Source organism: Marinomonas maritima (assembly GCF_024435075.2).
In the GTDB taxonomy this organism is placed as follows: domain Bacteria; phylum Pseudomonadota; class Gammaproteobacteria; order Pseudomonadales; family Marinomonadaceae; genus Marinomonas; species Marinomonas maritima.
The window spans coordinates 57128-114052 of sequence record NZ_JAMZEG020000001.1 but is presented as its reverse complement, the minus strand read 5'-3'; the positions used below and the strand labels follow the sequence as shown (position 1 = coordinate 114052).

Genomic DNA, 56925 nt, shown 5'->3' with positions numbered 1-56925 from the left:
CGGCGCTCTAATGTATGAAGCACGTTATACAAACGATGCTTTAAGGTGTTTGAATAAATCGTGTGATGTCTTGGTAAATGGCCTGATGCAACGTTTCCCGCGAACGACCATCGCCATCTTGACAAACAATGCCATCACCCGGCTCTTCCTCTTCGATCATGGCGATCGCGCCCGGTTTACAGAGTTGCATAAAGCTGAAATGCGCAGCGTCTGAATAGATGATGTAATCTCGTTTTTCATGAGGAATATATTGAGCAAGAAAGCCAGATTCTTCGGCTTGCGGTAAATCACCAATGTCCACACCTGCGGCGAGGATTAACGTTGGCGTGGTCAGATTTTGCAAACTCTGCCGAGAAAAGCTGCGCGCCAACCCCAAGTCTAATGAAACAACACGCTGGATTCGCTCGTCTTTTACACTGCCTATTGGCTCACCTTTCTGCTCTTTATCCAAACCTAACTCTGGCATCAAACCACACACACGAGGATTGTTTTTGAGAGCGCATTCTTGCTTTAACTGATCTCGGTCAAACTCTGCGCCCGCCAATGCCATTACAGTCCAGCCGCCCAAAGAATGCCCTATTGCAGTGATATTACTAGAATCGATAAAAGGCATTAAATCAGACTTATCCAATAACCAATCCAATAACCGTGACATGTCGTTAGGCCGTTGCCACCACTGGGCTGCAAGCGCTGGGGTATGATCAAAGCTCGTCGTACCGGGATGATCCAACGATGCAACGATATAGCCGTCTTGAGCCAATCGAGTCGCTAACCAGTTTTGATTACGCCAATTGCCTCGATAACCATGAGAGATAACCACCAGCGGAAACGTTCCTACTAACGGTGTACCGATTCGCACCACATCGGTGCCTAAAAAAGCAGGATTGTCTGCCACTCGCTCTGTTGGAAATGTGGTTTGAGACGGGTACCAAATACTGACTTTTAATGGTCGGTCGCTGTCTGAGTATAAGATGGTTTGATCGAACCCCACCGCCTGCGCCGAAGCATTCGAAGCCCAGCAAGCCAATAATAAGATGAAATAAGTAAATTGTTTCATGACGTCGTTTCTCTCTAAAGGTGAATTAAGAGAAACGACTATGAGTAGAAAAGGCCCATAAAGCGTCCTACAACAGGATTGAGGACGTGAAATAAAGCAATATATGTCATGTTTTAAACGAAAAAACCGTGTCTACTGTGTTTTCTCATGTCAGCTAAAACACGAAAAGGATTCTTAATGCTATTAACTCTTCATATATCAGCGGCGGTTTGGGCACTTATTATTGGCACTTATCAGCTGATGACTCACAAAGGCACTAAGCGACATAAGTTTGTTGGCTGGTCTTGGATGGTGGCAATGGTCGTCGTGGCCGTTTCGTCTTTTGGGTTAAGTGGCTTTACCCCCGTTATAGGTCAATACAGCCTTTTCCATCTGTTGTCTGTCTGGATATTAGTCTGCATCGTGGCGTCTATTTTTTTTGCTCGCAAAGGAAACATAAGGCGTCATAAAAGCTTTACTACAGGGGCTTTTTTCGGACTGATCGGCGCAGGCCTTGGCACATTAGCACCAGGGCGTTTAATCCATGAATGGCTGTTCGGCTTATTTTAGATTATAAATATTATCTAATAACTCTATTGTTACTTATCTGTCATATTAACTCTGTACTCTGATTCCATACGCACTTTAAAAGCTACTGGAGACGAAAACATGAAGATGAAAGGCCAATTAGACAGCGCTCAACCGATGAAGAAGCACAAAGCTAAATCAAAAAAAAATGAGCTTAAAAAGAAGAAACAAGCCAAGTTAGAAGCGAAGAAAAGCGCCAAAGAAAAGAAGGATATTCAACCCAAAGAACAGCCATTAGCGGAAGTAATTATCTCTCCACAAACGGTTAAACGTACGCCTAAAGCACCGGTAGACAGTAAACCGAAAGCGCCACTTGAGAGCTCCCCACAAAACACACCGATAAACACGACTAGCGTTATTGAAGCCGAGTCCACCGCGTCGCTCACTCAAACTAATAGACAACGGGCGTCAAAAAGCCTCACGCCGATGGCAAAAGAAGAACAGTTAGTGACTGTAAATCAGATCATCAAACGTCTGTTATTGAATGAAGTATCGCAAGGCGCTGCGCTTCGTGAGTTGCGAGTAAAAGTCTTAGGACTAAGACAAGAGGCCTTTACCGAGTTAACAGGGGTTTCTCGTAAGACGTTGTCTGAGGTTGAAAACAACAAAGGCAACTACACTCCAGAAGTCATTAATAAGGTATTTAAGCCATTCGACCTAAAAATTGGCTTAGTGCCAACATCCAGTCAACTTTTAGTGGCTATCCTCGCCAATTAGTCCGACTCAAATCACCAGAAGCTTACGCATCGTTATGGACTAAACCCGCGATGCAAAGGCTTCCATTTGCTTGGCAAGATCAAAGTCTTTATGGGAAATACCCGACACATCGTGAGTCGTTAATTGAATTTTGACCGTACTGTACACATTAAACCATTCTGGGTGATGATCTTTCTTTTCAGCGTAAATAGCACACATACTCATAAAACCAAAAGCGTGCTGAAAATCTTTGAATTTAAAGGTTCTTGTGAGTTTTTCGTCTTCGATTAACCACGCTTTTTGTGCGCTTGCGTTTAATTGACCGAGCGCTTCTTCTATCTCATGTTGAGCGAACTTTCGATGTGTCATGATCACCTCTTGTCGTTTAAGTAAGAAAAATTGAAATACTTGTATGAGAAAGACCAGTGTAGCCCTTTCATTGCCCATTCGAAAACACCACGACAAAAAACCTCCGATGGCGTTACATCGAAGGTTTTTAAAAAGTGCTACCGCAACAATTATTTGATAGTGAAGTTTACGTCGATATTGCCACGAGTCGCGTTTGAGTATGGGCAAACCTGATGTGCGGCTTCAACCAATTGCTCTACCACGCTGGCTTCTACACCCGGAATACTCACTTCCAAATCTGCACTAATGGTAAACCCTTCGCCTTTGGTGTTTGGACCAATACCGATGATCGCGGTGACATTTACGTCATTAGGCAGTTTGATTTTCTGTTGTGTCGCCACCAATTTCAACGCACCAATGAAACAAGCCGAGTAACCTGCGGCAAAAAGTTGCTCTGGATTTGTACCTTCACCACCCGCGCCGCCTAATTCTTTTGGCGTACTGAGGGAGAGGTCCAATTTGTTATCAGAAGAAACGGAACGACCATCGCGGCCGCCAGTAGAAGTTGCTGTTGCGCTATAAATTGCTTGCATGATTGATTCCTTAATTAAGAATGATTATTGAAAAATAGTTATCGCGATAACTGTAAAGCCAAATAAAAGCTCAGTTGTTCTGAGCTGTTGTAAGTATGTTATTGCAATAACTATTACTACGCAATCATTATTTTATTAATTTTGATCTCAGTTTGACCAATTGCTCACGCAATGCCACCACTTCGTCCATATCAATCCCGCAGGCTTCAGCAACGCAGCGGTTTACTTCCAACCCTTGCTCGCGAAGCTGCTTTCCTTTTTCTGTTAACGCAATGCTTAAGCTTCTATCGTCTTCTACACCACGTAAACGCTGTACTAAACCATCTGCTTCCATGCGTTTAATCACCGGCGTAAGAGCGCCCGACTTTTGCCCAAGAGCATCGCTAATGTGTTTCAAACTAACGCCGTCTTGCTCCCATAGAATCAACATTACCGTGTATTGCGGATACGTCAGGCCAATCTGCGACAGCGGTTCTTTGTAAAACTGCGTCATCGCCAACGAAGTGGAATACAAAGCAAAACAAAGTTGGCTGTCGAGTCGTAAAGGGTTATGTGATTTCATAGGTTCTCATAAATGGTTGCGCGAACAGTTATAGCGATAATAGTTAAGCATTTTACACATTACTGCGCGTCACGACAGTAAATCAACCACCAACACGTTACTGGCGCCGCTGTCACAATCGCTATATTGATAGTGATTTCCCAGCTCAAGTCTCTATAATGCGCCTTAATCAAATACAAAACACGTCATCGAAAGGTACTCCCATGGATCAAGATACTCTTACCATTTTAAAAAAACTGATCCATAGCGATGATTTTCTAAAGGCGACGGCTCTTCCTATTGATGAAGCGCATTTTATTCAGTCCGAACACGCCAAAAAAGAGTGGGATAAAAGCAATAAATCTCGTGGGTTAGGGAAGTTTTTTCTAATTATCCTATTAGCCTGCACGATCATCCGCTTGCTTATGTTCAACCCAAAACCCCTGTTTGATCTGGTTCCGATGTATGTTTATCTGTCGGCTGTCGTCTTCATGATACTTTTATATGTCGCCATTTTATTCTTCGCCTTGGTTTTCGGGTTTAAAGTACGAAAAGCCACTCGAGTTAAAGCGTTAAAAAAACACCTCGAAGATCAAAGTCTTATTTTTCTCGACAACCTTGATCACTTTTCAGTGACCGTCATCCGAAAAACCAAAGACGATATTCAACAGGCAAAAGAAGGCAATGCAGAATCACTTTTTAATTTGTCTGAGTTCTTATTGAATGGAAAAATATTGGACGTTAATTACAAAATGGCCATTGCAATCGCTTCTGTCGCTGCGAAGTTAGGAAACAGTCGAGCCGCGCTTACTGTCGCAAAAGCTTTCAACAAGGAGCGCCATTCTGACTTTGATGACAAAGACGATATTGATAACTACCTTGATTTCAAAGAAGATCAAAACAACTATCTATTATGGCTTCAGAAAGCCGCTAGTCTGGGTTCCTACGAAGCAACAAGCAAATTGCAAACGCTCGGAAAAGAAGGGTCAGATTATATTGGAGAATGTTCCGCTGCCAGTGTGATCAAGAAAGCATTAGGGCCGATTGTTTAATAGCCACTTACACTAACAGCCGGCGCTTCACTGGGGTGGATTTCACAATCGCCGTATTGGTGTCCGCCAGTTCAGATATACTGTCTAAGATAGGATCAAGTTCGCTGATGTCCTTTAGATAAAGGCGAGCAATATAACAGTCGTCTCCCGTGACTTTGTCACATTCCACTATTTCAGCAATCGAATTAATTTGCGCTTCCAGCTCTTTCATTTTACCCGGTAATTGGCGCATACGAACAATAGCCATTAAACCGTAACCTAATGCAGCTGGATTCACTTCGACACAATAATGCGCAATCACACCACTTTCTTCGAGCCGCCTTAATCGCTCATTCACACTCGGCGCCGTCATTCCAACCGCACGAGCGAGTTCGGTAACAGGGGTTCTAGCATTATCGTAAAGTAGTTCGATTAAGCGCGTATCAATACCATCCAAATGGACGTCTTCTTTTTTAAGGTTATTTCGCATTTTTCCCTCCAATACATACAGCTATTCGCTGTATTTATCTATTTTTATACCTGCCAAAAGGCCTTATTTCGCTTTATTCTATAAACCATAAAACACTCGCCTTACAAAGAAAACATCTTTGATGAATAAAGTAAGTTAGTAAACAATCTTACAAGGAGCACATTTATGAAACAGTCGAATAGTACGATAGGCAGCATTGAGTTAACTCTCGCAATGATATTGTCTGGCACCATTGGTTACTTTGTTATCAGTTCTGAGCAATCTGTGTGGAATGTCATTTTCTTTCGCTGTGTTATTGGTGCAGTTTTTCTAGGTGGTTACGCCTATTATGCAGGATTAATCCGTCGTGAGTTTTTCCAACAAAACGCGATCTTACTGATCCTCTTAGGTGGCATTACCTTAGTTGCAAACTGGATTTTTTTGTTTGCCTCGTTTGACTACATTCCGTTTTCTATCGCCACAGTGGCGTATCACATGCAGCCATTATTTTTGGTATTGGCTGGCACGTTATTCACCAAGGACAAACTGTCTGGAAGTTTGCTGTTTTGGTTAGCTCTTGCGTTTACAGGACTTTTCTTGATCGTCGAATTAGACTTAAGCGAAATTCGGACGCTCTTCTCTACGGATTCCAACCTTGTTTCCCAAGACAGTGAACCTTCCGCACTTATTGGTTTATTACTCGCATTAGGTGCCGCCCTGCTTTATACGGTCACCACCTTAATCACAAAAAAAGTCAGCCAAATACCTTCTACTTTTGTGGCCTTGGTTCAGGTCATTGTGGGTATTATTATGCTGTTACCCTTTGTCGATTTTAAAAGCTTACCGACACAAACCAGCCAATGGATAGATCTCTTAATTCTTGGTGCTGTGTTAACCAGTTTTATGTATATCATTATGTATGACAGCTTCCAGAAACTACCTACTAACCTTATTGCCTTATTGTCCTTTATTTACCCTGTTACCGCCCTGTTTGTCGATTACTTCGCTTTTTCGAATACTATTAGCGGCTTACAAGGCGTTGGCGTATTGTTGGTTCTACTCGCTGTTTGTGCCGTAAAATTCAACTGGTCTCTGCTATCTATAAAAGCATATAAGGAAAAAGCATGAGACAAATAATAGAAGTGTTTTCAGATCAATCCGATGTTCTTGCGAGCCTCATCCGTGAAGCCAACCGTCCAGTTGCTAATAGCTTTGGCATCAACCAAAAAAACGGCGCAAAGCACCCATCCTTTTGCGAAACAGACTGGGTAAAAAAAGATTTTGAACGCGGCGAGCGCTATTTTGTTTTAACGGAAAATCAACAGCCCATTGCCTGTGTGGCGTACGAAGTTCCTACAAAGAACAATGTTGTTCGCAAGGCCTACTTGAACCGATTATCCGTTTTACCTGAACAACAAAGCAAAGGCATCGGATCCTGAGGTATCCCCACAAATTTACTCATGAATAGGCTCCTTGTTTTAGCTGCTGGACTAGTTGCCTGATGCCGTCCTGCCATTCCTTTTTTGATATCTGGAAACGAGTCATAATGGCTCGTTTCCCAAGGTAAAAGTGTGACAGAACTCTTCGCTTACGTAGAGTGTTCACTTGGAAGCGTTTTGCATAGCCTGCCAGCTCTATGACTTTACCGACTAAAACAAGCAGAAGCGCAGTGACAGTTGTAAGCAGGATTAAGTTGCTTAGCCGTTCTATCTTTGATGTATAACTCAACTCAAATCCCAAGCCGAATCGGCTGCTTTTCATATCGCGAAAACCTTCTTCAATTTGCATTCTCGTTTCATATGCTTTGACGCAACGTTTCGCAAAAAGACGGTTCACGGGAAGAGAAGACACTAATAACCAAGGTTCTTTTGCACCTCTGGCTGCGGTAAGCGAAGATAAAGAAGCACGTCTTTTACCTTTTTGATTGATGGAGTGACGCCCTTTAGGTGGGCTCTTGTAAAGAACAAACTGATTGGTGATCGGACTAGATTGACGATGTTTAAGCTATAGATGCTTAGGTTTTTGATTAGCACTAGAGAACAAAGTGGATATGCAGCGCCAAGCTTGAAGCGAGTCATCATAGTACTTACGCGGCCTTCTGACTCGTCCGACATAATCCCAGCCCTGTTTCACAACTTCATCTAACCAAGGTGTCTTAAATCCAGCATCCGTTACAATGATGGGCTTTACTTTACTTGGAAGCAGTGCTTTTAAAACGCTTAAAAATTGTCGATGTGTTTTAGGCTTTTCTTTTGTGAGCTTGTCATGCACTTCTTCATAAAGCGTAATGGATCGCCCCTCAAAAGCCGTACTGGCACGAATGAGAAAGTGTTGTCCACGAGCATCTAAATCAGACCAGTCCACGCTAATGATTGGACGCGTTTGAATCACAAAGAGTCGGCAGATATAAGCGTAAATCGATAATGCTTCGCGGTGTAAATTCGGGTTGGAGAGCAATCGGTCTGAGCGTTTAATGCGATGCTTTTCGTACGCTTTTGATTGGATGCCTCGACCAATACTAGTCACGGTGCAAAGATTGCCTTGCGCTAAGCTGAGTACACAAGCTGATAGCGCCTTGCGTCGAGTTTTATGCATATTTGGGCTGACAAATGGAAGGATTTTGTTCAGAATAGATGTCGCGTTCATGGCTCTCGTGTTTGATTGTTTTTGGCGAAATTATTGATCACCAAGGGCCATGAACGTTCCCTTATTATGTTAACTAATTGTTATTTATATCAAATTCGTGGGGATACCTCAGCATCGGATCCCAACTCGTAGCACATATTGTTACACAGGCTAAAGCCGACCAGCTCAAATTCATCAGCATTGGCGTGATCGGCGAACACACTAAATTGCAGGATTGGTACGAACAACTTGGCTTCATAAAAGGCGATACCAAACACTTTGAGCATCTGCCTTTTTCCGTCACTTATATGGTGTATGATCTTGATTAAACCTTGAATAAATAGAGCACTTTTAGCATGTCAAAAGTCACCTTAAACGGACACATTGAAGTACCAGCGGAAGATCTAGAAACCGTATTACGTGAACTACCAAATCACATCATCCTAACTCATCAAGAGTCAGGATGTTTGGTCTTCACAGTAACAAGAGATGCCAAAAACCGGCATCGATTTGATGTGTACGAGGAATTTGCCGACAAAACCGCCTTTGAGAAACACCAAGCAAGAGTTCAGGCGTCTCAATGGGGCAAAGTAACTAAGAACGTAGAGCGATTTTATACGGTTACAGGTGACTAAACTAGGATTTAGTCCAATCGAAATCCATTTGGCGAGCCGTTTTCTCTGCGAGATCTAGACTATGAAGCTTACTAACAATATGTAAGCTCATATCAATTCCTGCAGAAATACCAGCAGAAGTAATTATGTCGCCTGCATCGACCCAGCGTACATTTTCTATTACATCTAGTGTTGTAAACATTGCTTTCAGATCAGCGATATCTTCCCAGTGTGTGGTCACTCTTTGTGACTGTAGTACTTCCGCTTTCGCCAATAGAAAAGCGCCTGTGCAGACAGAAGCAACCAAGCTCGCTTTTTTAGCCTGCTGATGGATCCAATCTATTACATGCACTTTATTTATCTCTTCAGTGTGGTCACCACCTACAACGACCAACACATCAATATTCGGATGATTGTCGAAACCGTAGTCAGGAACCACTTTATAGCCAGCTCTAGCGATAATCGTTTCACCTGATTCACCAATCAAAAACACATTAAAAGGTTCATCGTTTTGGCAAACACGAGACGCCGTAGAAAACACCTCAAATGGACCAGAAAAATCCAGCACCTCTGCGTTATGGTAAAGATAAATTCCAATATTCATGAGTTTCATTCTCTCGAAAAAAATAATTATCAGTAAAGCACATAAAGTATCAGATACTCCAAAAATTTAGCAGCGAAAATATCTATACATTTTGTCCAGCTAGAGGAACCGTCAGAGCCAGTTCACGGCGACAGCCAATATCGATTTTTCGGCGATGAACTGCCCTGCAATCAGCGTTCTAATAGCCCTGTATATTTTTTCGTTTTTCTATCCATCAGGAAACCTTGTGTGTGCCATCAATTAATTTGGCTTTTTTATCAGGGCGGATTGAGGGAAGATCATCAAGCACGTTTATTCCACAAGATCACAAGGAGCTGATGATGATTTTGCACGATTTTTTACCTTCCGGTAACGGTTATAAAATTCGTTTGTTATGTGCTTTTTTAGGCTTAAAAGTCACATTAAAGGAATACGACATCACGAAGGGCGAAACACACACCGACGCTTTTTTGGCGATGAATCCAAACGGTAAAATTCCTGTTTTAGAACTGGATGATGGACAATGTTTGAGCGAAAGCAACGCGGTGCTTTTGTACTTGGCAGAAGCACATCAATCTCCGCTATTACCAAGTGATCTAATCCAAAAAGCCAAGGTGCATCAATGGTTATTTTGGGAGCAATACAGCCACGAACCAAACATTGCGTCGCCACGTTTTTGGCTGACACACAACGCCATGACAGATCTAAAAACACAAATGCTGCCAGATCGAATTCAGCAAGGTAATGTCGCGCTGCAACTCATGGATGACACCTTGTCTACACAGGATTTTTTGACTGGTAACACCCTCACGCTAGCAGACATTTGTTTGTTTCCTTACACCCATGTGGCGGAAGAAGGCGGTGCTTATGATTTATTAAATTATCCTCATGTTCAACGCTGGATTAACACCATCAAAGCACTCAATTGGTACCTTCCTATAACGCACTCTACGCTTTAATTTTTTCATGTGAAAACAATCACATGCTGTGTATTACTTCGTATATCGACGTTATCCCTATCGACTACTTTTAAAGGTGGATTTGAAGCCACCTCGTACTCTTTATCAAAGCGATTTAACTGATTTAAACAATTAACCACTTGATCAATTAACCTTTATAGGCTTACTTGCGGATTAGTAAGTCTGGTGCCATTTTATATAAAGTCGCTATTGCCTTATCCATATTTTTCGACGAAAGGCGGTTGTATAGCAAAGGAAGGCAAGTCATTTCAATATACAAGAACCGTTTAAATCAGGATTATATTATGGGTATATTTCATACGATAAGAGGACGCTACACCATTGCTTTTGGCGGGTTAGCGTTGATTTTTTTGGTCGTGGTGATCGCTGCAGAAGCACTAGTGGGTTATCTCCAAAACAGCATAGGTAAGTACGCTCACGGCACGGCCTTGGTACAAAATGCAGACAGAGACCTGTACCAATCTCGGCTGGCATTGGCCACATTTGTATTTGCAAAAGAAGTATTATCAGATTCTTCTCTTGAAGGCACTATTTTATCCAATGCTCAACACGCCCATGACCGGATGCAGCAGTTTCGCAAGCTGACTACTGACATTCCAGAGATTACGAACTTTCTCACAGATTTTGATAGCAGTTATAGCAGCTGGCATTCGCGCAGCTTAGAAATTATAGATATGGTAAAACAAGGCAACACTAATACCGCTATGATCAGTTTTGTGGGTGCCAACCAAACAGACTTTATTAATCTGAGATCCTTATATGAACATTCAGAAGAGTTAATCGCTGAACATGCTGCACATGAAAAAGAACGAATTGATCTTTTTGCCAACGAATTTAAAATTATCGTCGCCATTTTGGCGGTCATTGTACTCATCGCCAGCATATCTCTGGCGTGGTTTGCGCCTCGTAACATATCCAGAGCCATTAAACGTGTCACCCTTGGTGTACATGAGATCAGCGCGGGCGATGGTGACCTTACCCGCCGAATCAATAGCACAAAAAGAGATGAAACCGGCGAGCTAAGCCGAGAGCTAGATGGCTTTGTTGCCAAACTTGGGCGTTTAATAGGCGAAGTGAGAGTGGGTTGTGAGCACATCCGACAAGAAATGCATGGCTTAGGTGAATCTGCAACAACATCTGCTAAGTTAAGTGAGCGCCAACACCAATCTCTCGACTTTATTGTGACCGCCGTTGAAGAAATGGGAGGGGCAACTCGAGAAGTCGCACACAATGCAGCCAGCACGGTGGAAGAAGTCGAATCCCTTAGCCGCTGCGCAGACGATGGCGTCGAACAACTCAACAATTCAATTCAACAACTGGACAGCCTTGCAAATCAGATTAACAACGCAGCGTCTGTCATCAGTCAGCTATCAGAACGGTCTGATAAAATCGCCTCTGTATTGGATGTGATTCTTGGCATTTCTGAACAAACCAATTTGCTCGCGCTAAACGCAGCTATTGAGGCAGCAAGAGCGGGCGAACAAGGCCGAGGTTTTGCCGTTGTTGCTGACGAAGTTCGCGAACTAGCCAGTAAAACTCAGGCGTCTACCGAAGACATTCAAAAGATGATCAACGACCTTCAGTCCGGTGTGAGTAATGCGGTATCTGCCATCACAGATAGCGTCAACATGGCAGGTTCCAGTGTTTCTTTGTCGCAAAAAACCAAGGAATCCATTACTTTTGTTAAACAATCGGCTGGTCGTATTTACGACTTCACCGCGCAAACAGCCAGTGCGACAGAAGAACAGAGTAAGGTAACCGACCAGATTAATGAGAATCTGTCGAGTTTGTCCTCAATGTCAAAAGAAGTGCTAGAAATATCTAGACGTATCAGTCATTCAGTTCAAGAAACGTTAACCAATTCGGATGAGCTGGCCGATCAAGTAAAACGCTTTACGGTGTAACTTGGTCAAGTATTAGTTAAGCAATTAAAACCATCCGTCTATTTCTGCTAAAAACCACAATAGACCGATGTTTTTTGGGGTTTTAAGTGAAAGATTAAACGATCTAAATAGTGTGGTATCTTGCGGACTTTCCATGAATTTCGTATCCGCCAGACAATTTAAAAAAACAGTCTGCTAGCTATTTTTCCCCCAATCTTTTATTTCAAATATAAAGTCGCTTCGATAGTAAGCGTCCCAGACTATATAAAATCACAACAACAGGGATATTCAATAACAACACTAGCAAACAATTCATCGTCACGGCCAAAAAAAAAGCAAATACGGCATCCAGATAGAGACAGGTATTTCCCAACAATAAGAGGAAAAAAGAATTTTTTATCTGCATTTACCAACCCTCCTTATTTGCACAGATTAAAGATTAGTCCCTAATTTTTGAGAACTCGCGGTCTAGATCAAATTTTTTGGAAGTGACATGACGTTCCATCTCAGTAACTCGTCTCGCCGCATCATCCAATTTTTCTTTAGCGCGACGTAATCTTGAGTTCGCACTATCAGCGTACTTGAACATTTTCTTTGGTCGATAACTTTGTTGACGCTCATCGTATTCGTATTCGTACCCATCTTCTCCTTTTGGGCGAACATCCAAAAACCACCAAAGCGCGATATAAGCAATCACTACAAAACCACCAAGAAATAAAAAGCCACCAAAGGTGAAAAGCCTTACTACCCATGCATCGACATCAAAATGGTCTGCTAAGCCAGCACATACTCCACCCAAGTAATCTTTTTTCTTATTACGATATAAGTTCAAATCCCACCCATGAGACTTTTTGGCTTTGATACTTTCTTTTATTTTATCTTTCATCATTTTATTCCTCTTAACTGACTAATCTCCTGTTGCTCAACTACCCAAAGGTCATCGGTACTCATCATTGTCTCTACTACGCCAATCAGGGCTTTCCACATCTAAAATTTTTTCTAATGCTTGTACGCGATCGGTCAATTTATCAGCCTGCATTAATAAAGACTCTAATTCACGTTTATCACCTTCATCCAACCCCTTTACAGCCCGGTTCTTACTTCGGTAATGCAGCAACAACCAAATAGGCGCCACTACCGACATAAAAATGATGGTAGGGACAAACAAAAATACAGCCATACTCATAGTGCAATTCCTTTTCCTATCAACGGATACAGATTCAGCTTAGTTGGTCTTAGTCATTTGTTCTTTCAAACGAGCCAACTCATCATTGATACCGTCATCTTCCGCCAAAGCGTCAATTTGTGACTTCAAATCTGCTTTTGGTTGCATGCCGATATCCATAGATTCAAGTTGACCTTCTAAGCTATCAACACGACGCTCAAAACGTTCAAATTTATCAAAAGCATCGTCTAATGCTTCTTTATGATTCTGACGCTTCACACGCATACGACTTTCTACGCTGGATTGACGTAACAACATGCCTTTTTGCTTGGCTTTGGCATCATTTAATTTAATTTGTAACTGCCCGACTTCTTCATTCAAATGCTCAAGGTGTTCATCCAAAGCAGACAATTCTTTATCTATGGCTTCTATTTCTTTTTCTATCTGCTGCTTTTCCGACAACGCTGCTCGGGCTAGGTCTTCACGTCCTTTATTGATCGCCAGCATAGCTTTACTTTCCCACTCTTTTGCTTCGCTGCGCATACGCTCCAAACGACGTCCTGTGGTTTTACGATCAGCAATCACACGAGCAGAGCTAGAGCGCACTTCGACTAATGTCTCTTCCATTTCTTGAATCATCATTCGAATCATTTTTTTGGGGTCTTCGGCTTTATCCAGCAACGAGGTTAAGTTGCTATTAATAATGTCCGTCATTCTTGAAAAAATACCCATGGTTTTATTTCCTTTTCATATGCAATTGATGAGCTTCTACTCTTGCTATTACAGTATTCATGCCAAATTCGATAACCTTATGATTATTATGACTTTATTGTTTTATTAGCGCTATCCGATTAATTTTTAATGGTTAAACTAACCATTACTTAGTATTTTTAACCGTATAAATTTGGCAAAATAAACCAACCATATAAAGAACAAGCGACAATCTTATGAAAAACAACCAAAGAGTCATTGGTAGCTCTCAAGCTCTGGCTGATGCACTTGATCATGCCTCGATTCTGGCAGAAATTAATCGACCTATCTTGATCTGTGGTGAACGAGGCAGCGGCAAAGAGCTCATCGCAGAGCGGTTGCATTATTTATCGCCTCGTTGGGATCAGCCTTTTATTAGCATCAACTGCGCAGCCATTAGTGACAGCTTGATGGAGAGTGAATTGTTTGGTCATGACGCAGGCGCTTTTACTGGCGCCACCAAAGGATATCAAGGTCGATTCGAACGTGCAGATGGCGGCACCTTATTCCTCGATGAACTTGGCACCATGTCATTACGAGTACAAGAAAAGCTGTTACGACTCATTGAATATGGTGAGTTCGAACGCCTCGGCAGCGCTAAAACTCAACGAGTTGACGTTCGAATTGTCGCGGCAACTAACGCAAATTTACCGACCCTGAGCGAACAAGGCGAATTTCGTACAGACCTACTCGACCGTCTTACGTTTGATGTCATTCAAGTTCCGCCATTACGAGATAGAAAAGAAGACATAGAAGAATTAGCTAATTTCTTTGCCGTGAAGCTTAGCACTGAGCTGGGCTGGGAATACTTCCAAGGATTTAGCCCTAAAGCCCTAACGTCATTAAAAAATTATGATTGGCCAGGCAACATCCGAGAGCTAAAAAATGTTACTGAACGCTCGGTTTATCGCTGCGGCTTCCAAGTCGATCCCGTTGAGAAAATCGTAATCAATCCTTTTACTCGTGTAAATGAAGAAGCAAGCGACAGCCTCGCCTATAAACAAGCCCCACAGGCAAACACAATAGAATCAAAACCGTCTGGCTTTTCCCTTAATTCCTCTTTAAGCCTGAAAGAGCAGACCTTTCAACTGCAACAACACTTAATTCAGCAAGCTCTTAATGAAAATCAACACAACCAACGACTAGCCGCTCAATCACTAGGACTCACTTATGATCAATTTAGAGGTTTGCTCAAGAAGCTCAAATAACCTCTTAGTTATTTGAGCAAACCTTCTTACTCCGCTGTATTCAATTCTCACATGTGAAGGTGAAAATTCCCCCACTAACACACCTTGTTCATACCCACCCTGTTCCGTATAGTTTGCGGCGTATTTAAGTGCTTTTTTCATGCCATTCTAGTCAATAAAATAAAGAAGGATGGCACTTAATGATCGAAATGTTATATTATAACATTTACTAATCAGCGGAACCTGTTTTACCTTGAAGAGCAACGTACTTCCCCCATCCAATAGCCATCCTCACGATGACGCTGCCTACTTTTCCAGTTGCCAGCCCGCCAGCATGCAGCTGAATAACGTGGCGTGGTCGCCTTACCGTGACAAGCCTTTGCTAGAACCTGTTGATGTCATCGTCAAGGCAGGAGAGTTTGTCGCAGTGGTCGGGCCAAATGGTTCAGGAAAAACCAGTTTACTGCGCTGTCTTTATCGAGTGAACAAACCGTCGTCGGGGCAAGTATTGCTTGATGGGCAGGATATTTGGTCGCTTTCAGCGCGCCAGTGTGCACAACGTATTGCCACTGTATTGCAAGACACTGGTGCAGAATTCGGCTTAAGCGTGTTTGAAATGGCTGAAATTGGCCTAACGCCAATGTCGACCAGCTGGAAACGTTCCGCGGATGACATTCAGATTATCGAAAATGCCTTAGCACTTTTAGACGTGGGTCATCTTGCTGACCGTGCTTTTGACTCGCTATCAGGTGGTGAACGCCAGCGCGTGATGATTGCGCGCGCATTAGTGCAATGTCCGGATGTGCTGATTTTAGACGAGCCAACTAACCACCTCGATATTCGTCATCAACTCGAAGTCTTAGAGCTGCTCGCCAGCCTGCCTTGTACCGTGATTGTCTCTTTGCACGATTTATCCCTTGCTGCGGCTTACGCTGATCGTGTGCTGGTGATGAAAGCAGGTAAAATGCAGGATTTCGCGCCGCCAAGTCACGTGTTTACCGAACAACAAATTAAACAAGTTTTTGACGTGGAAACCGTCATTGACGAACACCCGATGACCCAACGACCACGATTTTCTTTTTATATCCATAAAACAAAGGATTGATTCATGCCGACTCGCGCTCACCAACACGTTCTCCCGCACAGAAAAATCGCAACACGCCTTACCTTATTATTAGGCACTGTGATGGCTGGTGCACTTCAAGCCAGTTCAACGACGGATCAGCATTATCCGATTGAAGTGCAAAGTTGTGACCGCGTTGTGACCTTTGATCATGCGCCAAAAGCCGCGGTGTCGAACGATGTAAACCTCACTGAAATGATGTTGGCGCTTAAGTTACAAGACAGCATGGTGGGGTTCACTGGTGTGTCTGGTTGGAAAACGTTAGACCCAACACTACGTAACGGCATTGGTGAACTGCCTGAATTGTCGCCTAAATACCCAAGCAAAGAAGTCTTATTAGGCGCAGACGCGGATTTCTATTTTGCAGGCTGGAATTACGGCATGCGGGTTGGCGGTGGCGTTACACCTGACACACTTGATCCTTTGGGAATCAAAGTCTACGAGCTAACTGAAAGCTGCATCCATATTATGGATAAACCTAAAGTGTCGATGAACGACCTCTATAATGATCTGCTGAATCTCGGTCGTATTTTTAATGTTGAGTCTCGTGCAAACACCTTGGTGACGGGTTATAAAAAAGAACTGGCGGACTTCCAAGCACACCTAGCCCCATTACCAACACCGACCAAGGTATTTGTCTACGATTCGGGCGAAGAGCAACCGTTTACGTCAGGCCGTTACGGCATGCCAACGGCACTGATCGAAGCCGCAGGTGGTAAAAACGTGGTGGATGACGTGAAAAAGAGCTGGACTCAAATTGGCTGGGAATCGGTGATCGACCGCGCCCCTGACGTGATTGTCATCGTCAACTACGGCGACGTGACAGCACAACAGAAAATAGATTTTTTACGCAGTAATCCAGCGTTTAGTGACATTCCAGCGGTGAAGAACAATCAATTCACCGTACTAGAATACGTCGAAGCCACGCCTGGACCACGTAACATCGAGGCAATCAAACACCTAGCTAAGGCATTTAGAGCCGCGCTATGAAATCAGTCAAAAAAGTCTCTCTGATCGCCCATGTGCCTTTACGGTTTTTATTACCGACTTTAGCGATCTTACTAATTCTGTTAATGGGCGTTGCGATTGGGGTTGGGTCTGTTTCTATTAGTCAGTCAACGGTCTGGGGGGTAATCGCACATAAGTTGTCATTGACCAATGGGTTGCCGAACTGGTCGATGGGTCGTGAAAACATCATTTGGGCCGTTCGCCTACCCAGAGTCATTCTTGCAGCGATTGTTGGCGCTGCACTGGCGATAGTCGGTGCTGCACTGCAATCAGTCACTCGCAATCCATTAGCCGACCCACATTTATTGGGCATTTCCTCTGGTGCCGCATTAGGGGCCATTATTGCCTTATTGCATACCGGCATGGTGCTGGGTGTGGTGACCGTACCTGTGTTTGCTTTTCTCGGAGCGCTGTTGGCGATGTTTTTGGTATTGGCGGTGGCAAATTTCTCCATGGCACACAATGCCGGACGTTTAATATTGGCCGGTGTCGCGGTGGCGTTTATTCTGACGGCGTTAGGCAATTTGTTTATTTTTATGGGCGATCATCGCGCATCGCACACGGTTATTTTCTGGATGCTCGGCGGATTAGGGCTCGCACAATGGGGACAGCTTTGGTTTCCTTTTTTCACCTTGTTATTCGGCGCGAGTTATCTGATCCACAAAGCCCGTTATTTAAACGCCATGACATTAGGCGATGAAACGGCCAGCACGTTAGGTGTGCCGGTACGGCGCTTTCGTCTCATCGTAATTGTGGTATGTGCATTGCTCACGGGGGCGGCGGTGGCGTTTTCGGGGGTAATTGGTTTTGTCGGTTTAATGGTGCCGCACATTGTGCGCTTGCTAGTGGGTGGCGATTACCGAAAAGTCTTACCCTTGTCCGCGTTACTTGGCGCGTTATTTTTGGTCGCAGCCGATATTATCGCTCGAATCATCATGCCACCGGAAGACATGCCAATTGGTATTTTAACGGGACTGGCTGGCGGCATCGCTTTCGTCTTTCTGATGAGACAACGCCGTAATGTCTCGTTGTGAGTAGTTTGTCGATGAAGCCACGGTGATTGTCGATGAAAGGCTCAGCCTCATTAACTGTCGTCTGTTTAAAGCCTACCCAATGAAATTGACTACATGACTTAACCGAAAGGTCTTTGCTAAAGACCTTTTTGCTTAACAATTCATTCTATAGTGTCTCACCTTTTAAAGTAGGCGCATTCAATCTCATCCAATAAAACGACAAAATACAAACAACAACAGCCCCCAATATTAACCATAAATACATACCTGAGTAGCCTGTTTTATCGAGAATTATACCGGCCGAAATAGGCACTAGTATGCGTGTAAAAGAAAACAAACTGGATTGCAAACCATAATCGCTGGCTGAAAACGCCGTACGGCTGTAGTTCATAATTAAACCAAACAAAACACCGGAAGATAACCCAAGTACAATCGAGACCCCCATTACTGCAACGATCAAACGCCAATCAGACCACGCCATAGAAACGACGATATACATTCCAAATAACGCTAAGACATTCAAAATTGAAAATAAAAACAGCACCCGATAAGGTGAAAATTGATACATAAAAAGGCTGTAAGTAAAGCTCGCCAAGGCTGCTAAAACTCCGCATAAACTGGCAATCCACGCGACATTTTCCAACCCTATTCCCATATCTAACATAACAGGTTTCAGGTACAACCAAGCAGTGCCAATAAAAGGAAAATACACCATTAAAAGAACATTCCACATACCCATATTAGGTCTCTGAAAATAGCCTTTCCACATGGTGAAAAATGACAGTGTTTTTCCAGACCGCTCATTCGCTTTCTCATCCTTAATAGGTGGAAAAACATGTCCGACGGTAACTAATAATATACCTGCTAATAGCGCCATAAAAACGAATAGATAGAAAGGCCAAGACCAACCAAGGCTCGCATACACTAACAACATCAAACCACCACCAATCACAGCAGAAAACGCTGTCACAGAAGAACGAATCACTCCAGTTTTGGATCGCTCAAGTTCAGGTAAACGTTCAATAGCTAATGCATTCACTGGAACGTCCAACCAAGAAACCACAAAAGACGTAAATAAAGCGATAATAAACAATGTTTTGAAAGTCATGGTTTCTACCTTTAATGAAGATAAAACAAACAAGCACAATAAAAAAACACAGCCCAATACAAAACTCCACTTAACATAATTGGAATACTTAAAACGAAAACGATCTATAGGTGACGCGAATAAAAATTTCAATACCACAGGTAAACCCGACATTTGAAATAATCCAATTTCCGTACCACTCCAACCTTGCTCTCGCATGATGAGAGGCAAACCGAGATACAGATAAATCGATGTAGAAGTGAGTACAAAATTGCACCACCCAATCGTGCAATGTAGGCGAAAATACGACAATTTCGTCATGCTAATTTTCTCCCAAAATGCAACCAAACAGGCGCCATTGGAAAACAAACAATCTCCTCTGTCATTATCAAATTGATGCCATGACGGTTAAGCATTTCCGGTATTTCTCCTTGCCTTGGAAGGTAGTTTCCTTTCATAACCATAGGAAGGTAAAACGGCAGCACACGTGCACAATGGTTCTTTTCAAAAGTCTGTTCAGCATGAAGGATCAATAAGATTCCGTTCGTCTTTAATAGTCTTGCTATACGCGCTATCGTGGCATCTGCATTGTCTAAAAAATGCAAAACAGAGGAACACCAAATTAAATCGAATACACCTTCTGGTTGTGTAATATTTAAATCGCCAGACTGAACTGACACGCGGCTTTGAACTCCTGCCGCAAGAATATTATCACCAGCCACTTCGACTGTTTCAGGAAAATCAAACACCACTCCCGTCGCATCAGGAAAACGTTTCGCTAATGCCAAGCTTGCCAAGCCCGGACCACCTCCTAAGTCTAAAAAATGCATTTTTTCAAGATCACTTTCAGCACACAACAAACCATCCGTTATGGAAATTACTAGATCTATAATTTTATTGAGCGCAGGAACCATTACACTTCGCTGCTCTTGAAAAATTTGAGCTTTGGCTGCATTTGCCCACAAAGGTGCCATATTAGAAGAAGGGTCAACCCCTCTATCTTGATCTGACCAATCAAGTATCTGTTCAAACTGATCAGCAAAACCCTTTAATGTTTGAAAGCGAAAAGTAATAGCCTGAGAACAGTCCAGTAATGACGATTTAACAAGATAACGTTTTGCCATTTCACTCGTCGAATATTGAGCCTTTTCTTCGACCGTTTTTTCTAAGCACCCCATGCTCCATAACAAATCCAACCAAATTTCAGTGTTTTTTGCATTCAAAGACGAAACAAAAGATTCATGATATGCAACCCCTTCCACTGTAGAAGGGGATAGCAATAAGTCGAATAATGATTTTGAAAGTGCAATTTCGAGCGCTTTAATTTTTACCTGTGCACCAGCAAGGTCCCAAAATGGCTGTAATTCATGATGTTGTAATAAAGTCATGTTGATGCTTCCTTAAAGGTCCAAGGTGAATTTCACACCGTATTCTCTTGGTGGGCTGTAAACCGTGACATAACCATTTTGATAACCTACTGCATCATATTCACGGTTATTCACATTATTCACGTAAGCGGATATTTTTGTTTTCTCTGTTATTGCGTAGTTGGTTGATAAGTTAACAACTTCGTAGCCTTTTTGTTCATACGTATTAGCAGCATCGAGATACACAGAGCGACTAGCAACAAAACTCGCCGCTGCTGAAAAACCATTTACTCCGTCATAGCGAAATGTTAAATGCCCATTCATCTCTGGCGCGAATAAATTTTGATTGCCTGAATAGTCATTACTGCCATCCACAAATTCATCAAAACGTGTTTTGTTCCATGCTACGCTTGTTTCCATGCTCCAATTTTCATTGAAGTTATAAGCAACAGAGGCTTCAACCCCCTCTGAAGTAGCTTTGGCAGCATTGGTTAAATAAATAACGCCAACACCTGGCATTGCCATGACTTGCATCTTTTTCATGTCCATATGGTAAACTGCAAGGCTATAGTTCAATTGCTTATTTAACAGCTTGCCTTTCCATCCCAACTCAACACTTTGGTTTTTTTCAGGATCATAAGACGAGTAATTTGCTGCTGCTGAAACAGTATTAAATCCGCCTGCTCGCATGCCTTCCGCATAGGTTGCGTACATCATGTGGTCGATATTGATCGAGTATTGGAGTGTTAATTGAGGCGTTAAAGCAGTCCACATTTCTGACTTTGCATCCGAGTTTGTTGGCGCAATCTTCACTTCATCATGCGATGCACGTATCCCTGTAATGAATCGAATATCAGAGCGTAATGGGACGCTCCAGTTTGTAAATAGAGCATATGAACGGCTTGTCTGTTCAGCCTTTAGTGCCGCCAATCCGAAATAATTTTTTGATGTAGTGGTTAGGTCATGATCTTGACCTTCAAGATACGCTCCAACTAACCATTCGGAGTCACCTATATTGCCTTCTAAACGAAACTCCTGTGACAAAGTTCGTAAGCGATGGTCTCGGCCAATATACAAAGCCTCAGCAGCACTAAAGTCTGTATCTTGTTGAACGTCATCTTTAAAATCGTTATACGCCGTGACTGAATTGAACAACAAGCCTGATAAAGTATTATGGGTCGCATTAACCGAAATGGTTTGACCTACGGAAGCATTGTAGCTATCGGTACCCGAGGCAACGGTTGCGCGTTCAGAAGCGCGAGCACTATTCCATAACATAGCGCCGTCATCATAGCCTTGACGACGATAGCGCAATTCAAAGTCTGTGTTTTCTGGCGCTAGCCAACGCAGACCAGCGCTAAAATTTTGATGCTCTTTATCATCTGCCTTTTCGCCTGTTGTTATATTGTCTATAAAGCCATCTTGTTCAACAAACTCACCCGATAAACTCGCATATAAGGTGTCTTCTATTAATGTCTGGCTGGTAGCGGCTTGCACAATTTTTTTATTACGACTGCCAACGCCTAGACCTAGGCGGGTTTTGTCTTCGCCATCTAAGTCTTTACTGAAAATCGAAATCACACCTACTTCAGCATTACGGCCATACACGGTTGATTGAGGTCCTCGTAATATTTCTATTCTATCCACATCAACAAATGTACTTTCAAAACCTTGCGCTGTTAACGTAGGAACACCATCGACAATCAATAATGTTGAGCTAGAAAGGGCATTGAAGTTAGCCGTTAGCCCCCTTAATACCGGAGAATTAACACCAGATTGTCCAAAAGGCTGAAAACTCAAACCTGCAAACTTACCTTCTAATTTGCTTAGACCATCAACCCCTTCGTCTTGTAATTGTTCTGCATCGTACACACTCGCGTGCACTGGCACGATAGACAAAATCTGTTCTTTCTTATTTGCTGTAACAGTCAACTCTGGTAATAAAGTTACCTCGTCTGCGGTACTCTCTTCGGCAAAAACTGAGGGAATCGTTAGGGTAAGAGCACTGGCGATAAGCGTGGTGAGAAATAATAATCGTCGTTTCATTCGTCTTTTCCTCTGTGTGATTTTTCTTTGTGACATGGAAAAAGATGATAGAATTTATTGAGATTGATTATCATTTGAATTCATATTGATTCCGTCTAAAAACGTATTCAATACGGTTATTAATATGGATCTCAGCAATAAACAAAAAAATAAAGAGAGGCGACGGAAAAAGAATGGCGTATCGAGTCAACAAAAACGTTTTATTTTCTGATGACAGTATTAATGAAGGTTGGCAGAGATCATCTATTTCAAAAAAAATAGGTGAATGCTATGTCGATCGTTTCATCCTTGAACCTGGCTTATCCATTGCTTACTCAAGCTACACACCAAACTGTGATTTAGTCGAAGAAAGCATTATCGAAAGAGGCGCTTCTACATTCAGCTTAACCTATGGATTAGAGGGTCGCTCTTGTTACCGATCAAAAAACAATGCCAGTGAAGAACTGGTATTTTCTTCTAATCACACCGCCTTGGCGACTTTCGGAAACAGTGCCGGAGAACGAATTTATAAAGCGGATCAAAAAGTTAACCAGTTACGTATTTTAATCGATGGAAGTGCTTTTGGGCGCTACAACATTCCTTTTAATTTTGATGCCGAAAAAATACCTACGCCACAACAACATTGGCATGCTAGAACTTCTAACCACACTCAACATTATATAAAACGCCTAATGCAGTTAGCGATGAGTAATCATACAGAACGCCCGTTAGAGAAGAATATTTTAGTGTTCACTTTACTCAGTGAACAACTGTCCTTATTAGAAAGAAAATCAAACGAGCAGCCACACAGCCAAACTGTCAGTGATCAAGGCGAACACAAAGTTATGCTAGCAAAACAATTTATGATTCAAAATATGAGTCAACCACTAACACTGACATACATTGGGCAGCAGGTAGGATTAAGTGAAAGTAAACTCAAATCGGGGTTCAGAACCATCTACCAAACCAGCCCTTATAAAATGTTGCTAGAAATTCGTATGAACAAGGCATGGGAGCTACTTGAGTCGGGTTATCAGGTTGCCCAAACAGCCTACGCTGTCGGTTATGAATACCCCTCAAATTTTAGCGCTGCATTCAGCCGATTTTATGGACGAATGCCTAAATCTTTATTTTCACTACAATATTAAATAGATCATTTTCTATTATCGTACGCGTTATCTGAAATTTTTTTTCAAAATGCAAAAAAACATTATGTAAATCAGACGAATCGATTTATAACCAGCATTTGTCTCTTATTTATTGTTGAAACCTATTCACATGCCTAGTGATGACTTTATCGATCTACTCAAACAGCTCACTCGTGCCCTAGTGTTGCTGGTACGGAACATTCATTTTTCCGTGTATTGCGGCGCAAACTGGAAGAGCGAGCAGCAAAAATCACTTGGTACGAAGGTTGGTTAGCGGTGATTATCACTCGGATCATCATGCCACCGGAAGACATACCAATTGGTATTTTAACGGGACTGGCCGGCAGCATCGCTTTTGTCTTTCTAATGAGATAACGCCGTAACGTGTCGTTGTGATGAATCAATAATTAGATATTTTCAATATCATCTGTTTTATACGTTTTCGATAGAATCGTATAAAACATTACATATTCATTTTAAAGAATAGATCGCCAAAGCCCCATATAAAAGTACCTGTCATCAACAATGACACTTCGAGCACGCCAAGCTGAAATCTGACATTAATGGTGAGTTCATCCATTTTTTCTTCAAATTTTCCTTTTATCGAATCGATTTCTTTGTCTATGTATTCTTGCGGTGCTTTAAATTTTCTCAGTTTTATTTTTGCACGAGACAGTTCAATTTTATGCTGAATATTCAATCTATCAATCAACACTCTTTCTTGTATGATGCCACTGATACTTGACCAAACACCGATCAAAACGATCAAACAACCACTTCGCGTTAGCCATTCAAGCTGTAAAAAATTTTCTTCGGTCAAATAAAATCCTACATAAATTAAAATAAAGGAGATTGACCAAGAAAATAAAACCTGTCTTATTCTTATTTTACTGATGTCTTTTTTATATGGGGCTTGCTCTTCTTCCATAATAATATTCTTTCTAAAAACGTATTAATAAATAATCACTTCAAATTATTCATACTGAAGCAATAAAAATGACAGTAAAAACACCCAACCAAAAAAATAAAACGCTAAGGGCCATAGGTTTTACTACAAACAGAGATAAGGTCGAAAACAGCATAATAGCGGCCATTGAGACACGTTTTTTTCACTCTCTAAAAATCGCCTTCATCATAAGACCTCATGTAAAGAGAGAGGGTAACGTAAACAGTGTCAAAGTAAACTGGTTTGTTGTAAAGATATCTGGGAAGATAATCTTTATTAACATTTAACAAAAAACGTTCAAAGACGGCCTCAAAGCCGCACTATTAGGCCATTACATGACAACAGAAATTATTACTTGGTGTGCCATCGCGCTTTGCATCTCACAGTCTGCTATTTTTTCGGGACTGAATCTTGCGTTTTTTTCCATCAGTAGACTGCATTTAGATGTTGAGGCGAAGAAGGGAAATAAAGCAGCCAAAATAGTATTAAAACTAAGGAACGATTCTAATTTTTTATTGGCCACCATTTTATGGGGTAATGTGGGCATCAATGTCTTATTGACCATGCTATCAGACTCAGTACTGACGGGGTTAGGTGCTTTCTTATTTTCAACTATTGCGATTACGGTTATCGGTGAGATTACACCTCAGGCCTATTTTTCACGTAATGCATTGAAAATGGGCAGCCTTTTATCTCCTGTTATTCGTTTTTATCAAATTCTATTTTATCCTGTTGCAAAACCAACCGCACTAATCCTTGACGCTTGGTTAGGAAAGGAAGGTATTACATATCTTGAAGAAAGTGAACTCCGCAATATTATTCGTCAACATATTACGGCGGAAGAAGCAGATTTAAACCAAGTAGAAGGCATTGGGGCATTAAATTTTTTCGCACTTGATGAAATTCATGTCATACAAGAAGGTGAAATAATCGACCCTGATTCCATTATTGCTTTACCGACAAAATTGGATCTCCCTATTATTCCAGAGTTAACACAAAGCTCTGATGATCCTTTTCTTAGATTAATCAATAAAACCGATTATCGCTGGATTATATTAACGAACATTGAAGGAGACCCTCTGTTAGCATTAGACGCGGATGGCTTTTCTAGAGCCGCTATATACCAAAAAGAAAATTTTGATCCATACCGTTTTTGCCATCGTCCTGTGGTTATTACCGACGAATCCACTCCCTTAAATGATGCAATGCTCAAGATGAAATTGAATGCGTCAACCGATAAAAATTTCGATGGCGACATTGAACACGATGTTTTATTAATTTGGGGGGATGAGAAACGTATCATTACCGGTGCCGATATCTTTGGTTTATTACTGAAAGGTATGTCATCTGTAGAGAAATAATCAAAAAAAACATTATGTAAATCAGACAAATCGGTTTATAACCACAACTTGCCTCTTATCTATTTTTGGAACCTTTTTACATGCCTAGTGATGACTTTATCGATCTACTCAAATTACTTGTTCGCCAACCCAGTGTTGTCGGAGCAGAACACTCGTTTTTCCGTGTTTTGCAACGCGAACTAGAAGAGCGAGGGGCGAAAGTCACTTGGTACGAAGGTTTGTTGGTTGCCCAAGGCAGCGATCCGTTCAGCACCATGTTTTCAGCTCATATAGATCGTCACGGTTTAGTATGCACCGGCCCGAACGAATTCCAATACGCGGCGTTTGTTTCGGCTAATCGTACCGACTTACTCAATAACTCGGTATCAGAAGAGTTGATGTCTAAAGTAACAGGACGCTTCAACCATGAAGAAGTGTACGCCTACGAGCCTTGGTCTGGCGTTTATCGTGGTAAAGGCGTGATCAAAAAGTCTTACGTTTGCGAATTTAGAAACAACCTGATTTTTGAAATCGACGGTTTAGAAGGCGTTGTCGCGGGGACGCCAATCGCGTTTAAAGATCAACTTCATCTGGTCAACAACCGTTTGGAAGGCCAGCTCGATAACGTGATTTCAGCAGCCGCCTTGGTTCATTTATTCGATCACGGTTTTAAGGGCACCGCCTTTTTCACCGCTCAAGAAGAAGCAGGTAAAAGCTGGCGTTATTTATTGGAATGGTTCCGCCGTTTTGGTGGTTCAACAAACCGTTTGTTTGTGGTCGACACCAGCCCATTTCCGAACATTGAAGCCGCCAATAAACAACGCCTTGTGTTACGTGAAAAAGACGCTAACGCAACGTTCAACCATGACAGCACCAAGCTACTAGAAGCACTGTGTGAGAAAAATAATATCAGCTATTTGTACAAGAACCGTTATGTAGAAGAGGAAAATACCAAGCGAGCAGAGCAAGGCTTGTCGCCAAGCTCATTGGGCAGTACGGAATTGGGTCGTATTATTGCAGCGTCCAATGGCTTAGTGGATGGCACCACCATACAGATACCAACCATCGGCTATCACACCATGCACGAATCAGCGTCAGTAGAATCGGTCGACGCGTTTATCGATATGCTCAAAGTGGTGTCCAATATTTGATCTAAGTCTCTAAGCACCCAACGCAAAAGGAATAACAGGGCAATTGAGCACAATATCGGTTCGTTCGATGGTGACCAAACCCTGATCTTCTGCAACAAATATGGCTTCTTCGGAGGTCAGCTCTTGTGCTTTACTCGGATCTTTCCAAACCACGACATACATCAGCCAAAGTGGCGAGTAATGCGTGTCTTTACTCAAATGCCCCAATGGTTGAGGCACGGAAGCAAACACACTCCATGCTTGCTCTTTATTCGGAAAAGCGTACACCCGCTCTAACACCGTTTTGACTTGCGGAGGCTTTGGGTAGTTCGGTACGGCGTCACGTAAGCGAGGCGCATAATTGGCTTGTTTTGCTTTTGCCAGAGCTTGATCAGACACGTCCGTGGTAATGTATAAAATTTCTTGATCATCATGCCAACCATGTAACAAAGGCAAACTCACTGTGCTGCCTTTAACCTGCGGATTTTGTATAGAGTGGCTACTACAAGCGGCCAAAAAAAAGACGGTTGCTAACCCTAATAAACATCGACGTAACATGCATTCCACTCCAAAGCGTTCAAATAAACTGACTATTGAAATCTAACATTTAGCGACTATTAATCATACCTATTACCACTGAGAGCCAATTGCCAACGGGGAAAGCATGATAGATAAGCTTGAAATTAACCATCTCAGAACATTGGATGCGTTATATCAACTCGGCAATATATCAGCCGCGGCCGAACACCTTAGTGTGTCTCAGCAGGCAATTAGCCTTCAGCTTAAAAGAATAAGGGACATTCTTGGAGACTCTCTCTTTGTCAGAACCGGCCACGGCATGATTCCAACACCTTACGCCAAAGAGATTTATCCTCATATTCAGCGGGTATTAATTCACCTCAATAATATTCCTTTACCAGACGCCATTGAGCCTGCTGAAATAGAAAGAACATTGGTGATTTGCGCCACAGACTACACACAAGAAGTGATCGTCTCAGATCTTATCAAGGCGCTCAGGCTCTACGCGCCAAAAGTTAAAGTCATCGTAACCAATATTGAAAGCGCCAACCTAACCAAAAAAATTCACCAAGGTTCAATAGACGTCGTATTCACCACCAGCGCCTATGTTCCTGAAGGTTTAATCGCCACACCGTTATTCACCGAAAAATACCTCTGCGTATCGGCCAATAAGGCCATTCAATATGACAAATTTTTACCATTAAAAAATTTAGTAGAGCACGACTTTGTCATTGTTTCACCCGGCACAGGAAGCTTGAGCGGTTCAGCGGACGCATGGTTTGAGATGCAAGGTTGTCCACGTCGAATTGCACTATCTGCGCCGTCTTTCGCCATCGCCAAGCACTATTTAAAACACTCAGATATGGTGGGCTTTCTTCCAACCAGACTGTTGCCCTGCGAAGGGTTATTTGAGATTCCATTAGAAAAATATCCACCTGGCTATCAAGTCGTTGCGGCTTATCACCCAAGCACAAAGCATGATCCATTAGTCAACTGGCTGCTCGATACTGTGACAACACGATTTTCTTGAGAGCGAGGCAATAATAAGCTGACTTGTATCTGTAACAAGGTCAGCTTGATCGTGAAGAACCGTCAATAACTCTATTCTAACGTCACTTAACCAAACTATTTTAGATTAGAGGCAACACCATGACGATTAAACGTATTAATCCGACATCCATATACGACGGCAGTGCATCGGGTATGTCACAAGCGACTGTCGATACTGACACAGGATTGATTTTTATTTCTGGGCAGGTGGATTGGGATGCAAACTTCCAGACAAACGGCAACGATATCAGTACGCAGACAAAGAATGCGGCGAAGCACCTCATCACCGTATTAGAAGCGGCCAATTCTTCAGTGAATAACATTCTTCAACTTAGGGTGTATGTGCGAGGCGAAATCGCTGACCATATGGAAACCATAGTACCGATCATCGCCTCTACATTAGGCATATCGCGACCAGCTCTAACCGGTATTGGCGTCGCTTCTTTGGCTACGCCAGACACCTTGATCGAAATTGAAGCCGTGGCTAAGGTCATTAAATAAGTAAGCAGAGACTATAAAATGCAAAAAAAATGCCCGAATCATTTAACATGGTTCGGGCATTTTTTTATAATAAACACCACACTACTTTGCCATCAATCCACGTTTTTTTAACCATATAGTCTTCACTAAGCGCCACTAGGCTTGCTCGATAGTCTGGCTTAATTCGACCGAACTGATCGTCTATGTCTAAAAACTCAGCAGGTCTTAAAGACGCCATTTGCAAAGCTTCTGCTGGAGTTCGACCTGTCTGAAAAATAGTATTTCGAACCGCCGTTGCCATGTCCAAATCAGACCCAGCTAAGGTGCCATCTTCAGTGGTGACTTTACCTTCACTGCGACGAACTTTTTTGCCTAAAAAAGCCATTTCGGTTTCAGTTGAACCGACACTTTGAATTGCATCCGTCACCAGCATAATGTGCTCACAACCTTTTGCCGCAATCGCCACTCGCATGGAGGCGGGATGAACATGATGACCATCAGCAATCAAACCACACCATGTTGGTTTGTCTGTTTGTAACGCGGCACCAACCACGCCGGGCTCGCGGCTTGTTAGTGGTGTCATGGCATTAAACAAATGCGTAAAACCACGTGCGCCACTGTCAACCGCGGCCATTGCTTGTTCATAGGTTGCCGCAGAATGGCCAATGCAAACAATGGCTTTTTCTGATATTAACCATTCAATAAAACCTTCTCTTACCTGTTCAGGCGCTAAGGTCACCATCAGTTTGCCACGTTCACTAACATCTAATAACGTTGCTAATATGTCTTCATTTGGCTGACGAAGTTGAGACTCATTATGCACCCCTTTACGAATCGGGTTTAAATAAGGTCCTTCATAATGCAAACCTAATACGCCGCCCATGTTTTGAGCGAGAGCCTCATTCACCGCGTCATGCGCCTGAGACATGATAGTATAGTCATCAGAAATCAGTGTCGGCATCATAGCAACCGTGCCGAACTGTGAATGACTCTGAACAATTTTTTCCAAAGCCGATAACGTCGGTGTATGGTTAAACAAGGTGCCGCCACCGCCATTAACATGCACATCAATAAAGCCTGGGGCCAGAATATCCACAACGTCGACATCTGCATTACTTGGCGTTTTCATGGCGATGACTGACGCGATTTGGTTACCACTGAAGGTTACTTCTTGATTATTCAACCACTGCTCGCCATCAAATAAGCGTTTCGCAAATATCGTCGTCATATTGCCATCCTTCCAATCTGTTCTTTGGCCATCAATATTGCCCCTGCCATCGCATCACCTTTGGATTCACATAGATAAGCAAGATAGTGTTCTGGTAAGTAAGGCTGAATGACGTCTGATACACCACCAGCGAGCACGATTTTCTTTGCGCCTTTTGCAATCAAACAATCTAAATATTGACGAATCCAAACCACTTGTTCATGAACTATCTTCAACGCGATAGGATCTTTTTGCTGAGCAAATTCAAAAACTTGAATAGCAAAGGCTCCGTATTCTTTTGGTAACGGCTGACGATTTTGGAACAATACATATTCTTCCGGCGATAAAGAAAACTCGGCATTAATACTGTCTGTCATTGGCGATGTAGGCGTGATTCCATCAAGCGCTGCCAAGGAATGCTCTAAAGCAGACAGCCCAATACGAGCACCACTGCCTTGATCCGATAACGGAAACCCCCAGCCACCAACAATATGAAACCGTTCATTCTGATAAAAAACGCCACAGCTGCCCGTACCTAAAATAAGTAAAGCGCCATCTTGCCCATCAAATGCACCAAGACAAGCAGAATGCGCATCGGTCAATAAATAACGACGCCCAAACGGGGATGACTGAGCAATAACCAGTTCCTGCTCAAGCGGTTGATTTGCCCCAGCAAGCCCCAATCCAAGCGTGATTTTAGAATAATCATTAGGGTCAATATTCCCTTGTCGACACGCTTCTAAACAGGCATTAGTTATATTTTGCCACGCGGCTTCAATACCAATACGTGGATTACCGGAACCCGCGACGGCTTCGCCTAACACCGTCCCCTCACCGTTAACGAGGCGTGCACGGCAAAAGGTTCCACCGCCATCGACTCCAATATACAGGCCTGTCATAACAAATTTCCTTCATGTAACTGCTGGCGCTTTTCTTCACACCATACATAATATTCTTTTAACGACAGCAAACTGGCCGCGTCTTCGTCTAATATCACGATCGATTTTTTATGCTGTTGCAAAACGGACGCTGGGCACATGGACGTCAGTGGCCCTTCTATCATATCTTTCACCGCTTGCGCTTTGCCTTTTCCTGTCGCCATCAGCAAAATAGCGCGGCTCTCTAGAATAGTACCAATACCCATGGTAATGGCTAGGTGAGGCTGGAATTCACCTTCAGCAAAAAATCGTTTATTGGCTTCTACCGTCGATTTAGACAAGGTTTTAATCCGCGTTCTTGATGCAAAACTGGAAGTAGGTTCGTTAAAGCCAATATGCCCATTCACGCCAATACCCAATATTTGTAGATCTATGCCGCCTGACCTCTCTATTCCTGACTCATACGCCTCCGCATTGCGAGCAAGTACCTCTGGATCCAAACTGTCCGCCAAAGGAACATGCGTATTGGCAGGGTTAATATCGACAAGATTAAATAAGTGCCTATTCATAAAGGCGCGGTAGCTTTGCTCATGACAATCAGAAATACCAATGTATTCATCTAGATTGAAGGTTTTCGTATTTTTAAAAGAAAGCAAACCCGCTCGGCAGCGGCTGACTAATTCATCATAAAGCGCAATCGGTGTAGACCCCGTCGCTAGCCCAAGTATCGAGTTGGCATTCTCTGTAACCACATCCATCACACTGTTAGCAGCGTACTGAGCCACATCATTAGGCGTCGGAAGAATAATAACTTGCATAAATATTTACCCTAAAAACAACAATACCAATATAGAACCTTTGTCATGCAAAGGTCAAAATATTTTCTATTTTTTGGTATATTTATTTGCTTGAGTGCAACATTGGTGCTAATTTCTAAAAACAAACAATACCTAAAAAATACCAATTGAAGGTATTTAATAATAAAAAACCAAGAAAAATCACCAACACAATCGGAGAACAACCATGCTAAACGCTCATTCAATCTTGTCCGTATCCAAGTGTGCCCTCGCCACTGCTGTTGTTTTAAGCAGTGCAGGCATGGTAAATGCGGCAGGAACCTTAAGCATCGAAAGCTGGCGTAGTGATGACGCAAACATCTGGTCAGACGTCATCATTCCTGCTTTCAATAAAAGTCACCCCGATACAAAAGTCTTCTTCTCACCAACGCCACCAACGCAATACAACTCTGCTCTACAAGCAAAACTTCAAGCAGGTACGGCTGGCGATCTAATTACTTGTCGCCCTTTTGATACATCATTAACCCTTTATCAAAATGGCTATTTGGACAATCTGAATGACTTAAAAGGCTTGAGCGAATTCTCTGGCGTAGCAAAAAGCGCTTGGGTCACTGACGATGGACAGGATCAATTCTGTTTACCGATGGCGTCTGTTATTCACGGCTTCATTTATAACAAAGAAATTTTTAAAGAATTAAACCTTTCTGCACCAAAAACACGCGATGAATTTTTTAAAGTACTCGACACCATCAAATCCGAAAGCCGCTACGCACCTCTTGCTATGGGCACAGCGGATCAGTGGGAAACCGCCACCATGGGCTTTCAGAACATCGGTCCAAACTATTGGAAAGGTGAAACTGGTCGTAAAGCACTTCTAGATGGCAAAGCCAAGCTGACGGACAAACCGTACGTGGATACATGGAAAGAGTTAGCGAAATGGAAACCGTATCTTGGCCATGGTTTTGAAGCACAGAAATACTCTGATTCTCAAAACCTATTCACGTTGGGTCGTAGTGCCATTTACCCAGCTGGCTCTTGGGACATTCAAACATTCAATAATCAAGCCGATTTTGAATTTGGGGCTTTCCCACCACCAGTCGCAAAAGCAGGTGACGCGTGCTACATCAGTGATCACACAGACATTGGTATTGGTATCAATGCTAATTCAAAAAACAAAGCGGCCGCTCGTGAGTTACTAAACTGGATGGCTAGCCAAGAGTTTGCAGAATTGTTCGCCAATGCGGTACCAGGCTTCTTCCCACTGTCGAATCATAAAATTGCGATCAAAGACCCTGTTGCTCAGGAATTCATTAGCTGGCGTGACAATTGCGAATCAACGATTCGTAACTCTTACCAGATTCTTTCTCGTGGTACGCCAAACTTAGAAAACCAACTTTGGAATGTGAGCGCTCAAGTTATCAACGGTACGATGACACCAGAAGCCGCCGCGCAAGAAACACAAAAAGGATTAGAGCAATGGTACGCTCCTCAACAGTAAGCTAAGAAAACCCTGGGAGGGCAAATGCGCCCTCCCTCATTTCATGATTCGAGACAGAGCTATGACTCAACAAAACCAACAAGACGAAAAAAAGCCCTTTCCATGGCACCTCGTCATTTTTTTGGCGCCAGCGCTGCTGATTTACGTCACGTTCAGCGTTTACCCTTTACTCGATACACTTTTTTTAAGCTTGTTCAACACTCAACAGGGTGAAAGCACCTTTGTTGGATTGCAAAACTTCATCACCTTAGTCACAGACGACAATTGGTCCGATGCTTTTTGGAATGCACTGCTGAACAACTTTAAGTTTTTTGCCATCCATATGCTGCTACAAAACCCAATAGGATTGTTACTTGCCGTACTGTTAAGTTCGCCAAAACTACGTTTGTCTGGGACCTATCGCACGCTTATTTTTATGCCGACCATGCTTTCCGTTGTGATCATTGGTTTTGTTTGGCAACTACTTCTCAGCCCTATTTGGGGAATTTCTGAAAACTTCCTATATAGCATTGGTCTGGGTCAGTATTTTGATGCTTGGTTGGGCAAAGAAGGCAGCGCCTTAATTACCCTTAGCTTTATTTCTGTTTGGCAGTTTGTTGGTATTCCTATGATGCTGATTTACGCCACCTTGCTGAACATTCCTGACGACATCGTCGATGCCAGTGTGGTCGACGGTGCAAACCCATTGCAGACTTTTTGGTACATCAAATTACCATTGATTTTACCGACCATTGCTATGGTATCGATTCTAACGTTTGTTGCGAATTTCAATGCATTCGAATTGATCTACGCCGTGAAAGGCGCTTTAGCAGGGCCTAACTTCTCCACCGATTTGATGGGGACTTTCTTCTATCGAACTTTCTTTGGCTTCCAGCTTCAACAAGGCAGTGCCAGCATGGGTGCCGCGGTGGCCACACTGATGTTCTTAATCATTTTAGTGGGTGTCATGCTGTTTCTTTTCTTTGTCCAACGTCGCATTCAGCGATTCCAATTTTAGGAGGCAGTAATGAAAATTTTCAATGATCTTTTGTCTTCCTCATCGCGCAACGTATCAAAAAGCGTGACGGTTCACGCCATTTTATTGGCCTATACCGTGATCGCTTTATTCCCGATTATTGTCGTTATCATCAATGCGTTTAAAACACGTAAAGCCATTTTTAAGGACCCATTAGGGTTACCCGACAGTAGCTCTTTTACCCTAGCGGGTTTTGAAGAAGTGCTATTGCGATCAAACTTTGGCTTGTACTCATGGAACAGCTTGGTGGTCACGCTGATTGCCGTTAGTTTGGTTTTATTACTTGGCGCTATGGCGGCTTGGGCATTAACTGAATATAAGTTTCGCGGCAATTTTATTGTCACCTTCTTATTCGCCATGGGCATCATGATTCCGATTCGACTCGGCACAGTGAGTATTCTGAGTCTGATGGTCGAGCTGAATCTTGCCAATACACTCACGGCTCTGGTGCTGGTGTACATCGCACAAGGCCTGCCTCTCGCGGTGTATATATTGTCTGAATTTGTGCGCACGATTCCGAAGGAACTTACAGAAGCAGCGCGATGCGATGCAGTCAGCGAATATAAGATTTTCTTCTGTATTATTTTGCCACTGCTTAAGCCTGCGATGGCAACAGTGGCGGTGTTTACCATGATCCCGATTTGGAACGATTTATGGTTTCCGCTCATTCTGGCACCGGGAGAAGAAACGCGCACTATTACCCTAGGTGTTCAACAATTTGTTGGCCAATACGTAACCAACTGGAACTCAGTACTGTCTGCTCTTACCTTAGCGATTGTTCCTGTACTGATTCTATACACTATTTTTTCAAGACAACTGATCCGCGGCTTAACCAGCGGAGCGGTCAAATAAACTCATCATATTGACCGTTGGAGACTCATTTTATGGCAAGTGTAAAACTCAATAATATTAAAAAACGTTTTGGCGATGTGGACGTATTGCATGGCATCGACCTAGACATAAAGGACGGCGAATTTGTCGTGTTGATCGGCGAATCAGGGTGCGGTAAATCCACTTTATTGCGCTTATTATCAGGACTTGAAGACATCACGGAAGGCGATCTATACATCGATGGCGAACGCGTCAATGGTCGTTCACCGGCAAAACGTGGCATCGCCATGGTGTTTCAATCTTACGCTTTGTACCCACACATGAATGTGTTTAAAAACATGGCGTTTGGTCTGAAAATTGCCGGTAAAGACAAAGCATTTGTGGACAACAAAGTACTCGAAGCGGCGAAAAAGCTGAAGATAGATCATCTATTAGATCGCTTGCCTCGTGAACTGTCTGGCGGCCAACGTCAGCGTGTAGCGATTGGTCGTGCCATTGTTCGTGACCCTAAAGTCTTCTTGTTTGACGAACCACTGTCTAATCTTGATGCGTCGCTTCGTGTGCAAACGCGTGTTGAGCTTGGCAAACTTCACCAAGAACTAAAAGCCACCGTAGTTTATGTTACCCATGATCAAGTTGAAGCCATGACATTAGGCGACAAAATCGTCGTTATGAACAAGGGTCGAGTAGAGCAAGTCGGCTCGCCTTTGCATTTGTATCATCACCCACAAACGCAGTTTGTCGCGGGCTTTATTGGCTCACCAAAGATGAATTTCTTATCCGCCAGAGTAATGGAAGTAGGCTCCGAGAGTACGCAAATCATGTTAGAATCCGGCCGCATGATTTCGGCTGCTGTTGACAGCTCAAGTTTGGAAAAAGGCGCTCACGTGCAATTAGGCCTTCGTCCTGAACACATGTCTGTCACCTGCGACGAGAATACGCTAGAAGGCAAAATTACGTTGGTAGAACACCTTGGCGAGCAATCTTACTTATATGTAGACATACAACAAGAAGGCGAGTTTGTGCTAAAGGTAGATGGCGATAACCAGTACCAAGCGGGCGATAACGTTACGTTTGGTATAAAACCAAACAGTCTGTATCTGTTTAATCATCAAGGTAATGCGTTACCTCGAGTAAATTCCAACTTAGAAACAAAGCCGCTTCCCTAATGAGAGAAGCGTACGTTGACAATATGGGGCACGCCCCTTTGGAAAATAGAATGAGTCAAAATCGGGTTAATTCGCTGTTTGGTGCGCCTGATACCTTACGAGAGAAAGGCATCCCGCTCTACATTCAAGTTAAAAAAGCCATTCAGGCTGCCATAACTGCAGAGCGCGTTTCAGGCGGGGATACTCTACCGCCTGAACGAGATCTTGCTAAGCATCTGGATGTCTCTCGTGTGACCATTCGACGGGCCATTGACGAGCTGATCAAAGACGAAGTCTTAACTCAGCGTCAAGGCGCGGGAACTTTTGTCAGTGAACGGGTTGAACAGCCTTTAAACCATTTGCGTAGCTTTACTGAAGTCATGGAAGCACGCGGTAAAACCACCACCTCAAAGTGGCTAGACCGTTCTTTAGGCATGCCTCACGAAGACGAGTGCAAAGCGCTTAAGCTGGCGCCAGATCAAGAAGTGGTGCGTTTTTATCGCTTACGTTATGCGGACGGCAAACCCATGGCATTAGAATTAGCCACCATTCCTAGTCGTTATATTCTCAATCCATTCGCCATGGAGGGGTCACTCTACGACTTGTTAGAACTACAAGGCTGCCGACCCGTACGCGCTTTGCAACGACTTCGAGCCGTTAGTATTGATGAGCAACGCGCTAACTTGCTGGATATTCCTGAGCTCAGCGCGGCTTTATACATTGAACGAACTGGCATCAACCACGAAGGCACCCACGTCGAATTTACTCGCTCATGGTTCCCTGGTGACTCATACGATTTTGTGGCGGAGATTCGTGACACGCTTTAAAACTTGAAAAGGGCGTTGCTCGCTGAACTAATAAACTAAAGCTGTACAGTATAGGCCGTGATTTTTTCAGCACTCACGGGACGACCGTGATACCAGCCTTGATGAAGGTGGATACCAATTTGGTTGATTTTTTCGTTGTCGTCTTTGGTTTCAATACCCTCTGCAATGCAGTCGATATCAAGTTCATTACAAAACGCGATGATGGATTTTAGAATCGCGGTATTTTGATCTTTATCGTCAATGAAGATCTTATCCGTTTTTACAATATCAAAATCAAACTCAGAGATATAAGACAAGCCGGAATACTCGATTCCAAAATCGTCAATAGCAAAGCGACAGCCCTTTTCTTTTAGTCGTGCCATGTGTTCTTTGACAATGTTTTTTTGCAGCATTAAATTGTCGTCTTCTGTCATTTCAAGAATCAAGCTGGTGCAGGTTAGCGCTTTTAATTGCAATATATGCTCGACAAAAAAAGCACTCTGAAGATGATGGCTTGAGATATTCACTTGGAAATTATTTTGTAAGATGAACCCTTTTGAAAAACTCTGTTCAATCTGACGTATTTGAAAAATGGTGTGATCAATACTTAAATCCAAGCTTTTCATTTTTGCTATCGTATCTTTTGCATTTGCCTCGTCTTGGCCTCTCAAAAATACTTCAATCGAAAATAAACGGCCGTTTTTAGTATCAACAATAGGTTGGTATTCGTTGTAGTAATAGTGGTTTTCGATTTTTCGCTTTAAGAGAATTCTATCGATCGTTCTGACCCACTTAGGCGTCACTAGAAAATAGACAAGAATGAACAAAAACAACGCGATAGGAATGAAGTATAGGTTATGTTCTTTTTTTGAAAAAGAAGAAGAAACAGAATATATCAGGTTATTTATGACATCTGAGCGTCGATAGTTTTCATCCAATACGCCTTCACCCGTTATGTTCCCACCATTAGAAATAATCATATCCGAGCCATTATTAAAGAATGCATCTATGCTGTTCTTTTTAATAATGACGTTATATTCAAAGTTGCCCACTGTCTTTTTGATGACAAATACAGGCATTTTTAAAGAGTTAATTGTATGGGGACCAGTCATTAAAAAACCATCATGAGGGACAGGTTCTCTCACCTTGATCCTATCTTTATCACCCCATGAGTTACATACGACAACGCCATGATCACCCTCCTTCTGTATAACGCCAAACTCAATGGCGCCGGGGATATTAAAAAGCTCTTTGCGCATGTGTAACACAACGCTGCGTGAACAGTCGCCTGTATATAGATCTGAAATAGAAGCAATAAAAGACACAACGCCGTTAAGGTGACTTTCCACTTTGACAAAGTAGAACTGCCTCTCCTTCTCTGTCGCCTCAGACGTTCTTTTTTGCTGCCAAGTATTTCCCATGATAAATACAGAGACAGTAAATACTATCAACACAGAAAAATTAATAAAAAACGTTAACAGCATCCTTGTTTTTTGGGTCATGAAACATCCAATCCAATATCACCTGCTCTTGTGTTCTATATTTATAGCAAGTTACTAGAAAAAAAGTACATGATATTTGTAATTAAAACTGTGGACGATTCAGAGAGTAGCAAAAAAAATCTCTTAACGCACTGAAAAATAAAGCATTTATAAAATTCAGCGTATTAAAATACAGATGTAGTAAATTACAATTTACTACATAGAACCTATTTTTTTTGCTTTTATATACCGTCTAATTATTTTCATTTCGATAGTGATTTATAATATTATTCCAATTAAATGATCACTTATTTTACGGTAACGCAATATTGTTTTTTTCGATACAGCCCATAATCTTTATGGACGAACACAGAACCTATTCACGCCACTCTTTACTATCCAGATCGCATGAGAGTTTTCAGTATGAGGCACTTAGATGTATTGATAGAAATACACCTGAGTGACAACATTCTTTCCTCAACAAAATAAGAGTTAGTACCTATTATTTGTCACTTCAAATCTAAAAATGATTTTCAACAAGCACGTCTGATAATGGAAGCTGACCCGCCCTAGGATACGCCGCCTTCTCTGCATGACCGATTGCAATCATCATGGCAATAACGTGACCTTTTGGAAGTTGTATTAATTCGGCCACTTTTTCTCGATCAAAACCTACCATAGGACAAGAGTCATAACCCAGACCCTTCGCGGCTAACATCATAGTTTGCGCAGCAATACCACATGAACGCATGGCTTCATCTCGTTGAATTTGCTCTTTCTTATTATAAAAACCGTACATCATTGGCAAAAGCATATCCTGAGTTTCTTTAGGACTATTTGCAACATAGCGTTCAGGACGATCATTCCAAGCGTCAACATCAGCACACAATACAAATAGTTCTGCAGCCTCAGACACTTGAGCCTGCCCCCAAGCCGCCGCTTTTAAATTTTCTCTTTGCTCAACCTCCGTGACTCTTACAAAACGCCAATGCTGAATGTTGTAAGAAGTAGGAGAAAGTAATACAGCGCTCATCAAAGCCTGATAATCTGCTTCAGGCATTTTAGTATTCGCTTGATAATGCTTAACCGCTCGTCGTTGTTCAATTGCTTGAAAGATATCCATGTGACTTCTTACCCTTTTATTATTGAATAGTGATCACGTCGAAGACGGGTGATCCGTTAAGAAGTACTTTATATTGTTTTCAATTGACAAATAAATGGGGTAATAAGAAAATGATTGTTGCGTTTAACTCAACAATAGTGATTTTATGGAAACGTTTTCAGCCATACCTGTTTTTGTCGCTGTCGTAGAGAAAGGCAGTTTTTCAAAGGCAGCAGAAAGCTTAGGTACAAGTAAATCAGCGGTTAGCAAACGCATTAGCTTGTTAGAAAATACGTTAGGAGTGAAGCTACTCCATAGAACGACAAGGACACTAAGCCTTACAGAAGCGGGTGAGCAGTACTTCCATCATGCTGTTAAAGCTCTTGCTGCTGCATCAGAAGGCATTGACTCCGTCACTCAATTACAAGGAAAACCTAAAGGCACCTTAAAAATCAGCACGCCGATGTCATTTGGTCGTTTGCATTTGGCCCCATTAGTAACAGAGTTTTTAACGCACTATCCAGATATAAAGCTCAATATGATCATGGATGATAAAAAAGTGGATTTGGTGGGAAGTGGTTTTGATGTTGCTATTAGAGCCGGAGAAATGAAGGACTCTACATTAATCGCCCGCCCTCTCGCCTCTTGCCGAAGTGTCGTTTGTGCTTCTCCGGATTATTTAAAAAAATACGGTATACCAAATTCTCCTGAAGAGTTAATAAACCATAATTGCATACGCTTTATTTATGATTACAACGGAAATGACTGGGTATTTCATCACGATAAAAAAATACAAAAGGTCAAAGTTGATGGCAACTACCAAGTCAACAATAGCGAGGCGCTACAAGCGGCGGCATTAGCAGGCTTAGGCATTGCTAAAATTCCCACCTTTGTCATCGGCCAAGATATTATCAGTGGACGACTTATTCCTCTTTTTGAAAACCACTCACTTCCAACACACACTTTTTATGCCGTTTTTCCTGAGCGTCGTCATTTACCAGCAAAAGTGCGTGTGTTTCTAGACTTTATTACAGATAAGCTTAAAGGTGATCACCCTTACTGGGAGGTTGACTACATAAAATAAAATGATCGTCATTCTGATCCATCTTTCAATTTCCCATACTTGTACACCGTATTTCGGCTCACTCCCGCCGTTTTTGCGGTTTGTGAAACGTTACCTTTAAATTCACTTAACAGCCGAGGTATTAATCTTTCTAGCGGCTCATTTTGTCCTGTCGCTGAATCAAGCTCAGGTGCGTCGGACTCCCCCATCGCGTCTAAATCATCAAAGAAGTCATCCGGCAAATGCCAATCTTCCAGTACTTCCTCATCAGCCATCGCCATTCCCACTTTTAAAACATGGGCAAGTTGTCGCATATTACCGGGCCAAGGATGTTTCACCAAAAGATTCACCATGGCTTGTGATAAAGCAGGGCCAGGCTCTTCTTTGCGTAGGCGATTATGAAGGTACTGAATCAATTCCGCTTTATCAGATCGTTTGCGCAAGGCTGGTAATTCTATGTTTAAACCGGAAATTCGATAATATAAATCTTGGCGGAAACGCCCTTCTTTGACTTCTTCTTTCAGTGTGCGGTTAGTGGCAGAGATAAGCTTAATATCAACCGGAAACACATCAGTCGAACCAAGTGGTGTGACCACTCTTTCTTGTAAAACACGCAATAGTCGCGACTGAACGGCCATTGGCATTTCACCAATTTCATCTAAAAATAAAGTGCCGCGATGAGCGCGACGAATGAGGCCTATCGAGCCTCTATTTTGAGCACCGGTAAACGCGCCTTTTTCATAACCAAAGAGTTCAGACTCTACTAACTCAGCAGGGATGGCGGCACAGTTTACTGCCACCAGCATTTCTTTGGCGCGAGAGCTGTGGTAATGCAAACTGCGGACGAAAATTTCCTTTCCCGCGCCCGTTTCACCGTGGATCAAGATGGGAATGTCTTTCTCCATGATCTTGTGGGCTTGGCGTACCAAACGCTCTACACGTTCATCGCCATGTTGTAATTCCGCCAATGGAATGACGTTATCGGGTATTTCTATTGACACACTATTTTCTTGTTTCTTCACCTTATCCGTGGCCGGCTTTTTTTCATTCATAACAATAGCTTCTGCCTGTGGAGGGGCGACATAATCGGTGCGCACACGAAAGTCTGGAACACGCATAATTTGTTGTACGGGGGGGATAACTTTGACATAAAACTGGTAACGCCCCATGGCGATCAATTTCATTGGCAAACTAAAGGGATGATGCTTAATTTCACGCATCTCAATATCAAATATTTGATTAATATTGAGTAGAGCCAAATCCCGCGCGAGCACGACTTCTGCACGACGATTAGCCGATACAATAGTGCCGCTTTCATCCAGAACCAAAATACCCGACCAATGACTGTCTAAACTGACGACATTGGTATTAAAACTCAAAATAAAATGCTCTTGCTGAAATGCCGAAAAAATCAACCGATTCTCAACACTTAAGGACATGAGCTTTACCATTCCAAAAGTATGATCTTGCGGCAGATAAGCATCCGATGAAATATCCAATACACCGACTAAATCGTTTTGGGTGTTATAGATAGGCGACGCTGACCCCACCATAAAACGGTTGGCGCGTAAAAAGTGTTCGTCACGCCCCACTTGAATCGCTTCACCTGTAATCAGCGCAGTGCCAATGGCATTGGTTCCAACGCCCATTTCAGTCCATTGATTTCCACCAATTAAACCGTGCTCCTCAGCGCTGCCAAAGCGCGGCTGTCCCCACGTATTCAAGACGTGTCCCTGACGATCTGCTAAAACGATCATACAGGCGGAATTACTGAGGATATTTTCGTAGTACGGTAGTACCTCGTTTTCCGTGGTTTCAAGCAGGCTGCGGTGATGATCCATCAAGTCGCTCAAAGTACCTTTCGGCAAGGTCGCAAAATCTGGACGACTGCTATGATCCAGTCCAAATTGCTCACAACGATACCAAGACGCTTGAATTCGTTCTTTGTGTGTCTGAGCAAGACTCATATCAGACGCAAGGTCTATGTCTACAGATGCGCTCGCTGCTTGTTGTTTGTTCTGCTCTTCGTTTTGCATTTCCAACTCCAACTCAGTAAATCAAACGCCTTCTACTGTGCACGAAATGTTCACTATAATAGGAGAACTGTAAACACTTTGAACAGCTATGAACAGTCCTTTTTCGAAAAGGAAAGCCATGAAAAAAAGCATGAAATTAACAAAATATTCTTATATATCAATATATTGAATAAAAATAATTAGTGATATTTTTTTTTGGCACGGCTTCTGCAATGTATTTACACAATCAGAGTGTGTTCACTTTTGAGCTTTGCAAAGGCCAACAGTATGATCACACATAAAAAAACAATAACAACAAAAAGGTACTGACAATGTCTCTGACGCTGCAGAATGTATCGCGCGTTGTTGATGGTGAGACTTGGATCGACAACGTTAATATGACGCTCGAACCTGGCTCTTTCAACGTTTTACTTGGACGCACACTGTCTGGTAAAACCACGCTCATGCGACTCATGGCTGGCCTTGATAAGCCAACCAAAGGAAAAATCCTCATGAATGGGGTGGACGTGACCGGTGTAGCCGTTCGCGAACGCAACATTTCCATGGTGTATCAACAATTCATCAACTACCCCAACCTCACCGTATACGAAAACATCGCATCGCCGCTTCGTTTAGCAAAGATGGATGAAAAAGAAGTGGATCGTCGCGTACGAGAAACCGCAGAGATGCTTCGTATCGATCCTTTTCTTGATCGCTTGCCTCTACAACTATCTGGTGGACAGCAACAACGTACTGCCATGGCAAGAGCCCTAGTGAAAGATTCTCAAATTATTTTATTCGATGAACCTCTGGTTAACCTCGATTACAAATTGCGAGAAGAATTACGTCAAGAGTTACGCGCTCTCTTTAAAGTGCGTAACTGTATCGCCATTTACGCGACCACAGAACCCAACGAAGCATTGGCTTTGGGCGGCAACACGGCCGTGTTAAACGAAGGTCGTTTACTGCAAATGGGGCCAACGGCTAAAGTTTATCATCAGCCAAAAGACATCATCACCGCGGAGATGTTTTCTGAGCCACCGATCAACATCGTACAAGGTCGAGTCAGCGAAGAAGAAGTAACCTTCGACGATACCGTGCACTTTCGCTTAAACAGTGATCTGCGCAGCCTTTCTCCTGGCGAATATCAATTTGGTGTACGAGCGTCACATATCGGCTTAGTACCTCATGCCGATGATGATTTAGAACTGCCTGTTCGCGTTGACTTAGCAGAGATCAGCGGCTCAGAAACTTTCTTGCACGTACACAATCCGCATTTTGATTTGGTGCTGCATTTATCTGGTGTTCACGCCTATCAAGTGGATCAAGAAATTAAGGTCTATTTTCCGACGCACAAACTTTATGTCTTTGATACACAAGGCAAAATGGTGCACTCCCCAGCACGAATGAGGGATCTATAATATGGCTTCTATTACCTTAAATGCATTAGCACACAGTTATGTAGAAAACCCAACCAAACCTGAAGATTACGCCATTCGTGAAATGACCCACGTTTGGGAACAAGGCGGAGCATTTGCGTTGCTTGGACCTTCTGGTTGCGGTAAATCCACGCTACTTAACATAATCTCTGGTCTATTGAAGCCCTCTAATGGTGAGATTTTGTTTGATGGTAAACGCGTCAACGAATTAAAACCCGAAGAGCGTAATATCGCACAAGTTTTTCAGTTTCCCGTTATTTACGACACTATGACGGTGTTTGATAACCTTGCATTCCCTTTGCGTAATATTGGTGTTCCAGAACATAAAATAAAATCAAAAGTACATGAAGTGGCTGAGATTTTAGAACTGTCTGATCAGCTAAAACGCAAAGCTAAAGGCCTTTCCGCCGACCAGAAGCAGAAAGTGTCGATGGGACGCGGTCTTGTTCGCGATAACGTGTCAGCCATTCTTTTTGATGAACCTCTTACGGTTATTGACCCACAGCTTAAATGGAAATTGCGCCGTAAACTCAAGCAGATCCATGAACAGTTCAACATCACCATGGTGTATGTGACTCATGATCAGCTCGAAGCCTCTACCTTTGCCGATAAAATCGCAGTGATGTACAACGGGCAAATCGTCCAGTTCGGTACACCACGTGAGTTGTTTGAAAACCCGGCCCATACCTTTGTTGGTTACTTTATTGGTAGCCCGGGCATGAACTTTTTTGACGTTGAGCTAAAAGACACACTTACTTTTGGCAGCCATGAAATTGCCACCAGCGATGCCATGCTTACCCGTTTAAAAGCCATGGGCGCCAGCAATATCAAAGTGGGCATTCGACCAGAGTTCGTTCATGTTTGGGATGGCAAAAATGATGATGCTTTTCCAGTCGAAGTGGACTTCGTTGAAGATCTAGGCACTTATAAAATTCTTTCTTTCTCGTTCAATGGCCAAATAATGAAAGCGCGCCTTAGCGAAGACCAGAAAGTGCCATCAGGGCAAATCTATGTGAGTTTTCCAGAGCAATGGACTAAGGTTTATGTGGACGAGTATCTCGTTGACTTAGCCGCTCACGCTATCAATAACGACAAGGATAAGGATAAGGAGACCGACCATGCAAACTAAAGTCGAAAACAACAAGGCTTGGTTCCTTGTTATGCCTGTTTTCCTTATCGTTGCCTTCTCTGCCATCATTCCTTTAATGACGGTAGTGAACTATTCGGTACAGGACATATTTGATCCTTATACACGCTACTTCGTTGGCACAGAATGGTTCAAACAAGTCATGTTAGACAGCCGCTTACACGAAGCATTACTTCGTCAGTTTGTCTATTCCATCACCATTCTTGCTATAGAAGTCCCATTGGGTATTTGTGTTGCTTTGATGATGCCAACCAAAGGACGAGGCGCTTCTTTGGCTTTGATCCTAGTCGCTATTCCTCTACTAATTCCTTGGAACGTAGTAGGTACAATCTGGCAAATCTTCGGGCGTGCAGACATTGGGTTATTCGGTGCCTTTATGAGCAGTCTTGGCGTTGATTACAACTATTCATCTAACCCAACCGATGCTTGGCTAACCGTTGTATTGATGGACGTATGGCATTGGACTCCCTTAATCGCTCTTTTGTGCTACTCCGGCTTACGTGCCATTCCAGAAGTGTATTACCAAGCAGCTCGCATTGACCAAGCCTCTCGCTGGGCCGTGTTCCGCTATATCCAATTGCCTAAACTAGCGAATGTGTTGGTTATCGGTATGTTATTGCGCTTTATGGACTCTTTCATGATCTACACCGAACCGTTTGTATTAACCGGTGGCGGTCCTGGTAGTTCAACGACATTCTTGAGTCAAGCCCTTGTGCAACAAGCCATTGGACAATTTGACCTTGGTCCTGCCGCGGCATTCTCATTGGTGTACTTCTTAATCATCTTGCTCGTGTGTTGGGTGTTCTACACCACCATCATGAACATGCAAAAAGACAAGTAGGAGCGGATCATGACTCAATCATCAACACCTATGTCAAATAAAAACTCTTCACAAGAGTACAAAGTCACTAAAGAACAAGCCCCAGTGTACAGCCGCGCGGAGCGTAAAGCCCGCAATGCGAATACTCGTGGACGCTTTGGTCTGGTGCTTTATGTGATTCTGTTGCTGTTGCCTATTTATTGGCTCGTCAACATGTCATTTAAAACCAATACAGAAATTCTCAGCGGCTTGTCTTTCTTCCCTGCCGATTTTACTTGGGAAAACTACGCCAAGATTTTTAGTGATTCAACCTGGTACATGGGGTATGTCAACTCAATACTGTACGTATCCATGAATATGGTTATTAGTTTGCTGGTTGCATTGCCTGCCGCCTACGCCTTTAGCCGCTATAAGTTCATTGGCGATAAGCACATGTTCTTCTGGTTGCTATCCAATCGTATGGCGCCACCAGCAGTATTCTTATTACCATTCTTCCAGCTGTACTCTTCCGTCGGCTTGTTCGATACACACATTGCGGTTGCGTTAGCCCACTGTATTTTCACTGTGCCTTTAGCCGTGTGGATACTGGAAGGCTTTATGAGCGGCGTGCCTCGTGAAATAGATGAAACAGCGTATATCGATGGTTACTCTTTTCCAAAATTTTTTGTGCGCATCTTCATTCCGTTGATTCGCTCAGGTATCGGTGTAACAGCATTCTTCTGTTTCATGTTCTCTTGGGTAGAGTTGTTATTGGCTCGTACACTAACATCTGTCGATGCCAAACCTATCGCGGCCATTATGACGCGTACCGTCTCTGCATCAGGAATGGATTGGGGGCTACTCGCTGCGGCGGGGGTGCTTACTATTCTGCCAGGAATGTTGGTCATTTATTTCGTTCGTAACCATGTCGCGAAGGGCTTTGCCCTTGGTCGAGTGTAAGGAGAATCATTATGGCTTGGATGTCTTGGACATTACCCACTGCTCTATTCTTTATCGGCATTGCTGTTATCTTGGTCGGCATGACCACATGGCAAATTGTCTCACCTTGCGTGGAACGTCGTGGCTTTTTGCCACTGGCCACCACCCGAGGAGATCGCTTATTCATAGGCCTGCTCAGCAGCGCCTTTATCCACCTCGCATTCGTTGCTTTGACGGATGTGAACATCGCGGTGGTAACCGTCCTATGCGCATTTTGGATGATTATCCTAATGCGTTGGGGCTAGAGAAAGTATTCGTACTTTCTCTCATCAGCGTCCCTAATCAATAGGAACGATGGATTGTCTGGCACGGAAGCCAATTAAAAAAACTAAACTTTGTTGAGGTAAAACATGCGCTACAATAAGAAGAAAATTGCACTAGCCGCCTTACCCTTTGCTGTTATGTTGCACTCTGCCAATATTTGGGCCGATGCATACTCTGACGCAGCAAAAAAATGGGTAGATAACGAATTTACTGTTTCCACGTTAAACAAAAAACAGCAGCTTGACGAAATGCACTGGTTTACCGACGCCGCGAAAAAATTCCGTGGTATGGAAATCAATGTTGCATCAGAAACGCTGACAACGCACCAATACGAGTCTCAAGTATTAGCCAAAGCTTTCGAAGAAATCACTGGTATTAAGGTCAACCATGACCTAATTCAAGAAGGTGACGTCGTCGAAAAACTGCAAACGCAAATGCAGTCTGGTCGTAATATCTATGATGCTTACGTAAACGACTCCGATTTGATCGGTACGCATTTCCGCTACGGAAAAGTCGTTCCTATCTCTGACATGATGCTGGGTGACGGCCAAGATTATACTTTGCCAACACTGGATCTTGCCGACTTTATCGGTTTGGATTTCACGACAGGTCCTGATGGAAAACTTTACCAATTGCCAACACAGCAGTTTGCTAACCTTTATTGGTTCCGAGCTGACTGGTTTGCTCGTCCTGACCTAAAAGCGAAATTCAAATCTATATACGGCTACGAACTAGGCGTACCAGTAAACTGGTCTGCTTACGAAGACATTGCTGAATTTTTCTCTGATAAAGTGAAAACCATCGATGGCAAACGCATTTATGGACACATGGATTACGGTAAAAAAGATCCATCTCTTGGATGGCGTTTCACCGATGCTTGGTTCTCTATGGCGGGTGCGGGCGACAAAGGTACACCAAATGGTTTGCCTGTGGATGAATGGGGTATTCGTATCAAAGATGCGTGTTCACCTGTTGGTTCAAGCGTCTCTCGTGGCGGTGCGACAAATGGCCCAGCGGCCGTTTATGCAACGACAAAGTACGTAGACTGGTTGCGTAAGTACGCGCCACCAGAAGCGCAAGGCATGACATTCTCTGAATCTGGTCCTGTACCAGCTCAAGGAGGCATCGCTCAGCAAATCTTCTGGTACACCGCGTTTACAGCTGACATGACGACTAAAGGTCTTCCTGTTGTGAATGAGGATGGCACTCCGAAATGGCGCATGGCACCATCTCCTGTTGGGCCATACTGGGAAGAAGGCATGAAAAAAGGTTATCAAGACGTTGGCGCTTGGACCTTCATGAACTCAACACCAGACGACCGTCGCTTAGCGGCTTGGTTGTACGCTCAGTTCACAACGGCTAAAACCGTTTCTTTGAAAAAAACCTTAGTAGGTCTAACGCCTATTCGTGAGTCGGATATCAACTCACCTGAAATGGCGGCTGCAGCACCTAAACTAGGTGGCTTAGTAGAGTTCTACAAAGGACCAGCTCGTAAACAGTGGTCTCCAACTGGGATTAACGTACCGGATTATCCTAAGCTAGCTCAGCTTTGGTGGCAGTACATTTCTCAAGCGGCCAGTGGCGAAGCGACACCTCAAGAAGCCTTGAACGGTCTAGCAGCGGCACAAGACAAAGTAATGGAACGTTTAGAGCGTGCTAACGTACAGCCTCTATGTGGACCAAAACTTAACACACCGCGTGACGAAGCTTACTGGTTGGCTCAACCAGGTTCGCCAAAAGCGAAATTGGCGAATGAAAAACCACAAGGCGTTACTGTTTCCTATGACGATTTAATTCGTTCTTGGGAATAATATCACCTTACACTCTCTGAACGTTTGACCGGCTTAGGCCGGTCTTTTTTTGAGCAAAATATGGAAAGTCTAGCTTAATGAGTTGATGATTTTTCTTTGTTTACCAGCACTTTCAATTCATCCTGCAAGCTTTCGATTTTTTCAGCCAGTATGTGCTGCTGAGAAAGTGGAATTTGTGATATATCTTGAAGTGAGATTTTCTCTAAATCTTCGAGTAAATTGACCAAATGCGTCATGCCTTCATCCTGTTTTTTCATGCTAGCTCTCTCCTTAAACTGCGTTTTGACTACTAAACATAGCTAACTTTTAAAGATTACACTGTCATAAATCAGAAAAGTTCTGTGAAAAATTAAAATTTTTATTAATTGAGGTCAAACGATTCGTATTAAGTCTTTTAAAATGAAGCAGTTACGAGTGTTTTAGCCAATCCGAACTTTATCTCAGCAGCCAAAATTAAATTCTTTATCGTTTACGTAAAACACTTTACGACACTGTGACTAACGCATTTTTTCATAATACGCCCCAATTAAAGACGACATCAGGCAGCTTCCGTCCACGAGAGCATCATCTGAATCTAAACGATGTCGCTGAAAATCTATATTTGAAAGCGTCGTAGCTTAATAAACAAAAAGCGAAAGTCGTTTCTGACTTTCGCTTTTTGTTTATTTATTTGTTTATTTGTTTATTTGTTTATTTGTTTAAAGAAGATAACCACCTTCCACTTCGATCACTGCATTTCGCAGAGCGATAGAATCATCACCCAATAGGTACATAATAGCACCAACATGGTCAGCCGAGTTTAACCCACGACCTAGTGGCGTTGCCCTAAGGCTTTCAAACAAAGAGTGTTCCTGCTCTTTCGTCATGCCGGCTTTAGATTGAATTTCTGTCGCCGTTACTCCTGGACGTACGATATTAATTCGCACTTCTGTGCTCGCCAATTCCATATTCGCCACACGAACTACCGCCTCAAATGCCGCTTTGCTGGCAGCATACGTGGCACAACCTTCAAAGCTTTTTGTCACCGCAATACTGGAAATAAACACCACACTAGCCGGTTTCGCTAGACTAGGTAAAAGCGCCTGTAAGGTAAAAAAAGGTCCTTTAGTATTAATTGCCATGGTTGTATCAAATGCGTCTGGCGTCGTCTCTGAAAAGGCATCGGGGTAAAAAATACCGGCATTTAATACAACACCATCAATGACTTTCCCTTCGCTTTTTAAGGTTTCACCCAACCAGCGAATTTGTCCCATATCCGCGTTGTCTACAAGATACCCCGTCACACCAAGCGCCATTGACACTCGATCCAACTTAGATTGGTCTCGACCAGTAATAATCACGTTATGCCCCAAATCGACACAATGCTTAGCTAATGTAAAACCGATACCCGATGTCGCACCTGTAATAAGAAATGTTTTTTGGTTCATGCTATTTACCCTAACGATGTGAGAGAACAAGCACACATGTTATGATTTTTTATAGTTTCCGATTAGGCACTAATAAAGAAACATTAAGTTTCCCTATTGGAACTTTCAATATTCAGATACATCCCTTATTCTGTTTCTTTCGCTTACCTATTTACGATAAGAAAATACATCTATGAAAGCCTTACTGAACCACCTTTCTCATCTGTATTTGTTTCAGGAAGTGATCCGCTTAGGCAGCTTTCAAGCCGCCGCCATACAATGCAACCTACCACGTTCGTCGGTGAGTAAAAAAATCCAGCAACTCGAAGCTCACTTAGGGCAAAGGCTCATTCAACGAAGCTCACGTAAATTAAGCCTAACAGAAGCGGGGATGTCCTTATTAGATGCCAGTCAGCCACTTAAGGCTCTAATAGAAGACTCACAACGAGTCATGGAAGATCTAGATTTCATACCATCGGGAAAGGTAAAAATCAGCTGTTCTTCGCTCATTGGTCAACATTATTTGTTACCTTTATTTAGCCAACTACGAGAGCAATATCCTAATATTTCACTAGAACTGAGTTTAAGCGACAAATATATAGACCTGATTGAAGAGCAAGTCGACATTGCCATTCGGATTGGACACTTACCGGATTCCTCCTTAGTAGCAAGAAAAATAGGAGTGAAGCGCTGGGGTTGGTATGCAAGTCCAGAATACCTTCACATACATGGCACGCCGACACATCCAAATGAATTGAATAACCACCAATGTTTAGTCTTTAAAAACAGCAATATAGAGTTGAAAAATTGGCCTTTCGATAACGGCAATGGCCGAATAGAGAGCATTCAAGTACAGAGTAATATAACGACAGATGATAGCAGAGCGCTCGTTGAAATGGCCCGTTTAGGGTTAGGAATCATCATGATTGACCCATTGCTCATCCGCAAAGACATTGAGCAAAAAACACTTATTCCTATACTGACCGATTGGAAACACCCTAGTACAGACCCAATTAATCTCGTTTGTTTAGGGCGCAACTATCGCAGTCGCGCTTCCACCAGTATCTGGGAAGCCCTTTATCAAACACTCAAGTTTGATTAGTCGTCAACGATGACCATGAGCAGCGTTAAGCTATTTCCTCTAAGGTATCAAATCACGCATAAGACTCTTGTTTCCATTCCGCCAATCGTACGCTACATTGTGCGGCGGCATGCCATAAAGGTTATCCAGCCATAGTGGAAAGAAGAATAAGCCGTTAATACGAATAAAACCGACGATACCTGCTAAAAGGTGTATTCAACCATGAAAGATGACTTTTAAACTTAGGTTTTATTAGGAATAAAAACGCTATGTTAAACAGCCAATATCGCCATTTACAGACCTATTTCAAAGATTTGATTCGGCAAAAAACGTTAAAAGCTGGCACTAAACTACCCTCTGAACGAGAAATCGGTGAACAATTCAAATTAACTCGCGTCACCGTGCGGCAAGCATTACAGAACCTAGAAGCAGAAGGCTTAATTTACAGACAAAATCGACGTGGATGGTTTGTTACCCCACCCGCTGTAATCTACGACCCAGCCAGTCATTTAAGCTTTAATTTGTATGTTTCTAAGCAGGGCGGTATACCGCACACAGAAAAGCTAATGCAGCAAGTTGAACCCGCTACCGCAGAGATCGCGCAATTAATGGGCATACAAGAACACACACCTATTCTCTTTTTACATCGTCGACGCTACATTGATCAACGTCCTGTATTGATAGAGAAAATATACATCAATATCGATCTTTTACCCGGAATAGAAAAAGAAGAGTTGAGCCAATCATTGGGCCAATTATTAAAACAAAAATACCAACTAGAATATCGCGATATGGACCTTGTGTTTAAATCCACCTCCTTACCTTCCCATGCAGCAAACGATCTTGGTATATCCGCAGGGCAAGCTGGACTACATATAGAAAGAATCAACTACACCAGCGACAAAAAAGTTCTAGAAATCGATTACGAATTCTGGCGACATGATGCCATGACAATCAAAATTTCCTTACGCGATTAGCGCCTTAACACGGCGTTTACAGTCACTCTCTCAGTAAGAGTGATCTTTACCTTCCAGCGTTTCTTTTTAAATATTTTCTACTCTGTATTCTTCCTGTCACATAGATGTCATCTCTGGCTGTTACTTTGTTCATCTGATCTGGTCTATACCAGTTGATAACTTGATGCATGGAGAAGTGAAGATGATAAAGAAAAACCCAATAATACGTCTGGCGGTTTTAGCAGGCATCGCAACGGTTTCTATCGCAACACACGCGGCACAAACTGAATTAACGGTTTACACTGCAGTGGAAGCCGAAGATCTTAAAAAATACGCTGCTCGCTTTAACGCTGACCACCCTGAAATCAAAATCAACTGGGTACGCGATTCCACGGGGATTGTAACCGCCAAGTTACTGGCTGAAAAAAACAATCCTCAAGCGGACGTTGTGTGGGGCTTGGCCGCGACCAGCCTTATGCTGTTAAAAAACGAAGGGATGCTCCAAAGCTATAAGCCTCAAGGCTACGATGCACTGTCTGCGAAATTTAAAGACACATCTGCTAACCCTGTCTGGACAGGAATGGACGCTTGGATTGCTGCAATTTGCTACAACACGGTCGAAGCAGGAAAGCTTGGTTTACCAAAACCTACTTCGTGGGCTGACCTAACCAACCCAATCTACAAAAACCACATTATTATGCCAAACCCAAATTCATCTGGTACGGGGTTCTTGGACGTCAGCAGTTGGTTACAAATTTTCGGCGAAGACAAGGGCTGGGAATATATGGATGGCCTACATAGTAACATCAGTCGTTACACTCACTCAGGTTCTAAGCCTTGTAAATTAGCCGCTTCAGGTGAAATACCAATCGGGATCTCATTTGCGTTTCGTGCCGCAAAATCGAAAAAATCTGGCGCACCATTGGACATTATTTTTCCAACTGAAGGCCTAGGATGGGACATGGAAGCCACTTCGATTATTAAGGGCACTGACAAACTCGCCGCGGCAAAAACCTTGGTTGATTGGACTGTGTCGAAAAAAGCCAATGAAATGTACAACGAAGGGTATGCCGTTGTGGCAATACCAGGCATTGCTAAGCCTGTTGAGTTTTTCCCAGAGAATGCAGAGACGTTAATGATTGATAACGACTTTGAGTGGACTGCAGCGAACCGCGTCAAGATTTTGTCTAAGTGGCAAGAACGCTACGACAGCAAAAGCGAAGCAAAATAAATCGCTGCTACGAATAGAGAATAAAGCCTCGCTTTATTCTCTATTTCTCTTTTTAACAACCGTCATATGATTTGTTTTTTGTGAAAAATTGATACGCGGTAAACACAAAATTATCGCCACAGTCCATTGTAAAAGACAGCATTGCAAAAAGCGCCCAAATTCAAGGAGGACAGTGATATGTCCAACCAAGCCTATTTAGAACTCAACAATATCGATCAAATGTTTGGCTCATTCCAAGCACTAAAAGACGTTTCACTAAATGTTTCTGAAGGCGAATTTGTCTGCTTTTTAGGTCCATCTGGCTGTGGTAAAACCAGTTTATTACGCATTATCGCGGGATTAGACACACCGACCTCTGGCGCCATTTTACAAGCTGGAAAAGACATCACGCATACACCGATTAATCATCGGGACTTTGGCATTGTCTTCCAATCTTATGCCTTATTTCCCAATTTAACCGTGGCGGACAACATCGCTTATGGCCTGGTATCGAAAAAGCTTTCTGTCAACGATCGTCGTGCACGTGTGACTGAATTACTGGCTACCGTTGGATTATCGGGCAGTGAAGGACGATACCCAGCGCAATTGTCTGGCGGTCAACAACAACGCGTGGCGCTGGCTCGTGCGTTGGCAACCTCACCCGGTTTACTGTTGTTGGATGAACCACTTTCTGCTTTAGATGCCCGCGTTCGATCTCACCTACGCCAAGAGATCAAACAACTGCAAGAGAAGCTCGGGGTTACCACCATTATGGTAACCCATGATCAAGAAGAAGCCCTCACCATGGCCGACCAAATCGTCGTCATGAATCAAGGCGTTATCGAGCAAATAGGCTCCCCACAAGACATCTATGCCCAACCGAGTACGCCTTTCGTGGCCGAATTTGTTGGTGAAATGAATTTTCTCAGCGCCAAAGTCAGCGGCACAGGACAAATGCAGTCGGCCGGCTTAACCCTACGCTGCACTCCGTCTTCTCATTTAACAATAGGCGACTGCGCTCAATTGGCGATTCGTCCTGAAGACGTGCGTTTTCATACAGAGGGAAAACAAGACAACCTACTTAACGCCAAAGTATTACATCTTGAATTCCTTGGCTCTCGCATGCGCTCTTTATTGAAACTCGAAAATCACGAACGCCCTATTTTGGCAGACATTTCCATGAACGAAATGTCGCGTCTTAGCCTGGTTCAGGGGCAAAATGTTGTCTGCCAATTACCTCATGATCGTTTGCATGTTTTTGGAGGCGAAGCATGAACGGATCTTCTCCAACGAGCCACTCTACTGCGGTAAAACGTCCTTGGTATGGTCGCCGAAGTATGGACGAATGGTCTCTGGGTGGCATTCTTATTGTAGGCGTCATCGGCCTCTTCATTTGTGTCGTTCTGCCTATCTACACCTTACTGTCCAAAAGTGTCGAAAACAAAGACGGCGAATTCATTGGTTTAGACAACTTCGCAAAGTTTATTGAAACACCAAGCTTATTTAGCTCTATTAGCAACTCGTTGTTTATCGCCTTACTTTCCACCGTTATTGTCACCAGTTTAGCCTTTTTAACTGCTTACGCGATCAGCCGTACACGCATTCCATTCAAAGGTGTATTTCGTATCGTCTTGGTATTGCCGATTTTAGCTCCGTCGTTATTGCCTGCGATCAGCTTGGTGTATTTGTTTGGCAATCAAGGTGTTTTAAAAGAAGTATTAATGGGTGCGAGCATTTACGGGCCAATCGGTATCGTCATTGGTTCCTGTTTTTGGACCTTTCCTCATGCCTTAATGATTATGCTGACCGCGCTTGCCAATACCGATGCGCGTTTGTACGAATCAGCAGAGGTTTTAGGTGCATCCCCCATGCGCACTTTTTTCACCGTCACTTTACCAGCCGCCAAATACGGCATCATCAGTGTAGCGTTTGTGGTGTTCACCTTAGTGATCACTGACTTTGGTGTTCCTAAGGTTATTGGCGGCCAATTCAACGTGTTGGCAACCGATATTTATAAACAAGTGATTGGTCAGCAGAACTTTGAAATGGGCGCGACCGTCAGTATGATTTTATTGCTTCCTGCCATACTCACCTTTATCACTGATCGCTGGTTACAACGTCGTCAGTCTGCCTTATTAACGTCGAAAGCCGTTCCTTGGACTCCACCCGTGCGTAAGATCATCGATAATGCCTTCTTCATTTTGATGATCTTGGTTTCTACCGTGATTTTGGGCATCATTGCCATGGCCGTATACGCCTCTTTAGTGACCTTCTGGCCTTACAATCAAACTCTATCTTTGAAGAATTATAACTTTGACTTAATGGATGGCGGTGGCTGGGACTCCTATTGGAATTCGATTCAACTCGCGACTTATACGGCATTGATTGGCACAAGCTTTATTTTCTTTCAATCCTATTTGGTTGCAAAACTGGCTGGCTTTAAAATACTAAAATGGTTCTTCCATCTATTTGCTATATTGCCCTTGGCTGTGCCCGGACTGGTATTAGGCTTGGCGTATATTTTCTTTTTCAATGCGCTGAATAACCCATTAAATGGTATTTATGGCACCATGACCATTTTGGTCGTGTGCACTATCAGTCACTTTTATACGGTTTGTCACCTCACAGCGACTACTGCGCTTAAGCA

The 56925-nt window shown here is 42.9% G+C and carries 60 protein-coding genes (2 of these 60 only partly in view); 36 read left to right on the top strand and 24 right to left on the bottom strand.

The features are described from left to right. Positions 1-18 carry the 3' portion of a helix-turn-helix domain-containing protein gene (locus M3I01_RS00595; protein ID WP_255893598.1) on the top strand. 1026 nt of this gene lie to the left of the window's left edge, so 18 of the gene's 1044 nt are visible here — the last part of the coding sequence; its start codon lies beyond the left edge, outside the window; the stop codon is at positions 16-18. 22 nt (positions 19-40) lie between these two features. Here M3I01_RS00595 and M3I01_RS00590 read toward each other — a convergent pair whose 3' ends face one another. Continuing rightward, positions 41-1057 carry an alpha/beta hydrolase family protein gene (locus M3I01_RS00590; protein WP_255893597.1) on the bottom strand — a complete coding sequence of 339 codons (1017 nt, stop codon included), beginning with the start codon at positions 1055-1057 and terminating at the stop codon, positions 41-43. A 177-nt stretch (positions 1058-1234) separates the two neighbouring features. Between M3I01_RS00590 and M3I01_RS00585 the strand changes: the two genes are divergently transcribed. Both M3I01_RS00585 and M3I01_RS00580 read left to right on the top strand, forming a co-directional pair. Next, entirely contained in the window at positions 1235-1606 is a 372-nt protein-coding gene (locus M3I01_RS00585) for a DUF2306 domain-containing protein (protein WP_255893595.1), read from the top strand. A 99-nt stretch (positions 1607-1705) separates the two neighbouring features. Then, positions 1706-2341: a helix-turn-helix transcriptional regulator gene (locus M3I01_RS00580; RefSeq protein ID WP_275564854.1), complete on the top strand. Its 636-nt coding sequence runs from the start codon at positions 1706-1708 to the stop codon at positions 2339-2341. A gap of 39 nt (positions 2342-2380) precedes the next feature. On the opposite strand, the gene M3I01_RS00575 is transcribed toward M3I01_RS00580, so the two are convergent. The 3 genes from M3I01_RS00575 to M3I01_RS00565 all read right to left on the bottom strand — a co-directional run bounded on the left by M3I01_RS00575 (position 2381) and on the right by M3I01_RS00565 (position 3823). Beyond that, entirely contained in the window at positions 2381-2689 is a 309-nt protein-coding gene (locus M3I01_RS00575) for a 4a-hydroxytetrahydrobiopterin dehydratase (protein WP_255893593.1), read from the bottom strand. A gap of 149 nt (positions 2690-2838) precedes the next feature. Further along, positions 2839-3261 carry an organic hydroperoxide resistance protein gene (locus tag M3I01_RS00570; RefSeq protein ID WP_255893591.1) on the bottom strand — a complete coding sequence of 141 codons (423 nt, stop codon included), beginning with the start codon at positions 3259-3261 and terminating at the stop codon, positions 2839-2841. Positions 3262-3388: 127 nt separating this feature from the next. Continuing rightward, positions 3389-3823, bottom strand: coding sequence for a MarR family winged helix-turn-helix transcriptional regulator (locus M3I01_RS00565; protein ID WP_255893590.1), 435 nt, complete (start codon positions 3821-3823; stop codon positions 3389-3391). Between the two features lie 203 nt (positions 3824-4026). On the opposite strand from M3I01_RS00565, the gene M3I01_RS00560 reads away from it, so the two are divergent. Next, positions 4027-4854, top strand: a complete 828-nt coding sequence (locus M3I01_RS00560; protein WP_255893589.1) for a hypothetical protein — start codon at positions 4027-4029, stop codon at positions 4852-4854. Between the two features lie 7 nt (positions 4855-4861). Here the strand turns inward: M3I01_RS00560 and M3I01_RS00555 are convergent, their stop codons facing one another. Continuing rightward, positions 4862-5323: an Lrp/AsnC family transcriptional regulator gene (locus M3I01_RS00555; RefSeq protein ID WP_255893588.1), complete on the bottom strand. Its 462-nt coding sequence runs from the start codon at positions 5321-5323 to the stop codon at positions 4862-4864. Between the two features lie 165 nt (positions 5324-5488). On the opposite strand from M3I01_RS00555, the gene M3I01_RS00550 reads away from it, so the two are divergent. Both M3I01_RS00550 and M3I01_RS00545 read left to right on the top strand, forming a co-directional pair. Continuing rightward, positions 5489-6430 carry a DMT family transporter gene (locus M3I01_RS00550; RefSeq protein ID WP_255893587.1) on the top strand — a complete coding sequence of 314 codons (942 nt, stop codon included), beginning with the start codon at positions 5489-5491 and terminating at the stop codon, positions 6428-6430. Then, complete coding sequence (locus M3I01_RS00545) at positions 6427-6741, top strand: GNAT family N-acetyltransferase (protein ID WP_255893586.1); 315 nt, start codon at positions 6427-6429, stop codon at positions 6739-6741. The genes M3I01_RS00550 and M3I01_RS00545 overlap by 4 nt, the downstream gene beginning before the upstream one ends. Positions 6742-6760: 19 nt before the next feature. Here the strand turns inward: M3I01_RS00545 and M3I01_RS18510 are convergent, their stop codons facing one another. Both M3I01_RS18510 and M3I01_RS18505 read right to left on the bottom strand, forming a co-directional pair. Next, on the bottom strand, positions 6761-7090 hold the full coding sequence (locus tag M3I01_RS18510; RefSeq protein WP_394358955.1) for a hypothetical protein: 330 nt from the start codon (positions 7088-7090) through the stop codon (positions 6761-6763). 216 nt (positions 7091-7306) lie between these two features. Continuing rightward, the gene (locus M3I01_RS18505) at positions 7307-7948 is read right to left on the bottom strand and encodes an IS4 family transposase (protein ID WP_394358954.1); all 642 of its coding nucleotides are present in this window, start codon (positions 7946-7948) and stop codon (positions 7307-7309) included. A 335-nt stretch (positions 7949-8283) separates the two neighbouring features. On the opposite strand from M3I01_RS18505, the gene M3I01_RS00535 reads away from it, so the two are divergent. Continuing rightward, entirely contained in the window at positions 8284-8562 is a 279-nt protein-coding gene (locus tag M3I01_RS00535; protein WP_255893585.1) for a putative quinol monooxygenase, read from the top strand. A gap of 1 nt (position 8563) precedes the next feature. Here M3I01_RS00535 and M3I01_RS00530 read toward each other — a convergent pair whose 3' ends face one another. Continuing rightward, the gene (locus M3I01_RS00530) at positions 8564-9145 is read right to left on the bottom strand and encodes a DJ-1/PfpI family protein (protein WP_255893584.1); all 582 of its coding nucleotides are present in this window, start codon (positions 9143-9145) and stop codon (positions 8564-8566) included. A gap of 230 nt (positions 9146-9375) precedes the next feature. Between M3I01_RS00530 and M3I01_RS00525 the strand changes: the two genes are divergently transcribed. Together M3I01_RS00525 and M3I01_RS00520 are read left to right on the top strand one after the other, a co-directional pair. After that, positions 9376-10083 (top strand): glutathione S-transferase family protein, encoded by a 708-nt coding sequence (locus M3I01_RS00525; protein ID WP_255893583.1) that lies wholly within the window; start codon positions 9376-9378, stop codon positions 10081-10083. A gap of 305 nt (positions 10084-10388) precedes the next feature. Beyond that, complete coding sequence (locus M3I01_RS00520; protein ID WP_255893581.1) at positions 10389-12008, top strand: methyl-accepting chemotaxis protein; 1620 nt, start codon at positions 10389-10391, stop codon at positions 12006-12008. A gap of 418 nt (positions 12009-12426) precedes the next feature. On the opposite strand, the gene M3I01_RS00515 is transcribed toward M3I01_RS00520, so the two are convergent. From M3I01_RS00515 to pspA, 3 genes are read right to left on the bottom strand one after another with little or no spacing between them, the layout of a single operon-like run. Further along, the gene (locus tag M3I01_RS00515; protein ID WP_255893580.1) at positions 12427-12876 is read right to left on the bottom strand and encodes a PspC domain-containing protein; all 450 of its coding nucleotides are present in this window, start codon (positions 12874-12876) and stop codon (positions 12427-12429) included. A 48-nt stretch (positions 12877-12924) separates the two neighbouring features. Continuing rightward, positions 12925-13173, bottom strand: coding sequence for an envelope stress response membrane protein PspB (gene pspB / locus M3I01_RS00510; RefSeq protein ID WP_072838742.1), 249 nt, complete (start codon positions 13171-13173; stop codon positions 12925-12927). A gap of 39 nt (positions 13174-13212) precedes the next feature. Continuing rightward, on the bottom strand, positions 13213-13884 hold the full coding sequence (gene pspA, locus M3I01_RS00505) for a phage shock protein PspA (protein WP_255893579.1): 672 nt from the start codon (positions 13882-13884) through the stop codon (positions 13213-13215). 215 nt (positions 13885-14099) lie between these two features. Here pspA and pspF point away from each other — a divergent pair, with 215 nt between their 5' ends. The 4 genes from pspF to M3I01_RS00485 all read left to right on the top strand — a co-directional run bounded on the left by pspF (position 14100) and on the right by M3I01_RS00485 (position 18254). Next, positions 14100-15110 (top strand): phage shock protein operon transcriptional activator, encoded by a 1011-nt coding sequence (pspF, locus tag M3I01_RS00500; RefSeq protein WP_255893578.1) that lies wholly within the window; start codon positions 14100-14102, stop codon positions 15108-15110. Between the two features lie 232 nt (positions 15111-15342). Then, on the top strand, positions 15343-16194 hold the full coding sequence (locus M3I01_RS00495) for an ABC transporter ATP-binding protein (RefSeq protein WP_255893576.1): 852 nt from the start codon (positions 15343-15345) through the stop codon (positions 16192-16194). Between the two features lie 3 nt (positions 16195-16197). After that, entirely contained in the window at positions 16198-17202 is a 1005-nt protein-coding gene (locus tag M3I01_RS00490; protein WP_255893575.1) for an ABC transporter substrate-binding protein, read from the top strand. Further along, complete coding sequence (locus tag M3I01_RS00485) at positions 17199-18254, top strand: FecCD family ABC transporter permease (protein WP_255893574.1); 1056 nt, start codon at positions 17199-17201, stop codon at positions 18252-18254. Before M3I01_RS00490 ends, M3I01_RS00485 begins: the two co-directional genes overlap by 4 nt. A gap of 145 nt (positions 18255-18399) precedes the next feature. Here M3I01_RS00485 and M3I01_RS00480 read toward each other — a convergent pair whose 3' ends face one another. Genes M3I01_RS00480 through M3I01_RS00470 form a run of 3 tightly spaced genes read right to left on the bottom strand, consistent with a single transcriptional unit; the run spans position 18400 to position 22733 of the window. Next, entirely contained in the window at positions 18400-19641 is a 1242-nt protein-coding gene (locus M3I01_RS00480; RefSeq protein ID WP_255893572.1) for an MFS transporter, read from the bottom strand. After that, on the bottom strand, positions 19638-20708 hold the full coding sequence (locus M3I01_RS00475) for a class I SAM-dependent methyltransferase (protein WP_255893571.1): 1071 nt from the start codon (positions 20706-20708) through the stop codon (positions 19638-19640). Before M3I01_RS00475 ends, M3I01_RS00480 begins: the two co-directional genes overlap by 4 nt. 12 nt (positions 20709-20720) lie before the next feature. Beyond that, the gene (locus M3I01_RS00470; RefSeq protein ID WP_255893570.1) at positions 20721-22733 is read right to left on the bottom strand and encodes a TonB-dependent receptor; all 2013 of its coding nucleotides are present in this window, start codon (positions 22731-22733) and stop codon (positions 20721-20723) included. Positions 22734-22906: 173 nt separating this feature from the next. On the opposite strand from M3I01_RS00470, the gene M3I01_RS00465 reads away from it, so the two are divergent. After that, complete coding sequence (locus tag M3I01_RS00465) at positions 22907-23860, top strand: helix-turn-helix domain-containing protein (protein ID WP_255893569.1); 954 nt, start codon at positions 22907-22909, stop codon at positions 23858-23860. A gap of 216 nt (positions 23861-24076) precedes the next feature. Beyond that, positions 24077-24235 (top strand): hypothetical protein, encoded by a 159-nt coding sequence (locus M3I01_RS00460; RefSeq protein WP_255893568.1) that lies wholly within the window; start codon positions 24077-24079, stop codon positions 24233-24235. Between the two features lie 88 nt (positions 24236-24323). Here the strand turns inward: M3I01_RS00460 and M3I01_RS00455 are convergent, their stop codons facing one another. Beyond that, complete coding sequence (locus M3I01_RS00455; protein ID WP_255893567.1) at positions 24324-24680, bottom strand: hypothetical protein; 357 nt, start codon at positions 24678-24680, stop codon at positions 24324-24326. Positions 24681-25141: 461 nt separating this feature from the next. Here M3I01_RS00455 and M3I01_RS00450 point away from each other — a divergent pair, with 461 nt between their 5' ends. Further along, complete coding sequence (locus tag M3I01_RS00450; protein WP_255893566.1) at positions 25142-26167, top strand: DUF21 domain-containing protein; 1026 nt, start codon at positions 25142-25144, stop codon at positions 26165-26167. An 80-nt stretch (positions 26168-26247) separates the two neighbouring features. Continuing rightward, complete coding sequence (locus tag M3I01_RS00445) at positions 26248-27297, top strand: peptidase M42 (RefSeq protein WP_255893564.1); 1050 nt, start codon at positions 26248-26250, stop codon at positions 27295-27297. Between the two features lie 9 nt (positions 27298-27306). Here the strand turns inward: M3I01_RS00445 and M3I01_RS00440 are convergent, their stop codons facing one another. After that, complete coding sequence (locus M3I01_RS00440; protein ID WP_255893563.1) at positions 27307-27834, bottom strand: DUF7482 domain-containing protein; 528 nt, start codon at positions 27832-27834, stop codon at positions 27307-27309. Between the two features lie 106 nt (positions 27835-27940). Between M3I01_RS00440 and M3I01_RS00435 the strand changes: the two genes are divergently transcribed. Continuing rightward, complete coding sequence (locus M3I01_RS00435; RefSeq protein ID WP_275564853.1) at positions 27941-28825, top strand: LysR family transcriptional regulator; 885 nt, start codon at positions 27941-27943, stop codon at positions 28823-28825. Between the two features lie 119 nt (positions 28826-28944). Then, positions 28945-29346, top strand: a complete 402-nt coding sequence (locus M3I01_RS00430; protein ID WP_255893560.1) for a RidA family protein — start codon at positions 28945-28947, stop codon at positions 29344-29346. A 64-nt stretch (positions 29347-29410) separates the two neighbouring features. Here the strand turns inward: M3I01_RS00430 and nagA are convergent, their stop codons facing one another. From nagA to nagB, 3 genes are read right to left on the bottom strand one after another with little or no spacing between them, the layout of a single operon-like run. Further along, positions 29411-30553 carry an N-acetylglucosamine-6-phosphate deacetylase gene (gene nagA / locus M3I01_RS00425; protein WP_255893559.1) on the bottom strand — a complete coding sequence of 381 codons (1143 nt, stop codon included), beginning with the start codon at positions 30551-30553 and terminating at the stop codon, positions 29411-29413. Beyond that, the gene (locus M3I01_RS00420; protein ID WP_255893557.1) at positions 30550-31431 is read right to left on the bottom strand and encodes a BadF/BadG/BcrA/BcrD ATPase family protein; all 882 of its coding nucleotides are present in this window, start codon (positions 31429-31431) and stop codon (positions 30550-30552) included. The genes nagA and M3I01_RS00420 overlap by 4 nt, the downstream gene beginning before the upstream one ends. Then, on the bottom strand, positions 31428-32228 hold the full coding sequence (gene nagB / locus M3I01_RS00415; RefSeq protein WP_255893556.1) for a glucosamine-6-phosphate deaminase: 801 nt from the start codon (positions 32226-32228) through the stop codon (positions 31428-31430). The genes M3I01_RS00420 and nagB overlap by 4 nt, the downstream gene beginning before the upstream one ends. Positions 32229-32433: 205 nt before the next feature. Between nagB and M3I01_RS00410 the strand changes: the two genes are divergently transcribed. From M3I01_RS00410 to M3I01_RS00390, 5 genes are all read left to right on the top strand, one after another. Then, complete coding sequence (locus M3I01_RS00410; protein WP_255893555.1) at positions 32434-33705, top strand: ABC transporter substrate-binding protein; 1272 nt, start codon at positions 32434-32436, stop codon at positions 33703-33705. 61 nt (positions 33706-33766) lie between these two features. Continuing rightward, entirely contained in the window at positions 33767-34702 is a 936-nt protein-coding gene (locus M3I01_RS00405; RefSeq protein ID WP_255893553.1) for a carbohydrate ABC transporter permease, read from the top strand. Positions 34703-34711: 9 nt separating this feature from the next. Continuing rightward, positions 34712-35572 (top strand): carbohydrate ABC transporter permease, encoded by an 861-nt coding sequence (locus tag M3I01_RS00400; protein ID WP_255893552.1) that lies wholly within the window; start codon positions 34712-34714, stop codon positions 35570-35572. 32 nt (positions 35573-35604) lie between these two features. Then, positions 35605-36720: an ABC transporter ATP-binding protein gene (locus M3I01_RS00395; RefSeq protein ID WP_255893551.1), complete on the top strand. Its 1116-nt coding sequence runs from the start codon at positions 35605-35607 to the stop codon at positions 36718-36720. A gap of 50 nt (positions 36721-36770) precedes the next feature. Then, the gene (locus M3I01_RS00390) at positions 36771-37526 is read left to right on the top strand and encodes a GntR family transcriptional regulator (protein WP_255893550.1); all 756 of its coding nucleotides are present in this window, start codon (positions 36771-36773) and stop codon (positions 37524-37526) included. A gap of 35 nt (positions 37527-37561) precedes the next feature. On the opposite strand, the gene M3I01_RS00385 is transcribed toward M3I01_RS00390, so the two are convergent. Together M3I01_RS00385 and M3I01_RS00380 are read right to left on the bottom strand one after the other, a co-directional pair. Continuing rightward, a complete protein-coding gene (locus tag M3I01_RS00385; protein ID WP_255893549.1) occupies positions 37562-39007 on the bottom strand; it encodes an EAL domain-containing protein in 1446 nt (481 codons plus the stop codon). A 499-nt stretch (positions 39008-39506) separates the two neighbouring features. After that, entirely contained in the window at positions 39507-40109 is a 603-nt protein-coding gene (locus tag M3I01_RS00380) for a nitroreductase family protein (RefSeq protein WP_255893548.1), read from the bottom strand. 145 nt (positions 40110-40254) lie between these two features. Between M3I01_RS00380 and M3I01_RS00375 the strand changes: the two genes are divergently transcribed. Continuing rightward, a complete protein-coding gene (locus M3I01_RS00375; protein WP_255893547.1) occupies positions 40255-41172 on the top strand; it encodes a LysR family transcriptional regulator in 918 nt (305 codons plus the stop codon). An 8-nt stretch (positions 41173-41180) separates the two neighbouring features. Here the strand turns inward: M3I01_RS00375 and M3I01_RS00370 are convergent, their stop codons facing one another. Beyond that, positions 41181-43187, bottom strand: coding sequence for a sigma-54-dependent Fis family transcriptional regulator (locus M3I01_RS00370; protein ID WP_255893546.1), 2007 nt, complete (start codon positions 43185-43187; stop codon positions 41181-41183). Between the two features lie 311 nt (positions 43188-43498). Here M3I01_RS00370 and M3I01_RS00365 point away from each other — a divergent pair, with 311 nt between their 5' ends. From M3I01_RS00365 to M3I01_RS00340, 6 genes are all read left to right on the top strand, one after another. Beyond that, positions 43499-44587, top strand: a complete 1089-nt coding sequence (locus tag M3I01_RS00365; RefSeq protein WP_255893545.1) for an ABC transporter ATP-binding protein — start codon at positions 43499-43501, stop codon at positions 44585-44587. 1 nt (position 44588) lies between these two features. Then, entirely contained in the window at positions 44589-45734 is a 1146-nt protein-coding gene (locus M3I01_RS00360; protein WP_255893543.1) for an ABC transporter ATP-binding protein, read from the top strand. Then, positions 45724-46593 carry a carbohydrate ABC transporter permease gene (locus M3I01_RS00355; RefSeq protein WP_255893542.1) on the top strand — a complete coding sequence of 290 codons (870 nt, stop codon included), beginning with the start codon at positions 45724-45726 and terminating at the stop codon, positions 46591-46593. The genes M3I01_RS00360 and M3I01_RS00355 overlap by 11 nt, the downstream gene beginning before the upstream one ends. Positions 46594-46602: 9 nt before the next feature. Then, positions 46603-47511: a carbohydrate ABC transporter permease gene (locus tag M3I01_RS00350; protein WP_394358953.1), complete on the top strand. Its 909-nt coding sequence runs from the start codon at positions 46603-46605 to the stop codon at positions 47509-47511. An 11-nt stretch (positions 47512-47522) separates the two neighbouring features. After that, a complete protein-coding gene (locus M3I01_RS00345; RefSeq protein WP_112135557.1) occupies positions 47523-47795 on the top strand; it encodes a DUF2160 domain-containing protein in 273 nt (90 codons plus the stop codon). A gap of 105 nt (positions 47796-47900) precedes the next feature. Further along, positions 47901-49625 carry an ABC transporter substrate-binding protein gene (locus tag M3I01_RS00340; protein ID WP_255893541.1) on the top strand — a complete coding sequence of 575 codons (1725 nt, stop codon included), beginning with the start codon at positions 47901-47903 and terminating at the stop codon, positions 49623-49625. 74 nt (positions 49626-49699) lie between these two features. Here M3I01_RS00340 and M3I01_RS00335 read toward each other — a convergent pair whose 3' ends face one another. Together M3I01_RS00335 and M3I01_RS00330 are read right to left on the bottom strand one after the other, a co-directional pair. Beyond that, positions 49700-49882 (bottom strand): hypothetical protein, encoded by a 183-nt coding sequence (locus M3I01_RS00335; RefSeq protein WP_176333943.1) that lies wholly within the window; start codon positions 49880-49882, stop codon positions 49700-49702. A 441-nt stretch (positions 49883-50323) separates the two neighbouring features. Further along, positions 50324-51052 (bottom strand): SDR family NAD(P)-dependent oxidoreductase, encoded by a 729-nt coding sequence (locus tag M3I01_RS00330; RefSeq protein ID WP_255893539.1) that lies wholly within the window; start codon positions 51050-51052, stop codon positions 50324-50326. Positions 51053-51224: 172 nt separating this feature from the next. Here M3I01_RS00330 and M3I01_RS00325 point away from each other — a divergent pair, with 172 nt between their 5' ends. The 5 genes from M3I01_RS00325 to M3I01_RS00305 form a co-directional block, all read left to right on the top strand. Continuing rightward, positions 51225-52133, top strand: a complete 909-nt coding sequence (locus tag M3I01_RS00325) for a LysR family transcriptional regulator (RefSeq protein ID WP_255893537.1) — start codon at positions 51225-51227, stop codon at positions 52131-52133. Positions 52134-52381: 248 nt separating this feature from the next. Continuing rightward, complete coding sequence (locus tag M3I01_RS00320) at positions 52382-53089, top strand: UTRA domain-containing protein (RefSeq protein ID WP_255893535.1); 708 nt, start codon at positions 52382-52384, stop codon at positions 53087-53089. Between the two features lie 181 nt (positions 53090-53270). Next, positions 53271-54299, top strand: a complete 1029-nt coding sequence (locus M3I01_RS00315; protein ID WP_255893534.1) for a putative 2-aminoethylphosphonate ABC transporter substrate-binding protein — start codon at positions 53271-53273, stop codon at positions 54297-54299. A 177-nt stretch (positions 54300-54476) separates the two neighbouring features. Further along, positions 54477-55553 carry a putative 2-aminoethylphosphonate ABC transporter ATP-binding protein gene (locus tag M3I01_RS00310; protein ID WP_255893533.1) on the top strand — a complete coding sequence of 359 codons (1077 nt, stop codon included), beginning with the start codon at positions 54477-54479 and terminating at the stop codon, positions 55551-55553. Continuing rightward, on the top strand, positions 55550-56925 hold the 5' portion of the coding sequence (locus tag M3I01_RS00305) for a putative 2-aminoethylphosphonate ABC transporter permease subunit (RefSeq protein ID WP_255893531.1). Its footprint extends 340 nt past the window's final position; 1376 of the gene's 1716 nt are visible here — the first part of the coding sequence; its start codon is at positions 55550-55552; its stop codon lies off the right edge, out of view. The genes M3I01_RS00310 and M3I01_RS00305 overlap by 4 nt, the downstream gene beginning before the upstream one ends.

Excerpts from the sequence above, each read along its gene's own strand:
- M3I01_RS00330 (WP_255893539.1), bottom strand. The coding sequence starts at position 51,052 with ATGAACCAAAAAACATTTCTTATTACAGGTGCGACATCGGGTATCGGT.
- M3I01_RS00365 (WP_255893545.1), top strand. The coding sequence starts at position 43,499 with ATGTCTCTGACGCTGCAGAATGTATCGCGCGTTGTTGATGGTGAGACT.
- M3I01_RS00535 (WP_255893585.1), top strand. The coding sequence starts at position 8,284 with ATGTCAAAAGTCACCTTAAACGGACACATTGAAGTACCAGCGGAAGAT.
- M3I01_RS00375 (WP_255893547.1), top strand. The coding sequence starts at position 40,255 with ATGGAAACGTTTTCAGCCATACCTGTTTTTGTCGCTGTCGTAGAGAAA.
- M3I01_RS00310 (WP_255893533.1), top strand. The coding sequence starts at position 54,477 with ATGTCCAACCAAGCCTATTTAGAACTCAACAATATCGATCAAATGTTT.
- M3I01_RS00340 (WP_255893541.1), top strand. The coding sequence starts at position 47,901 with ATGCGCTACAATAAGAAGAAAATTGCACTAGCCGCCTTACCCTTTGCT.
- M3I01_RS00485 (WP_255893574.1), top strand. The coding sequence starts at position 17,199 with ATGAAATCAGTCAAAAAAGTCTCTCTGATCGCCCATGTGCCTTTACGG.
- M3I01_RS00445 (WP_255893564.1), top strand. The coding sequence starts at position 26,248 with ATGCCTAGTGATGACTTTATCGATCTACTCAAATTACTTGTTCGCCAA.
- M3I01_RS18505 (WP_394358954.1), bottom strand. The coding sequence starts at position 7,948 with ATGAACGCGACATCTATTCTGAACAAAATCCTTCCATTTGTCAGCCCA.
- M3I01_RS00575 (WP_255893593.1), bottom strand. The coding sequence starts at position 2,689 with ATGACACATCGAAAGTTCGCTCAACATGAGATAGAAGAAGCGCTCGGT.
- M3I01_RS00405 (WP_255893553.1), top strand. The coding sequence starts at position 33,767 with ATGACTCAACAAAACCAACAAGACGAAAAAAAGCCCTTTCCATGGCAC.
- M3I01_RS00440 (WP_255893563.1), bottom strand. The coding sequence starts at position 27,834 with ATGTTACGTCGATGTTTATTAGGGTTAGCAACCGTCTTTTTTTTGGCC.
- M3I01_RS00580 (WP_275564854.1), top strand. The coding sequence starts at position 1,706 with ATGAAGATGAAAGGCCAATTAGACAGCGCTCAACCGATGAAGAAGCAC.
- M3I01_RS00465 (WP_255893569.1), top strand. The coding sequence starts at position 22,907 with ATGGCGTATCGAGTCAACAAAAACGTTTTATTTTCTGATGACAGTATT.
- M3I01_RS00420 (WP_255893557.1), bottom strand. The coding sequence starts at position 31,431 with ATGACAGGCCTGTATATTGGAGTCGATGGCGGTGGAACCTTTTGCCGT.
- M3I01_RS00530 (WP_255893584.1), bottom strand. The coding sequence starts at position 9,145 with ATGAATATTGGAATTTATCTTTACCATAACGCAGAGGTGCTGGATTTT.
- M3I01_RS00470 (WP_255893570.1), bottom strand. The coding sequence starts at position 22,733 with ATGAAACGACGATTATTATTTCTCACCACGCTTATCGCCAGTGCTCTT.
- M3I01_RS00450 (WP_255893566.1), top strand. The coding sequence starts at position 25,142 with ATGACAACAGAAATTATTACTTGGTGTGCCATCGCGCTTTGCATCTCA.
- M3I01_RS00430 (WP_255893560.1), top strand. The coding sequence starts at position 28,945 with ATGACGATTAAACGTATTAATCCGACATCCATATACGACGGCAGTGCA.
- M3I01_RS00355 (WP_255893542.1), top strand. The coding sequence starts at position 45,724 with ATGCAAACTAAAGTCGAAAACAACAAGGCTTGGTTCCTTGTTATGCCT.
- M3I01_RS18510 (WP_394358955.1), bottom strand. The coding sequence starts at position 7,090 with ATGCAAATTGAAGAAGGTTTTCGCGATATGAAAAGCAGCCGATTCGGC.
- pspA (WP_255893579.1), bottom strand. The coding sequence starts at position 13,884 with ATGGGTATTTTTTCAAGAATGACGGACATTATTAATAGCAACTTAACC.
- M3I01_RS00380 (WP_255893548.1), bottom strand. The coding sequence starts at position 40,109 with ATGGATATCTTTCAAGCAATTGAACAACGACGAGCGGTTAAGCATTAT.
- nagB (WP_255893556.1), bottom strand. The coding sequence starts at position 32,228 with ATGCAAGTTATTATTCTTCCGACGCCTAATGATGTGGCTCAGTACGCT.
- M3I01_RS00475 (WP_255893571.1), bottom strand. The coding sequence starts at position 20,708 with ATGACTTTATTACAACATCATGAATTACAGCCATTTTGGGACCTTGCT.
- M3I01_RS00385 (WP_255893549.1), bottom strand. The coding sequence starts at position 39,007 with ATGACCCAAAAAACAAGGATGCTGTTAACGTTTTTTATTAATTTTTCT.
- M3I01_RS00515 (WP_255893580.1), bottom strand. The coding sequence starts at position 12,876 with ATGATGAAAGATAAAATAAAAGAAAGTATCAAAGCCAAAAAGTCTCAT.
- M3I01_RS00410 (WP_255893555.1), top strand. The coding sequence starts at position 32,434 with ATGCTAAACGCTCATTCAATCTTGTCCGTATCCAAGTGTGCCCTCGCC.
- M3I01_RS00585 (WP_255893595.1), top strand. The coding sequence starts at position 1,235 with ATGCTATTAACTCTTCATATATCAGCGGCGGTTTGGGCACTTATTATT.
- M3I01_RS00435 (WP_275564853.1), top strand. The coding sequence starts at position 27,941 with ATGATAGATAAGCTTGAAATTAACCATCTCAGAACATTGGATGCGTTA.
- M3I01_RS00490 (WP_255893575.1), top strand. The coding sequence starts at position 16,198 with ATGCCGACTCGCGCTCACCAACACGTTCTCCCGCACAGAAAAATCGCA.
- M3I01_RS00560 (WP_255893589.1), top strand. The coding sequence starts at position 4,027 with ATGGATCAAGATACTCTTACCATTTTAAAAAAACTGATCCATAGCGAT.
- M3I01_RS00395 (WP_255893551.1), top strand. The coding sequence starts at position 35,605 with ATGGCAAGTGTAAAACTCAATAATATTAAAAAACGTTTTGGCGATGTG.
- M3I01_RS00320 (WP_255893535.1), top strand. The coding sequence starts at position 52,382 with ATGTTAAACAGCCAATATCGCCATTTACAGACCTATTTCAAAGATTTG.
- M3I01_RS00360 (WP_255893543.1), top strand. The coding sequence starts at position 44,589 with ATGGCTTCTATTACCTTAAATGCATTAGCACACAGTTATGTAGAAAAC.
- M3I01_RS00570 (WP_255893591.1), bottom strand. The coding sequence starts at position 3,261 with ATGCAAGCAATTTATAGCGCAACAGCAACTTCTACTGGCGGCCGCGAT.
- M3I01_RS00350 (WP_394358953.1), top strand. The coding sequence starts at position 46,603 with ATGACTCAATCATCAACACCTATGTCAAATAAAAACTCTTCACAAGAG.
- pspB (WP_072838742.1), bottom strand. The coding sequence starts at position 13,173 with ATGAGTATGGCTGTATTTTTGTTTGTCCCTACCATCATTTTTATGTCG.
- M3I01_RS00345 (WP_112135557.1), top strand. The coding sequence starts at position 47,523 with ATGGCTTGGATGTCTTGGACATTACCCACTGCTCTATTCTTTATCGGC.
- M3I01_RS00325 (WP_255893537.1), top strand. The coding sequence starts at position 51,225 with ATGAAAGCCTTACTGAACCACCTTTCTCATCTGTATTTGTTTCAGGAA.
- M3I01_RS00390 (WP_255893550.1), top strand. The coding sequence starts at position 36,771 with ATGAGTCAAAATCGGGTTAATTCGCTGTTTGGTGCGCCTGATACCTTA.
- M3I01_RS00315 (WP_255893534.1), top strand. The coding sequence starts at position 53,271 with ATGATAAAGAAAAACCCAATAATACGTCTGGCGGTTTTAGCAGGCATC.
- M3I01_RS00565 (WP_255893590.1), bottom strand. The coding sequence starts at position 3,823 with ATGAAATCACATAACCCTTTACGACTCGACAGCCAACTTTGTTTTGCT.
- M3I01_RS00590 (WP_255893597.1), bottom strand. The coding sequence starts at position 1,057 with ATGAAACAATTTACTTATTTCATCTTATTATTGGCTTGCTGGGCTTCG.
- M3I01_RS00555 (WP_255893588.1), bottom strand. The coding sequence starts at position 5,323 with ATGCGAAATAACCTTAAAAAAGAAGACGTCCATTTGGATGGTATTGAT.
- M3I01_RS00545 (WP_255893586.1), top strand. The coding sequence starts at position 6,427 with ATGAGACAAATAATAGAAGTGTTTTCAGATCAATCCGATGTTCTTGCG.
- M3I01_RS00520 (WP_255893581.1), top strand. The coding sequence starts at position 10,389 with ATGGGTATATTTCATACGATAAGAGGACGCTACACCATTGCTTTTGGC.
- M3I01_RS00370 (WP_255893546.1), bottom strand. The coding sequence starts at position 43,187 with ATGCAAAACGAAGAGCAGAACAAACAACAAGCAGCGAGCGCATCTGTA.
- M3I01_RS00480 (WP_255893572.1), bottom strand. The coding sequence starts at position 19,641 with ATGACGAAATTGTCGTATTTTCGCCTACATTGCACGATTGGGTGGTGC.
- M3I01_RS00335 (WP_176333943.1), bottom strand. The coding sequence starts at position 49,882 with ATGAAAAAACAGGATGAAGGCATGACGCATTTGGTCAATTTACTCGAA.
- M3I01_RS00550 (WP_255893587.1), top strand. The coding sequence starts at position 5,489 with ATGAAACAGTCGAATAGTACGATAGGCAGCATTGAGTTAACTCTCGCA.
- M3I01_RS00400 (WP_255893552.1), top strand. The coding sequence starts at position 34,712 with ATGAAAATTTTCAATGATCTTTTGTCTTCCTCATCGCGCAACGTATCA.
- pspF (WP_255893578.1), top strand. The coding sequence starts at position 14,100 with ATGAAAAACAACCAAAGAGTCATTGGTAGCTCTCAAGCTCTGGCTGAT.
- nagA (WP_255893559.1), bottom strand. The coding sequence starts at position 30,553 with ATGACGACGATATTTGCGAAACGCTTATTTGATGGCGAGCAGTGGTTG.